56 protein-coding genes and 1 pseudogene (1 of these 57 only partly in view) are annotated in these 53,913 nt (G+C 74.0%); 32 read left to right on the top strand and 25 right to left on the bottom strand.

The window, feature by feature from the left end:
- On the bottom strand, nucleotides 1-882 hold the 5' portion of the coding sequence (locus tag ACIRRS_RS05925; RefSeq protein WP_402965662.1) for a hypothetical protein. 24 nt of this gene lie to the left of the window's left edge; only the first 882 of its 906 coding nucleotides appear in the window; the start codon lies at nucleotides 880-882; its stop codon lies off the left edge, out of view.
- Nucleotides 883-1,392: 510 nt separating this feature from the next.
- Here ACIRRS_RS05925 and ACIRRS_RS05920 point away from each other — a divergent pair.
- Nucleotides 1,393-2,013 carry a 1,4-alpha-glucan branching protein gene (locus ACIRRS_RS05920; protein WP_402965659.1) on the top strand — a complete coding sequence of 207 codons (621 nt, stop codon included), beginning with the start codon at nucleotides 1,393-1,395 and terminating at the stop codon, nucleotides 2,011-2,013.
- Here the strand turns inward: ACIRRS_RS05920 and ACIRRS_RS05915 are convergent.
- Nucleotides 2,010-2,606: a DinB family protein gene (locus tag ACIRRS_RS05915; protein ID WP_402965656.1), complete on the bottom strand. Its 597-nt coding sequence runs from the start codon at nucleotides 2,604-2,606 to the stop codon at nucleotides 2,010-2,012. The genes ACIRRS_RS05920 and ACIRRS_RS05915 overlap by 4 nt on opposite strands.
- On the opposite strand from ACIRRS_RS05915, the gene ACIRRS_RS05910 reads away from it, so the two are divergent.
- The 6 genes from ACIRRS_RS05910 (at nucleotide 2,605) to ACIRRS_RS05885 (ending at nucleotide 9,932) form a co-directional block, all read left to right on the top strand.
- A complete protein-coding gene (locus tag ACIRRS_RS05910; RefSeq protein WP_402965653.1) occupies nucleotides 2,605-2,739 on the top strand; it encodes a hypothetical protein in 135 nt (44 codons plus the stop codon). The genes ACIRRS_RS05915 and ACIRRS_RS05910 overlap by 2 nt on opposite strands.
- Before the next feature lie 174 nt (nucleotides 2,740-2,913).
- The gene (locus tag ACIRRS_RS05905) at nucleotides 2,914-3,603 is read left to right on the top strand and encodes a hypothetical protein (RefSeq protein ID WP_402965650.1); all 690 of its coding nucleotides are present in this window, start codon (nucleotides 2,914-2,916) and stop codon (nucleotides 3,601-3,603) included.
- A 16-nt stretch (nucleotides 3,604-3,619) separates the two neighbouring features.
- Nucleotides 3,620-5,251, top strand: a complete 1,632-nt coding sequence (locus ACIRRS_RS05900) for a DNA polymerase Y family protein (RefSeq protein ID WP_402965647.1) — start codon at nucleotides 3,620-3,622, stop codon at nucleotides 5,249-5,251.
- A gap of 72 nt (nucleotides 5,252-5,323) precedes the next feature.
- Nucleotides 5,324-8,584 (top strand): error-prone DNA polymerase, encoded by a 3,261-nt coding sequence (locus tag ACIRRS_RS05895; protein ID WP_402965644.1) that lies wholly within the window; start codon nucleotides 5,324-5,326, stop codon nucleotides 8,582-8,584.
- Nucleotides 8,585-8,692: 108 nt separating this feature from the next.
- Nucleotides 8,693-9,325: an ATP-dependent Clp protease proteolytic subunit gene (locus ACIRRS_RS05890; RefSeq protein ID WP_402965641.1), complete on the top strand. Its 633-nt coding sequence runs from the start codon at nucleotides 8,693-8,695 to the stop codon at nucleotides 9,323-9,325.
- A gap of 1 nt (nucleotide 9,326) precedes the next feature.
- A complete protein-coding gene (locus ACIRRS_RS05885; RefSeq protein WP_402965638.1) occupies nucleotides 9,327-9,932 on the top strand; it encodes a ClpP family protease in 606 nt (201 codons plus the stop codon).
- A 15-nt stretch (nucleotides 9,933-9,947) separates the two neighbouring features.
- Here ACIRRS_RS05885 and ACIRRS_RS05880 read toward each other — a convergent pair whose 3' ends face one another.
- Together ACIRRS_RS05880 and ACIRRS_RS05875 are read right to left on the bottom strand one after the other, a co-directional pair.
- On the bottom strand, nucleotides 9,948-10,319 hold the full coding sequence (locus ACIRRS_RS05880; protein WP_402965635.1) for a helix-turn-helix domain-containing protein: 372 nt from the start codon (nucleotides 10,317-10,319) through the stop codon (nucleotides 9,948-9,950).
- A 69-nt stretch (nucleotides 10,320-10,388) separates the two neighbouring features.
- Entirely contained in the window at nucleotides 10,389-11,225 is an 837-nt protein-coding gene (locus ACIRRS_RS05875) for a TIGR03084 family metal-binding protein (protein ID WP_402965632.1), read from the bottom strand.
- A gap of 159 nt (nucleotides 11,226-11,384) precedes the next feature.
- Here ACIRRS_RS05875 and ACIRRS_RS05870 point away from each other — a divergent pair, with 159 nt between their 5' ends.
- The gene (locus ACIRRS_RS05870; protein ID WP_402965629.1) at nucleotides 11,385-12,161 is read left to right on the top strand and encodes a LuxR C-terminal-related transcriptional regulator; all 777 of its coding nucleotides are present in this window, start codon (nucleotides 11,385-11,387) and stop codon (nucleotides 12,159-12,161) included.
- On the opposite strand, the gene ACIRRS_RS05865 is transcribed toward ACIRRS_RS05870, so the two are convergent.
- The 3 genes from ACIRRS_RS05865 to ACIRRS_RS05855 are packed head-to-tail and all read right to left on the bottom strand — an operon-like array spanning nucleotide 12,154 to nucleotide 14,905.
- Nucleotides 12,154-13,689 (bottom strand): AMP-binding protein, encoded by a 1,536-nt coding sequence (locus ACIRRS_RS05865; protein WP_402965626.1) that lies wholly within the window; start codon nucleotides 13,687-13,689, stop codon nucleotides 12,154-12,156. The two genes, ACIRRS_RS05870 and ACIRRS_RS05865, sit on opposite strands and share 8 nt — an antisense overlap.
- On the bottom strand, nucleotides 13,668-14,096 hold the full coding sequence (locus ACIRRS_RS05860) for a MerR family transcriptional regulator (protein WP_402965623.1): 429 nt from the start codon (nucleotides 14,094-14,096) through the stop codon (nucleotides 13,668-13,670). The genes ACIRRS_RS05865 and ACIRRS_RS05860 overlap by 22 nt, the downstream gene beginning before the upstream one ends.
- A 23-nt stretch (nucleotides 14,097-14,119) precedes the next feature.
- Complete coding sequence (locus ACIRRS_RS05855) at nucleotides 14,120-14,905, bottom strand: SDR family NAD(P)-dependent oxidoreductase (protein ID WP_402965620.1); 786 nt, start codon at nucleotides 14,903-14,905, stop codon at nucleotides 14,120-14,122.
- 95 nt (nucleotides 14,906-15,000) lie between these two features.
- Here ACIRRS_RS05855 and ACIRRS_RS05850 point away from each other — a divergent pair, with 95 nt between their 5' ends.
- Complete coding sequence (locus ACIRRS_RS05850; protein WP_402965617.1) at nucleotides 15,001-15,591, top strand: GNAT family N-acetyltransferase; 591 nt, start codon at nucleotides 15,001-15,003, stop codon at nucleotides 15,589-15,591.
- Nucleotides 15,592-15,595: 4 nt separating this feature from the next.
- A pseudogene (locus ACIRRS_RS05845) lies at nucleotides 15,596-15,979 on the top strand (VOC family protein); the annotation flags it as partial.
- A 6-nt stretch (nucleotides 15,980-15,985) separates the two neighbouring features.
- Here ACIRRS_RS05845 and ACIRRS_RS05840 read toward each other — a convergent pair.
- Complete coding sequence (locus ACIRRS_RS05840; protein ID WP_402965614.1) at nucleotides 15,986-16,573, bottom strand: maleylpyruvate isomerase N-terminal domain-containing protein; 588 nt, start codon at nucleotides 16,571-16,573, stop codon at nucleotides 15,986-15,988.
- Between the two features lie 148 nt (nucleotides 16,574-16,721).
- Between ACIRRS_RS05840 and ACIRRS_RS05835 the strand changes: the two genes are divergently transcribed.
- A complete protein-coding gene (locus ACIRRS_RS05835; RefSeq protein ID WP_402965609.1) occupies nucleotides 16,722-17,369 on the top strand; it encodes an NAD(P)-dependent oxidoreductase in 648 nt (215 codons plus the stop codon).
- A 4-nt stretch (nucleotides 17,370-17,373) separates the two neighbouring features.
- On the opposite strand, the gene ACIRRS_RS05830 is transcribed toward ACIRRS_RS05835, so the two are convergent.
- A complete protein-coding gene (locus ACIRRS_RS05830; protein WP_402965606.1) occupies nucleotides 17,374-18,156 on the bottom strand; it encodes a dioxygenase in 783 nt (260 codons plus the stop codon).
- A 128-nt stretch (nucleotides 18,157-18,284) separates the two neighbouring features.
- On the opposite strand from ACIRRS_RS05830, the gene ACIRRS_RS05825 reads away from it, so the two are divergent.
- Nucleotides 18,285-18,761, top strand: a complete 477-nt coding sequence (locus tag ACIRRS_RS05825; RefSeq protein ID WP_402965603.1) for a MarR family winged helix-turn-helix transcriptional regulator — start codon at nucleotides 18,285-18,287, stop codon at nucleotides 18,759-18,761.
- Nucleotides 18,762-18,816: 55 nt separating this feature from the next.
- Here the strand turns inward: ACIRRS_RS05825 and ACIRRS_RS05820 are convergent, their stop codons facing one another.
- Entirely contained in the window at nucleotides 18,817-19,947 is a 1,131-nt protein-coding gene (locus tag ACIRRS_RS05820; protein ID WP_402965600.1) for a hypothetical protein, read from the bottom strand.
- Nucleotides 19,948-20,055: 108 nt separating this feature from the next.
- Between ACIRRS_RS05820 and ACIRRS_RS05815 the strand changes: the two genes are divergently transcribed.
- Nucleotides 20,056-20,574, top strand: a complete 519-nt coding sequence (locus tag ACIRRS_RS05815) for a GNAT family N-acetyltransferase (protein ID WP_402965597.1) — start codon at nucleotides 20,056-20,058, stop codon at nucleotides 20,572-20,574.
- Nucleotides 20,575-20,816: 242 nt separating this feature from the next.
- Nucleotides 20,817-21,857 (top strand): sphingomyelin phosphodiesterase, encoded by a 1,041-nt coding sequence (locus tag ACIRRS_RS05810; protein WP_402965594.1) that lies wholly within the window; start codon nucleotides 20,817-20,819, stop codon nucleotides 21,855-21,857.
- 10 nt (nucleotides 21,858-21,867) lie between these two features.
- On the opposite strand, the gene ACIRRS_RS05805 is transcribed toward ACIRRS_RS05810, so the two are convergent.
- Nucleotides 21,868-22,905, bottom strand: coding sequence for a LacI family DNA-binding transcriptional regulator (locus ACIRRS_RS05805; RefSeq protein WP_402965591.1), 1,038 nt, complete (start codon nucleotides 22,903-22,905; stop codon nucleotides 21,868-21,870).
- A 144-nt stretch (nucleotides 22,906-23,049) separates the two neighbouring features.
- On the opposite strand from ACIRRS_RS05805, the gene ACIRRS_RS05800 reads away from it, so the two are divergent.
- Entirely contained in the window at nucleotides 23,050-23,985 is a 936-nt protein-coding gene (locus ACIRRS_RS05800) for a DUF4436 family protein (RefSeq protein ID WP_402965588.1), read from the top strand.
- A 733-nt stretch (nucleotides 23,986-24,718) separates the two neighbouring features.
- Here the strand turns inward: ACIRRS_RS05800 and ACIRRS_RS05795 are convergent.
- Nucleotides 24,719-25,585, bottom strand: a complete 867-nt coding sequence (locus ACIRRS_RS05795) for a MurR/RpiR family transcriptional regulator (RefSeq protein ID WP_402965585.1) — start codon at nucleotides 25,583-25,585, stop codon at nucleotides 24,719-24,721.
- 74 nt (nucleotides 25,586-25,659) lie between these two features.
- Here ACIRRS_RS05795 and ACIRRS_RS05790 point away from each other — a divergent pair, with 74 nt between their 5' ends.
- On the top strand, nucleotides 25,660-26,517 hold the full coding sequence (locus ACIRRS_RS05790) for an EamA family transporter (RefSeq protein ID WP_402965582.1): 858 nt from the start codon (nucleotides 25,660-25,662) through the stop codon (nucleotides 26,515-26,517).
- Here ACIRRS_RS05790 and ACIRRS_RS05785 read toward each other — a convergent pair.
- The 5 genes from ACIRRS_RS05785 to ACIRRS_RS05765 all read right to left on the bottom strand — a co-directional run bounded on the left by ACIRRS_RS05785 (nucleotide 26,514) and on the right by ACIRRS_RS05765 (nucleotide 31,506).
- Nucleotides 26,514-27,296 carry a GNAT family N-acetyltransferase gene (locus tag ACIRRS_RS05785; protein ID WP_402965579.1) on the bottom strand — a complete coding sequence of 261 codons (783 nt, stop codon included), beginning with the start codon at nucleotides 27,294-27,296 and terminating at the stop codon, nucleotides 26,514-26,516. The genes ACIRRS_RS05790 and ACIRRS_RS05785 overlap by 4 nt on opposite strands.
- Nucleotides 27,297-27,372: 76 nt before the next feature.
- The gene (locus ACIRRS_RS05780; protein ID WP_402965576.1) at nucleotides 27,373-28,467 is read right to left on the bottom strand and encodes a WD40/YVTN/BNR-like repeat-containing protein; all 1,095 of its coding nucleotides are present in this window, start codon (nucleotides 28,465-28,467) and stop codon (nucleotides 27,373-27,375) included.
- 159 nt (nucleotides 28,468-28,626) lie between these two features.
- A complete protein-coding gene (locus ACIRRS_RS05775) occupies nucleotides 28,627-30,069 on the bottom strand; it encodes a dihydrolipoyl dehydrogenase family protein (RefSeq protein ID WP_402965573.1) in 1,443 nt (480 codons plus the stop codon).
- Between the two features lie 179 nt (nucleotides 30,070-30,248).
- Complete coding sequence (locus ACIRRS_RS05770) at nucleotides 30,249-30,992, bottom strand: alpha/beta fold hydrolase (protein ID WP_402965570.1); 744 nt, start codon at nucleotides 30,990-30,992, stop codon at nucleotides 30,249-30,251.
- Nucleotides 30,993-31,113: 121 nt separating this feature from the next.
- On the bottom strand, nucleotides 31,114-31,506 hold the full coding sequence (locus tag ACIRRS_RS05765; RefSeq protein ID WP_402965567.1) for a thioredoxin family protein: 393 nt from the start codon (nucleotides 31,504-31,506) through the stop codon (nucleotides 31,114-31,116).
- Between the two features lie 184 nt (nucleotides 31,507-31,690).
- Here ACIRRS_RS05765 and ACIRRS_RS05760 point away from each other — a divergent pair, with 184 nt between their 5' ends.
- From ACIRRS_RS05760 to ACIRRS_RS05745, 4 genes are all read left to right on the top strand, one after another.
- Nucleotides 31,691-32,326 carry a hypothetical protein gene (locus tag ACIRRS_RS05760; RefSeq protein WP_402965564.1) on the top strand — a complete coding sequence of 212 codons (636 nt, stop codon included), beginning with the start codon at nucleotides 31,691-31,693 and terminating at the stop codon, nucleotides 32,324-32,326.
- Between the two features lie 120 nt (nucleotides 32,327-32,446).
- Entirely contained in the window at nucleotides 32,447-32,935 is a 489-nt protein-coding gene (locus ACIRRS_RS05755) for a sigma-70 family RNA polymerase sigma factor (RefSeq protein WP_402966368.1), read from the top strand.
- Entirely contained in the window at nucleotides 32,932-33,678 is a 747-nt protein-coding gene (locus tag ACIRRS_RS05750) for a zf-HC2 domain-containing protein (protein ID WP_402965561.1), read from the top strand. The genes ACIRRS_RS05755 and ACIRRS_RS05750 overlap by 4 nt, the downstream gene beginning before the upstream one ends.
- Nucleotides 33,679-34,031: 353 nt before the next feature.
- Nucleotides 34,032-34,301, top strand: coding sequence for a DUF1876 domain-containing protein (locus ACIRRS_RS05745; RefSeq protein WP_402965558.1), 270 nt, complete (start codon nucleotides 34,032-34,034; stop codon nucleotides 34,299-34,301).
- A 229-nt stretch (nucleotides 34,302-34,530) separates the two neighbouring features.
- Here ACIRRS_RS05745 and ACIRRS_RS05740 read toward each other — a convergent pair whose 3' ends face one another.
- The 3 genes from ACIRRS_RS05740 to ACIRRS_RS05730 form a co-directional block, all read right to left on the bottom strand.
- Entirely contained in the window at nucleotides 34,531-35,007 is a 477-nt protein-coding gene (locus ACIRRS_RS05740; protein ID WP_402965555.1) for a PPOX class F420-dependent oxidoreductase, read from the bottom strand.
- A gap of 172 nt (nucleotides 35,008-35,179) precedes the next feature.
- Nucleotides 35,180-36,694, bottom strand: coding sequence for an MFS transporter (locus ACIRRS_RS05735; protein ID WP_402965553.1), 1,515 nt, complete (start codon nucleotides 36,692-36,694; stop codon nucleotides 35,180-35,182).
- A 151-nt stretch (nucleotides 36,695-36,845) separates the two neighbouring features.
- Nucleotides 36,846-37,526 carry a TetR/AcrR family transcriptional regulator gene (locus ACIRRS_RS05730; RefSeq protein WP_402965550.1) on the bottom strand — a complete coding sequence of 227 codons (681 nt, stop codon included), beginning with the start codon at nucleotides 37,524-37,526 and terminating at the stop codon, nucleotides 36,846-36,848.
- A gap of 155 nt (nucleotides 37,527-37,681) precedes the next feature.
- On the opposite strand from ACIRRS_RS05730, the gene ACIRRS_RS05725 reads away from it, so the two are divergent.
- A complete protein-coding gene (locus tag ACIRRS_RS05725; protein WP_402965547.1) occupies nucleotides 37,682-37,987 on the top strand; it encodes a hypothetical protein in 306 nt (101 codons plus the stop codon).
- Nucleotides 37,988-38,109: 122 nt separating this feature from the next.
- On the top strand, nucleotides 38,110-38,898 hold the full coding sequence (locus tag ACIRRS_RS05720; RefSeq protein WP_402965544.1) for a VOC family protein: 789 nt from the start codon (nucleotides 38,110-38,112) through the stop codon (nucleotides 38,896-38,898).
- Nucleotides 38,899-38,925: 27 nt separating this feature from the next.
- On the opposite strand, the gene ACIRRS_RS05715 is transcribed toward ACIRRS_RS05720, so the two are convergent.
- Nucleotides 38,926-39,375, bottom strand: coding sequence for a hemerythrin domain-containing protein (locus ACIRRS_RS05715; RefSeq protein ID WP_402965541.1), 450 nt, complete (start codon nucleotides 39,373-39,375; stop codon nucleotides 38,926-38,928).
- Between the two features lie 113 nt (nucleotides 39,376-39,488).
- Nucleotides 39,489-40,082, bottom strand: coding sequence for a TIGR03086 family metal-binding protein (locus ACIRRS_RS05710; protein WP_402965538.1), 594 nt, complete (start codon nucleotides 40,080-40,082; stop codon nucleotides 39,489-39,491).
- A gap of 204 nt (nucleotides 40,083-40,286) precedes the next feature.
- On the opposite strand from ACIRRS_RS05710, the gene ACIRRS_RS05705 reads away from it, so the two are divergent.
- Nucleotides 40,287-40,868, top strand: a complete 582-nt coding sequence (locus ACIRRS_RS05705) for a DoxX family protein (protein ID WP_402965535.1) — start codon at nucleotides 40,287-40,289, stop codon at nucleotides 40,866-40,868.
- A 63-nt stretch (nucleotides 40,869-40,931) separates the two neighbouring features.
- Here the strand turns inward: ACIRRS_RS05705 and ACIRRS_RS05700 are convergent, their stop codons facing one another.
- A complete protein-coding gene (locus ACIRRS_RS05700; protein WP_402965532.1) occupies nucleotides 40,932-41,720 on the bottom strand; it encodes a PP2C family protein-serine/threonine phosphatase in 789 nt (262 codons plus the stop codon).
- Nucleotides 41,721-41,852: 132 nt separating this feature from the next.
- Here ACIRRS_RS05700 and ACIRRS_RS05695 point away from each other — a divergent pair, with 132 nt between their 5' ends.
- Nucleotides 41,853-42,962 carry an LLM class flavin-dependent oxidoreductase gene (locus ACIRRS_RS05695; RefSeq protein WP_402965529.1) on the top strand — a complete coding sequence of 370 codons (1,110 nt, stop codon included), beginning with the start codon at nucleotides 41,853-41,855 and terminating at the stop codon, nucleotides 42,960-42,962.
- On the top strand, nucleotides 42,959-43,591 hold the full coding sequence (locus ACIRRS_RS05690) for an FMN reductase (protein WP_402965526.1): 633 nt from the start codon (nucleotides 42,959-42,961) through the stop codon (nucleotides 43,589-43,591). Before ACIRRS_RS05695 ends, ACIRRS_RS05690 begins: the two co-directional genes overlap by 4 nt.
- Before the next feature lie 3 nt (nucleotides 43,592-43,594).
- On the opposite strand, the gene ACIRRS_RS05685 is transcribed toward ACIRRS_RS05690, so the two are convergent.
- On the bottom strand, nucleotides 43,595-44,035 hold the full coding sequence (locus tag ACIRRS_RS05685) for a winged helix-turn-helix transcriptional regulator (RefSeq protein ID WP_402965523.1): 441 nt from the start codon (nucleotides 44,033-44,035) through the stop codon (nucleotides 43,595-43,597).
- A gap of 114 nt (nucleotides 44,036-44,149) precedes the next feature.
- Between ACIRRS_RS05685 and ACIRRS_RS05680 the strand changes: the two genes are divergently transcribed.
- The 7 genes from ACIRRS_RS05680 (at nucleotide 44,150) to ACIRRS_RS05650 (ending at nucleotide 53,128) form a co-directional block, all read left to right on the top strand.
- Nucleotides 44,150-45,574, top strand: coding sequence for an MFS transporter (locus ACIRRS_RS05680; protein WP_402966366.1), 1,425 nt, complete (start codon nucleotides 44,150-44,152; stop codon nucleotides 45,572-45,574).
- A 222-nt stretch (nucleotides 45,575-45,796) separates the two neighbouring features.
- Entirely contained in the window at nucleotides 45,797-47,470 is a 1,674-nt protein-coding gene (gene aspT / locus ACIRRS_RS05675; protein ID WP_402965520.1) for an aspartate-alanine antiporter, read from the top strand.
- Nucleotides 47,471-47,514: 44 nt separating this feature from the next.
- A complete protein-coding gene (locus ACIRRS_RS05670) occupies nucleotides 47,515-49,170 on the top strand; it encodes a bifunctional aspartate transaminase/aspartate 4-decarboxylase (RefSeq protein WP_402965517.1) in 1,656 nt (551 codons plus the stop codon).
- A gap of 93 nt (nucleotides 49,171-49,263) precedes the next feature.
- Nucleotides 49,264-50,277, top strand: coding sequence for a Dyp-type peroxidase (locus ACIRRS_RS05665; RefSeq protein ID WP_402965514.1), 1,014 nt, complete (start codon nucleotides 49,264-49,266; stop codon nucleotides 50,275-50,277).
- 27 nt (nucleotides 50,278-50,304) lie between these two features.
- Entirely contained in the window at nucleotides 50,305-51,102 is a 798-nt protein-coding gene (locus tag ACIRRS_RS05660) for a family 1 encapsulin nanocompartment shell protein (protein ID WP_402965511.1), read from the top strand.
- Nucleotides 51,103-51,328: 226 nt separating this feature from the next.
- Complete coding sequence (locus tag ACIRRS_RS05655; protein WP_402965508.1) at nucleotides 51,329-52,114, top strand: electron transfer flavoprotein subunit beta/FixA family protein; 786 nt, start codon at nucleotides 51,329-51,331, stop codon at nucleotides 52,112-52,114.
- 51 nt (nucleotides 52,115-52,165) lie between these two features.
- Nucleotides 52,166-53,128 carry an electron transfer flavoprotein subunit alpha/FixB family protein gene (locus tag ACIRRS_RS05650; protein ID WP_402965505.1) on the top strand — a complete coding sequence of 321 codons (963 nt, stop codon included), beginning with the start codon at nucleotides 52,166-52,168 and terminating at the stop codon, nucleotides 53,126-53,128.
- Nucleotides 53,129-53,213: 85 nt separating this feature from the next.
- Here ACIRRS_RS05650 and ACIRRS_RS05645 read toward each other — a convergent pair whose 3' ends face one another.
- The gene (locus tag ACIRRS_RS05645; protein ID WP_402965502.1) at nucleotides 53,214-53,648 is read right to left on the bottom strand and encodes a hypothetical protein; all 435 of its coding nucleotides are present in this window, start codon (nucleotides 53,646-53,648) and stop codon (nucleotides 53,214-53,216) included.
- Between the last annotated feature and the right edge of the window lie 265 nt (nucleotides 53,649-53,913).

Raw genomic sequence — 53,913 nt, 5'->3', positions numbered from 1 at the left:
CGCCCCCCGGGGCCCGGGGAGGTCCACGTTCCACTCGGCGGGCAGGTCGGCGTCGCAGAACACGCACACGTGGTGCCCGTCGCGGACGATCCCGCACCGCCCGCACTCCGGGCAGCGGCGGAACACCAGCCCGTCGGTGAAGCCGCCCGGGCGCGGCAGGCCGATCCGGTCGAGGGCGGCGGCGACGGCGGGCCAGGAGGCGAGGTCCGGGCAGTAGCCGGTGGACTGGTTGCTGACGGTCGCGACCTCCCAGCCGCCCGCCGCCTCCTGGAAGCCGATCTCCCCGGCGCCCATCACCGGCTCCCCGCCCGCGCAGGCCACGTGCTCGCTGCGGCGCGGGGCGAGCCGCAGCGCACCGGCGAGGTCGACGACGAAGGTGAACGGCTCCTCCCCGATGCCGGTCCCGGCGCCGGTCCCCGCCGCCCAGGCCGCGAACCCGCCCGCCGTCCGCACCGGGACGCCGGGCGGGCCGCCGGCCTCCCGCACCTCCGGCGGCCCGACGTACCGGTAGGCCCGCCCGAACCCCTCCTCGACCTCCGCCGCGATGCCCCGCTCGGCCAGCCGCACCCGCCAGAACGCCATCTCCACCGCGGTTCCGGCCAGGCCGAACTCCCCAAGTTCGTCGAGGAGTTCGCGCGCTTGCCGGAGCGAAACCCCGGCGCCCGCGCGCAACACCCGCAGCACCGGCACCGGATCGGCGAGCGGGGCCGCGAGCCGCAGCCGCGCCGGGCCGTGGGCGGCCAGCAGCGCCTCCCGCACCTCCCGCGGCGCCGCCTCGGGCCCGGAGTGCTCGCACATCCGGGTGTCGCAGGCCGGGCAGGCGAACTCGGCATCCCACGCCAACTCCCGCCCACCGTCCAGGAACTGCCCGACACTGCGCACGGCCTCACCCCCGCACCCGCCGCACCGGACACCCACCCGCACCCCTTGCTCCACACCCACCCCCACCTCTGCCTCAACCCCCGCACCCGCCACGCCGGACGCCCTGATCCGCCGGGGCGCGGCCCCGCCCCGCCGCAGGCACGCCGAACGGGCCCGGCCGAACGAGCCCCCACCTTGCCTCACCCGCCCACCTCGGGGCGCGCGGTTTTGCTCCGCACGCCCTCAACACGGCACGCTGCCCCGAGTCGGCCGACAAGCGGCCGCTCGCCCTTCCCGCCTCGGGGAGCGGGGAGCCGCCGCTGGGCCCGTCCGCCTCGCTCGCCTCCCGCCGTGATGAACGTCCTCCGGTGCCGCTCGCGCCGCCCGTCCCGCTTCATGCGGCGCCGCCCCCCGCCTCCCGAGGAAGTGCCGCCGTAGATCGTCCTTGTGACCACCCTCGGGTGGGGGAGGCGCGGCGGGTGGGAGGGTGGTGGCTTCGTTCAGGGGACATCGAGGAAAGAGGGCTCCCACATGGCCGTCATTCACCGGACCACGCTCAGGCCCACGAAGCTGGAGCTGCTCACCGCCTGGTTGCCGTCGCGGCCGTGGTACGTCGGTGAGGGCGGGGCGGAGTTGGTGAAGACCGGGGGGTTCCGGTTGGACGATCCGGCGGGGGAGGTGGGGATCGAGTTCATGGTGGTGACGGACGTCTCCGGGGGCGGGGCGGTGGACTACCTGGTGCCGTTGACGTACCGGGGGGCTCCGCTGGAGGGGGCGGAGGGCGCGCTGGTGGGGACGACGGAGCACGGGACGCTGGGGCGGCGCTGGGCGTACGACGGGTGCTACGACCCGGTGCTGGTGGGCGAGTTGGCCGCGCTGCTGGAGGGCCGGACGCAGGCGCAGGACCAGAACACCAGTGACGCGGTGGACGAGGAGGTCGCCCGGGTCTACGACGGCCCCGCCCTGACCGGGGCCGTCGTGGTCGCGGAAGACGAGGCGGGCACCGAGCTGCGCGCCGAGGACGGCACGGTCCTGCGCCTGCACCGGGCCCTGGCGGCCGGGGCCGTCGAGGCGGGGGCCGGTCACCTCGCCGGTGCCTGGCAGCGGCAGGACGGCACCCGCGCCAGGGGCCCGTTCGTCACGCTGGCCTAGGCCACCCCGGGTCCGCCGGCCTCCCGGGCGGCGGACTCGACGCGGGCGTGGTGCGCCCGCCACCAGTCGGCGTCGCCCGGGGCGGTGTTGATGCCGTCCGGGCGCTGTCCGACGGCGCCGTCGACGAGTTCGCGCACGAGGTCGGCGTGCCCGGCGTGCCGGTGGGTCTCGGCGATCATGTGGACGAGGACCCGGTGGAGGGTCTGCTCGGGCCGGTCGCCGAAGGGGAGCTTCCCGACCGCGTCGAGCGGCAGTTCCTCGATGACGGCGTCGGAGTGCGCCCAGACCCGCCGGTAGCGCCCGACGATCTCCTCGGTGCTCTCGTCCGCGCGGGCCCACAGGTCGGCGTTGGGCTCGACCTCGCCGGTGAACCAGACGGGGGCGGGTTCGCCGAGGGGGCGCCCGAACGTGTCGGCGAAGTACAGGACTTCGGCTCCGGTGACGTGCTTGACGAGGCCCAGCAGGTTGGTGCCGGTGGGGGTCAGGGGGCGGCGGAGGTCGTACTCGGAGAGACCGTCGAGCTTCCACAGCAGGACGTCGCGGGCGTCCTGGAGGTAGATGCGCAGGTCCGTCTTCTCATCGGTGATGGCCATGCGGATCAGTCTGCTGATCGCACTGGTCACGTCCACCGGTTTTGCCCCGGCCCCGGCCCCGGCCGGCCTCGCGGTAGATGCCGGTGCGGCGGCTGAGGTCGGCCTGGCCGGCGGAGCCGACCTCGACGGGTAGAGGGGCCCGGATTCCCCCTCCGCACGGTGTTCGCCGAGGTCACGGGCACCGAGAGTGACGAACGGGGTCGACGAGTCGGACTTGAATCTTTGCGAACTAATGTTCGATCCTGGGGCTGTGCCCGTTTTCGAATCTGTTTTCGAATCCACCGTCGAGCGTCCGCCGCTCCGACCGGTGGCACCCCCGGCTGCCCGGGTGCCGGGGGAGGGGCCCGACCGTGCCAGGGGCCTCGTCCCGGTGCCCTCCGCGCTGCGCGACCTCTTCCCGGACGGCGGGCTGCGGCGCGGCACGGCCGTGTCCGTGGCGGGCGGGGACACCGGGCTGCTGCTGGCCCTGGCCGCCGGGGTGCGGGAGACCGAGGGCGGCTGGGCGGCGGCCGTCGGCCTGCCCGACCTCGGCCTGGCCGCCGCCGGCGGGTACGGGCTGGACCTGCGCCGCCTGCTGCTCGCCGACGACCCGGGGCCGCACTGGCCCGAGGTGGTGTCGGTGCTGGCCGGAGCGGTCGACCTGATCATGCTGCGCCCGGGAGGCCCCGTCCCGCCCAAGCTGGCTGCCCGGCTGGCGGCGGTGCTGCGCCGCAGCGGCTGCGTGCTGCTGGTGGCCGGGCCGTGGCCGGGCGCGGTGCTGCGGCTGGGGGTGCGCTCCGGGCGCTGGTTCGGGCTGGGGGACGGCCACGGGCAGCTCGTCGGGCGCCGGGTGGAGGTCGTGGCCGAGGGCCGGGGCTCGGCGGTGCGCGGCCGGGAGGCCCGGCTCTGGCTACCGGACGAGCACGGCGCGGCCCGCCCGTACGAGGAGCGGTCCGCAGACCGGCACCAGCCGGAACAGCGGCGCCCGGACCAGCAGCCCGTCGCGGCGGTGGTCTGAGATGCCCGACGACCGAATGCCCGATGACCGAACCCCCAGGGTGCTGGCGGTCTGGTGCCCGGACTGGCCGGTGGCGGCCGTCACCGGCGCGGCGGCCTCCGACGCCCCGATCGCGGTGACCGAGGGCGGCCGCGTCCTCGCCTGCTCGGCGGGCGCCCGGGCGGCCGGGGTCCGGCAGGGGCAGCGGCTCAAGCTGGCCCAGCGGCTCTGCCCCGAGCTGGAGCTGCGCGACCGTGACCCGGAGGCGGAAGCCCGCCGCTTCGAGCCGGTGGTCGCGGCGGTGGAGGCGTTCACCCCTCGGGTGGAGGTGGTCCGCCCGGGCCTGTGCGCCATCCCGGTGAAGGGCCCCGGCCGCTACTTCGGCGGCGAGGAGGCGCTGGCGGCCCTGGTCGGCGCGGCGGTGGCGGACGCCCTCGGGCGCCCGCCCGTCCCGGACGCCGTCCCCGGCGCGGTGCTGACCGTCCCCGGCGCGGTGCTGCCCGACACGGAGGAGACCCCCGCCACCCCCCATGCCCGGATCGGCGTCGCCGACGGCCTCTTCGCCGCCGTGCTCGCCGCCCGCGCCGCCGTCCTGGTGCCGCCCGGCCGCACGGCGGAGTTCCTCGCCCCCTACCCGGTGAGCGCCCTGGGCGAGGAGGCCCCGGCCGAGTTGCTGGAGCGGCTCGGCCTGTCCACCGTCGGCGCCTTCGCCGCCCTGCCGCCCGAGTCGGTCGCGGACCGCTTCGGTCCGTCCGGCACGGCCGCCCACCGGCTGGCCCGCGGCCTGCAGCCCCGCCCGCTCGTCCCGCGCGAGGAGGAGCCCGACCTCGCCGTCGAGCAGCGCTTCGACCCGCCCGAGGCCCTGGCCGAGCCGCTGGTCTTCGTCGCCCGCACCCTCGCCGAGCGCCTCCACCAGCGCCTCGCCGGCGCGGGGCTCACCTGCCGCCGGGTGGCCGTCGAGGTCGCCTGCGCGGACGGGCGGACGGCCTCCCGGCTCTGGCGGCACGAGGGGCGGTTGTCGGCGACGGCGCTCGCCGAACGGGTCCGCTGGCAGCTCCAGGCCTGGCAGGGCGCGGGCACCTTCACCGACACCCCCGCGACGGACGCGGGCTTCACCCTCCTGCGCCTCGCCCCCGACGGCCTCTCCCCGGACCAGGGCCGCCAACTGGCCCTGTGGGGCCAGGCCGTGGCCGACGACCGGGTGGAGCGCGCCGTCGCCCGGGTGCAGGCGGTGCTCGGGCACGCCGGGTTGCGCCGGATCGAGCCGGCCGGCGGCCGGGGCCCCGAGGAGCAGGCCGTCCGGGTGCCCTGGGGCGAGCCGTACGAGCGCGCCGCCGAGGCCGACGCGCCCTGGCCCGGGCGGCTGCCGGACCTCTGGCCGGCCGTGGTGCTGCGCGAGCCCGCGCCCGTACGGGTGCTGGACGAGGCGGGGCAGGCGGTCACCGTGGACGGCCGGGCGGGGGTGTCCGGCCGCCCGGCCCGGGTCCTGGTCGGGGGCCGGGAGGAGCGGGTGACGGGCTGGACCGGCCCCTGGCCGGCCGTCGAACGCTGGTGGGACCAGTCGCTCGCCCGCCGCCGGGCCCGCTTCCAGGTCGTCCTGGACGGCGGCCGGGCGCTGCTGCTCACCGTGGAGGGGGGTGCGTGGCACCTGGAGGCGGACTACGACTGACCGGCCGGCAAGGGGGGAGCACGACCAGCACAACCAGCACCACCAGCACGAGCACGCACGAAGGCACCCCCGATGGGCTTCACCAGCCACCCCACCCTCCCCTGGAGCGAACTGCACCGCCGCCTGACCGGCACCGGCGGCGGCAGCACCACACCCGAGCGCCCGGTCGTCGTCCCCCTGCACCGCCCCGCCGAGAAGCCCGTCGAGAAGCCCGCCGAGAAGCACTCCGAGAAGCCCCCCACCCCCGACAGCGAACCCTGGGCCGAACTGCACGTCCACTCCGCCTTCAGCTTCCTCGACGGCGCCAGCGATCCGGAGGCCCTGGCCGCCGAGGCCGCCCGCCTCGGCGTGGAGACCCTCGCGATCACCGACCACGACGGCCTCTACGGCGCCGTCCGCCTCGCCGAGGCCGCCCGGGGCACGGGCGTGGCCACCGCCTTCGGCGCCGAACTGACGATCCGTCATGGCGACGCCACCGAACACCTGCTGGTCCTCGCCCGCGACCCCTCCGGCTACCGCCGCCTCTCCGCCGCGATCGCCTCCGCCCACCTGTCCGGCGGAGCCAAGGGCCGCCCCGCGTACGACGTCGCCGCCCTCGCCGACGCCCACGGCGGCCACTGGGCGGTGCTCACCGGCTGCCGCCTCGGCCGCGTCCCGGCCGCACTGCCCGACGAGCGCGGGGCCGAGCGCCAACTCCACACCCTCACCGAGGCCTTCGGCCGTGAGAACGTCCACGTCGAACTGATCGACCAGTGGCTCCCCGGCGACGACCGCCGCAACGACGCCCTCGCCGCCCTCGCCGCTCGTCAGAAGTTGACCACCGTCGCCTCCACCAACGCCCACCACGCCGCCCCCGCCCAGGGCCGCCTCGCCCAGAGCCTCGCCGCCCTGCACGACCGCCGCACCCTCCAGGACGCGGCGGGCTGGACCAGCGCCGCCGGCACCGCCCACCTGCGCTCCGGCCGCGAGATGGCCGCCCGCCTGGCCCGCTTCCCCGGCGTCCAGCGGGCCACCGCCGAACTCGGCCGCGCCTGCGCCTTCGACTTCGCCCGCCTCGACCCCGAACTGCCCGGCTACCCCGTCCCCGAGGGCGAGACCGAGATCAGCCACCTGCGCGCCCTGGTCGCGGCCGGAGGCCCGCCGCGCTTCGGCCCCGGCAACGCCGCCGCCCGCCGCCAGCTCGCCAAGGAGCTCGACGTCATCGAGGACCTCGACCTGGCCGGCTACTTCCTGATCGTCCACGACATCGTCGACTTCTGCCGCCGCGAGGACATCTGGTGCCAGGGCCGGGGCTCCGCCGCCAACTCGGCGGTCTGCTACGCCCTCGGGATCACCGCCGTCGACCCGATCCACTACAGGCTGCTCTTCGAGCGCTTCCTCTCCACCGCCCGCGACGGGCCGCCCGACATCGACCTGGACATCGAGAACCGCCGCCGCGAGGAGGTCATCCAGTACGTCTACCGCCGCTACGGCCGCGACCACGCCGCCCAGGTCGCCAACGTGATCACCTACCGCCCCCGGCTGGCCATCCGCGACGCCGCCCGGGTGCTCGGCTACCCCCAGGGCCAGGTCGACGCCTTCAGCCGGCAGACCGACTTCCGCTCCGCCCCCGGCGCGGACGCCGTCATCCCCGCCGACGTCCTCTCCCTCGCCACCCAACTCCACGGCCTGCCACGCCACCTGGGCATCCACTCGGGCGGCATGGTGCTCACCCGCGAGCCGATCGGCGAGATCTGCCCCACCGAGTGGGCCCGGATGCCGGGGCGCTCCGTCCTCCAGTGGGACAAGGAGTCCACCGCCGGCGCCGGGCTGGTGAAGATCGACCTGCTCGGCCTCGGCATGCTCGCCGCCCTCCACGACGCCTGCGACCTGATCGCCGAACACCACGGCCCGCGCTACGACTTGGCCACCATCCCGGCCGACGACGCCGGCGTGTACACGATGCTGCGCCGCGCCGACACCGTCGGCGTCTTCCAGGTCGAGTCCCGCGCCCAGATGGCCACCCTGCCCCGCCTCAAGCCCGACCACTTCTACGACCTGGTCGTCGAGGTCGCCCTCATCCGCCCCGGCCCCATCCAGGGCGGCTCCGTCCACCCCTACCTGCGCCGCCGCGCCGGAGTCGAACCGGCGGGCTGCCCGCACCCGCTGATGGAGAACGCCCTCGGCAAGACCCTCGGAGTGCCGCTGTTCCAGGAGCAGATGATGCAACTCGCCATCGACTGCGCCGGGTTCACCCCCGCCGAGGCCGACCGGCTGCGCCAGGCCATGGGCGCCAAGCGCTCCCACGAACGCGTCGCCCGGCTGCGCGAGCGGCTGCTGGGCGGCATGGCCGAGCGCGGCATCCCCGCCGAGGTCGCCGAGGACGTCTACGGCAAGATCGAGGCCTTCTCCAACTACGGCTTCCCGGAGAGCCACGCGATCAGCTTCGCCCACCTGGTGTACATCAGCGCCTGGCTCAAGTACCACTACCCGGCGGCCTTCACCTGCGCCCTGCTCGCCAACCAGCCGATGGGCTTCTACTCCCCGCTCAGCCTCGTCTCGGACGTACGGCGCCACGGCGTCCGGGTGCGCGGGGTGGACGTCAACGCCAGCGACCCGCGCCCCACCCTGGAGCCGTACCGGGGCCCCGTCCCCACCCCGCCGCTCACCGCGGGGAAGCCCCAGCCCGCCATCCGGCTCGGCCTGTTGACCGTCCGCGGCATCGGGGCCCCGCAGGCCGAGGCGATCGCCGCCGGCCGGCCCTACGCCGACCTGGAGGACTTCGCCCGCCGCACCGGCCTGCCCGCCCCCGCCCTGGAGGCGCTCGCCACCGCCGGCGCCTTCGACTGCTTCGGACTGGCGCGACGTCAGGCCCTGTGGTCAGCAGGCGCTTTCGCCGGTACGTCGTCGGCCGACCTGCTGCCCGGCACCACCCCCGGCGCCGAGGCCCCCGACCTGCCCGGCATGAGCCCGATCGAGGAGACCATCGCCGACCTCTGGGCCACCGGCACCTCCGCCACCAGCCACCCCCTCCAGCACCTGCGCGCCCACCTCGACCGCGGCGGCGCCGTCTCCGCCGCCCAACTCCCCGACGTGCCACCGGGAACGGCCGTGGTCGTCGGCGGCCTCGTCACCCACCGGCAGCGCCCGCCCACCGCCGGGGGAGTGCTCTTCCTCAGCCTGGAGGACGAGACCGGCCTGATCAACGTGATCTGCAACCGCCCGGTCTGGGAGTCCCAGCGCCGTACGGCCCTCGACCGCGCCGGCCTCCTCGTCCACGGCCACGTCGAGCGCGACCGGGGCGCCACCAACCTGATCGCCACCCGGCTCACCCCGCTGCGCCTCGGGCCCTGAACGGGCTCTGCCCCCAGCGAATCTGCGGCGGGCAGAGAAGCCTCCCGGTCCGACCGCACGGCGCCGACAGTGGAGGGGAAGGCCCAACTCATCGATCGGGAGGCCCCCATGCCCACCACCCTCGCGCCCCGGGCGGAGGAGGGCGACACCCCGCCCAGCCGCTTCGACGACCACCTCGCGGCGAACCTGCTCGCCCAGCGGATCGTCCTGCTCGGCACCCAGGTCGACGACGTGTCGGCCAACCGGGTCTGCGCCCAGCTGCTGCTGCTCTCCGCGGAGGACCCGCGCACCGACATCAGCCTGTACATCAACAGCCCCGGCGGGTCCGTCACTTCGGGCCTGGCCATCTACGACACCATGCGGCTGATCCCCAACGACGTCTCCACCCTCGCGATGGGGTTCGCCGCCAGCATGGGCCAGTTCCTGCTCAGCGTGGGCGCCGCGGGCAAGCGGTTCGCCCTGCCCAACGCGCGGATCATGATGCACCAGCCCTCGGCGGGCATCGGCGGCAGTGCCGCGGACATCGAGATCCAGGCGGAGAACCTGGAGTTCACCAAGCGGTCCATCGAGCGGATCACCGCCGAGCACACCGGCCAGAGCGAGGAGACGATCCGCCGCGACGGCGACCGGGACCGCTGGTTCACGGCCGAACAGGCCCGGGAGTACGGGATCGTGGACAAGGTGGTCGAGTCGCTCACCGACATCCGCCCGGCCTCCTCGCGCCCGCGAATGGGGCTGTGACATGGGCTCCTACACCGTCCCGTACGTCATCGAGCGCACGGCGCAGGGCGAGCGCTCCTACGACGTGTTCAGCCGGCTGCTCAACGAGCGGATCATCTTCCTCGGCACCGAGATCGACGACGGCGTCGCCAACGTCGTCATCGCCCAGCTCCTCCACCTGGAGGCCGCGAACCCCGAGCGGGAGATCTCGATCTACCTCAACTCGCCCGGCGGGTCGTTCACTTCGCTGATGGCGATCTACGACACGCTCGCCTTCGTGCAGTGCCCGATCTCCACCTTCTGCGTCGGCCAGGCGGCCTCCACGGCGGCCGTGCTCCTCGCGGGCGGAGACCCCGGGCGGCGGTTCGTGCTCCAGCACGCCCGGGTGCTCCTCGGCCAGCCCGCCAGCGGCGGCCGGCGCGGGACGGTCTCCGACCTCAGCCTCGCCGCCAAGGAGATGGTGCGCATCCGCTCCCAGGTGGAGGAGGTCCTCTCCCGGCACACGCACCACGACGCGGCGACGCTGCGCGCGGACATGGACCGGGACAAGATCCTCACCGCCGAGGAGGCCGTCGCCTACGGCCTCGCCGACGAGGTGCTGACCCGCCGCCTGGCGTTCGCCGGTTGAACGTGGAGGGCTGAGCTACGCGGCCAGGCAGAGTCCGTCGCCGCGGCCCACCCGGCTCGAGGAGGCCTGGGTACGGGAGTGACGGGTCAACTCCCGCGAGGCGAGCGAGAGGAGGTCGCCCAAGCCCAGCCCGAGGGCCTGGGCCGCGGCCGCGAGGACTTCGGAGGAGGCCTCCTTGCGGCCGCGCTCCAGCTCCGACAGGTACGGCATCGAGATCCGGGCCTCCTCCGCGACGTCCTTCAACGTCCGCTCCTGGGCCAGCCGTTCGCGTCGCAGCACGTCCCCGACGAGGTCGCGCCAGAGCGGCTCGCGACGGGCGGGCGGCCGCGGGGCCTCCTTCGGCCGCAGCGGGATGACACGGGCTTCCTTGGGCGCATCGGTGCTCACCCCTCCAGCCTAGGCACCCGGGCCGCCAGGGGAAGGGCCCGACGTTCTGCCCTCGGAGAAGTCTCTCCCTCAGGAGGAGGGGCCCGAAGCCTCCCGCCCCTTCCCCGGAGGCCCGGCGAACACCTGGGCGAGGGGCAGCCAGGCGGTGGCGACGGGCCCGGTGGCCGTCAGGGCGAGGTCGTCGCGGTGGCGGCGCTGGGTGACCAGCAGGCACAGGTCCAGGGCGGGCCCGGCCACCACGTCCGTCGCCCCGGCGGGGCCGAACGTCCACAACCCGCCGTCCGGGGCGGTGAGTTCGAGCCGCACGGGTTGCTCCGGCACGGGCAGGCCGTGCAGGGCGAAGGCGAAGCCGAGGGTGCGCAGCGCGAGGTGGGCGATGTGCCGCAGGCGGTCGGTGGGCTCCCGGGCGAGGCCGAGCGCGTCCGCGACGTCCTGCCCGTGCGCCCAGGTCTCCATCAGCCGGGCCGTCGCCATCGAGGCGGGCTTCATCGGCGGGCCGAACCAGGGCAGCCGCTCGTCCGCCGGGGCCGCCGTCAGGGCCGCCGCGACGGCCTCCCGCCCGGCCCGCCACCGCTCCAGCAGCACCGCCGGCGCCGCGGCCGCGCCCTCCCTCGCGCCCGCCTCCACCGGGTCCTCCACCGGGTCCTCCACGGGGTCCTCCGCCGGGTTCTCCGTGGAGGTCCACGACCCGATCGCCGCCCGGAACCCCTCCGGATCGCGGGCCGCGAGCAGCGTCCAGTCGTCCGTCCAGGCCAGGTGGGCGATCTGGTGCGCCACCGTCCACCCCTCGGCGGGCGTGGCCAGCGCCCAGCCCTCCTCCGTGAGCCCCGCGACCAGGGCGTCCACCACGGCGCTCTCCGCCGCCAGGTCCGCCACCAGCCCGGCCACCACGTCTTCTGCCGCCATCACCGCTCCTCGTCCTCAGCCGTCACCGCGCCGATACTCCTACCCACCGGTAGCCCACTGCCAGTCCCTCCCGCCAGGTCGTGCACGACGGACGGGACCGGCGGAAACGCCCGCGCCGGGGTCCTCGCCACCGCCCGTACCGCGTGTGACAATTCCGCGATGACAAGGGCCCGCCACCGGACCTCCGCCACCCCCACCGCGAAAGCCGTCAACGCCGCGAAAGCCGTCAACGCCGCGAACGCCGACGACGCGGTGGACGCGGCCGCCGCCGAGCTGGTGCGCGCCGCCGTGCTGGGGGACCTCGCGCGCCGGGTGGTGGCCCAGTGCGGGGTGGACGTCGGCCTGGTCGGGGTCCCCGAGGCCGTCCCCGACGGCGGCATGGTGCTGCGCCACTGGGCCGGCACCCGCGCCGACCTGCTGCACGACCGCCCCGTCCCGATCGGTACGGGCCTCGGCGGCCGGGCCCTGGCCGAACGCGCGCCCACCTGGGTGCCGGACTACCGCGCCGCCACGACCATCTCCCACGACCACGACGCCGCCGTCACCGCCGAGGGCCTGTTCGCGATGCTCACCGTCCCCCTGCTGGACGCCACCGGTACGGTGCACGGCGTGGTGTACGCCTCCCTGCGCGACGTGGTGCCCTTCGGGGACGTGCGGATCTCCGCGGTCGGCACCCTCGTCCGGACGGCGACCAGGGCGCTGGAGGGCGCCGCCCGCTGGAGCAGGCCCCGCAAGGCGGCGCCCGCCCTCACCCCGCGCGAGCACGAGGTGCTGCGCTGGGCGGCGACCGGCCGGACGAACCCGGAGATCGCCGCCCACCTGGGCCTGACCTGCAACACCGTGACGGGCTACCTCAAGTCCGCGATGCACAAGCTCGGTGTGCGCAACCGCACCGAACTCGCCCTCGCCGCGCGGGAGTCGGGCCTGCTCAGTTGACCTGCCGGTCCCGCCCGGCCCAATAGGCCTCGCGCAGCACGAACTTCTGCAGCTTCCCGGTCGCCGTGCGCGGCAGCGCGTCCCGGAACTCCACCGAGGTCGGCGACTTGTAGCCGGCCAGCCGCTCCTTGCAGTGCGCGATCAACTCGGCCTCGGTGACGCCCTCGCGGCCCTCCCGGAGCACGACAAGCGCCTTGACCGTCTCGCCCCACTTCTCGTGCGGCACCCCGATCACCGCGGCCTCGGCCACGGCGGGGTGGGCGTAGAGGCAGTCCTCGACCTCGATCGAGGAGACGTTCTCCCCGCCGCTGATGATGACGTCCTTCTTCCGGTCGGAGATGGTCAGCCGCCCCTCCTCCAGGACGCCGCCGTCCCCGGTGTGGAACCACCCGTCCCGCAGCGCCTCGGCGCTGGCCTCGGGCTGCTGCCAGTAGCCGTCCAGCACGGTGTTGGAGCGCACCAGCACCTCGCCGGAGGCGTCGACCTTCAGCCGGGTGCCGAGCGCGGGGGAGCCGGCCTGGACGAGCTTCTCGGCCCGCTCGCCGGCCGGAAGGTCGTCCCACTCGGCGCGCGAGCGGTTGACGGTGACGATCGGGGAGGTCTCCGTCAGTCCGTACAACTGCATGAACTCCCAGCCGAGTTGCTCCTCGACCTGCTGCACCACGGAGGTGGGCGGCGGGGCGCCGGCCACGATCATCCGCACCTTGTCCCGGCCGGGCACGGGCCCGTCCCAGTCGGCGGCGGCGTCGAGGACCATCTGCACCACGGCGGGCGCCCCGGACAGGAAGGTCACCCCGTGCCGCTCGACGCGGCGCAGGATCTCCGCGCCGTCGACCTTGCGCAGCACGATGTGCCGAGCGCCGAGCCCGGTGAGGGAGAACGGCAGGCCCCAGCCGTTGGCGTGGAACATCGGCAGGGTGTGCAGGTACACGTCCCGGTCGCTCGCGCCGTAGTGCAGGGCCATCGTCGTGGCGTTCAACCACAGGTTGCGGTGGGTGAGTTGGACGCCCTTGGGGCGGGCGGTGGTGCCGCTGGTGTAGTTGATGGTGGCGGTGTCGTTCTCACCGACGGCGTACCGGCGGGGCGTGCCCTCGAAGTCGTACAGCACCGCGTCGCTGTCCGCGCCGAGCACGAACTTGTGCTTGGCCACCACCCCGCCCAGCGCGTCGGCGAGTTCGGGGTCGACGAGCAGGACGGAAGCGCCGCTCTGCTCGACGATGTACGACACCTCCTCGGCCCTGAGCCGGAAGTTGACGGGCACCAGCACCCGCCCGTACCCGCTCACCCCGAAGAAGGCGGTGAGCAGCCGCGCCGAGTTGTGCGACACGATCGCGACCCGCTCGCCGGGCCCGACGCCCAGCCGGTCCAGCCCGGCGGCCTGCGCCCGCGCCAGTTCGGCCACCCGGCCGTACGAGAGCTCGCCCCAGGATTCGGCCGGCTGCACCGGTTCGTCGACGATGCCGACCCGGTCGCCGTAGACCAGCTCGGCCCGGTCGAGGAAGTCCATCACGGAGAGTGGAATCTGCATGCGCCCACTGTTCCCCGTGCGAGCCCCCGCGCACACCCCCGATCGGGGGTGTCGTCCTCGGTGTCCACCGCCGCGAGAGCCGCGGCCAAGCGGTCCCGGGCCTCGGTCTGGGCCGCGACGCGCTCCTCCAGCACGGCGAGCCTCCTGCGGGCGATCCGCAGCGCCTCCTCGGAGGGCGGCCGGGCGAGCACGTCCCCGTCCAGGCAGCCGAGGAACGGCCGGACGTCCTCCAGGGTGAGCCCGGCGGCCAGCAGCGCCCGGATGTTGCGCACCCGCAGGACGGCCGACTCCTCGTACTCGCGGTAGCCGTTGGCCGCCCGCGCGGAGCCGATCAGCCCGGCCTGCTCGTAGTGCCGCAGCGCCCGGGCCGTACTGCCCGACCGCCGTGCCAGTTCCCCGATCCGCACCCGGCCCCGCCCCCGCCCCCGCGTCAGGACACCAGCGCGCCCCCGTCGACGGACAACACTACGCCGGTCACGAAGGAGGCCTGCGGCGAGGCGAGTCGGGCGATCGCCCAGGCGACCTCCCCGGGCCTCCCGACCCGCCCGAGCGGGGTGTGGTCGAGCTGCCACGCGCGCACGGCCGCGCGCTGCTCGGGGGTGTAGCCGGAGTGGTCGGCGATGGGCGTGTCGATCGCGCCGGGCGCCACCGCCACCACCCGGATCCCGCGCGGCGCCAGCTCCACCGCCCAGCTGCGGGTGACCGTCTCCAGCGCGGCCTTGCTCGCCGCGTACACCGAGTTGGACGGCCAGCCGCGCTGCCCGACCGCCGTGCTGACGTTGACGACCACGCCCCGGCTCGCCTCCAGGGCCGGCAGCGCGGCCTGCCCGAGCAGCACCGGCGCGACCAGGTTGGTGGCGAGGAGCGCCTCCACCCCGGCCCGGTCGTAGTCGCCGACCCGCTGTCCGCTCCTCACGATCCCGGCGTTGTTGACCAGGACGTCCAGCCGCCCGAACCGCTCCAGCGCCGCCCCGACGACGGTCTCCGGCGCGTCCGGCCCGGTCACGTCCGCGACCAGCGGCTCGATCAGCCCCGGGTGCGCGGCCGCCGTCCGCGCCAGCGGCTCCGGCCGCCGCCCGACCGCCAGCACCCGCGCCCCCTCGGCCGCGAACGCCCACGCCGTCTCCTGGCCGATCCCCGTGCCGGCCCCGGTGACCACCACGACCCGGCCCTGCTCCGTACTCTCGTCGTTCTCGCTCATGCTGTTCTCGCTCATGCCGCCACTGTCCGACCCTGCCGCCAACGGCAGGGTCAAGCGGATTGAGTAGGGTCACGTCCGTCAGCTCGCCGATTCCGTGGGGGAGAACCGTCATGAGCGACCACCAGGGCGTGCCGGTACGGGCGTTGCCCGTCGCCGAGGGCCTGCTGCTGCGGCCCTTCGAGGAGGCCGACCTGCCCGCGCTGATCGAGGCCCACCGGGACGAGACGCTGCGCCACTTCACCCGCCGGCCCGTCGACGACGCCGAGTCGGCGTCGCGCTGGCTGGCCCGGCAGCGCGAGGGCTGGGCGGCGGGCAGCCGGTACTCCTATGCCGTCCTTGACGCAGCCGTTCCCGACACCGCCGGGGCGGAACTGCTCGGCAACGTGGCGCTCAAGTGCGGCCCCCTCCCGTCGGTGGCCGAGGTCGGCTACTGGACGGCCGCCCCGGCGCGCGGCCGGGGCGTCGCGCCCCGCGCGGTGGAGGTGCTCACGGCCTGGGCGTTCGAGACCTTCGCCGCCTCCGGCCTGGAGCGGATCGACCTGCTGCACCAGGTGGACAACGAGGCCTCCTGCCGGGTGGCGGAGAAGTGCGGCTACCGCTTCGAGGAGGTGCTGTCGGCCCTGCCGCCGGACTACCCGCTGGACGGCCACCGGCATGCCAGGAAAAGGCTGGACGCACCGCAACACCGCAGGCCAGAGTAGCCGCATGGCTTCTCTGGTACGACACGTGACGATCGACTGCGCCGACCCCTTCGCCCTCGCGACCTTCTGGGCGAAGGCCCTGGACGGCTCCCTCGCGGAGGACGACGAGGAGGGTGACCCGATGGCCGTGGTGGAGTCGGCCGGCGCCTCGCTGCTCTTCATCCGGGTGCCCGACACCAAGTCGGTGAAGAACCGGGTGCACCTCGACCTCCAGCCGCAGGGCCGCACCCGCGACGAGGAGGTCGAGCACCTGCTGGCCCTGGGCGCCACCGTGGTGGGGGACCACCGCCGCCCGGACGGCACGGGCTGGGTCACCCTCGCCGACCCGGAGGGCAACGAGTTCTGCGTCGAGCGCAGCGGGCCCGAGCGCGTCGCCACCGGCGGCGCGTAGGCGCTACTCCTGGGGCCACTCGCCCCTGGCCGCCCGCCAGTTCCACGAGGTCCTGCGCGGGCGGCCCTCGAGTTCCCCGCGTCCGGTGCACCAGAGCAGGACCTCTGCGGCCTCGCCGCCCGGTGCGTCGGGGAAGAGCCGGTCGAGCACGAAGGCGCACAGGTCGGCGGGCGGCTGCCAGGCCAGGTCCAGCCCCCGGGTGATGTCGTGGGTGTGCAGCAGCGTCTCGGCGACGCCCATCGCGGCGAAGCCGGGCGGGTCGCAGGGCCCGTGGTGGTACGCGCGCAGCTCCGGCGGGGCCGCGTCGAGGACGGTGGCGAGCAGCTGCCCGGCCGCGCGGACCACGGTGAGCACCTGGGCCGGGTCGGCCTCGGGCTCCACGGTGAGGTCGAACCGCAGGTAGCGGTCCCGGGGGCGGGCGGCGACCTGGCCGGCGTAGGCGAGCAGGTCGTGGGCGATGTGGGCGGCGGTCTCGTGGCAGCTCCACTCCAGCGGTCCGGCGGGGCGGTCCCAGTCGTGGTCCCCGGCGTGCGGGGTGAGCACCTCCAGGGAGGCGTCGAGGGCGGTTCGTACGGCGTCGCCGTTGCGCACGGTCACTCCAGTTCGAGATCGATGGACCGTCACACGATAGGACGAACGCCCCGGCCGTCACGGGCGGATCGTCCGATAATCGATCTGAACCCCCCCGCTGAACCTCCACCGCAACCCTCACCGCACCCGACGAGCAGGCAGGTACCCCATGGCCGCAATCGCCGTGATCGGCGCCAACGGAACCATCGGCGGCGCCGTCGTCGAGGAGGCCGTGGCCCGCGGCCACGAGGTGACCGCCGTTGTCCGTGACCCGGACCGCTTCCGGGGGGACGCCGCCTTCGTCGAACGCGGCGATGTCCTCTCCCCGGCCGACGTGGCGCGGGCGGCCGCCCGCCAGGACGTCCTGGTGAGCGCCGTCGGCGGCGGTGACGGCCCGGGCCACGTCGCCCTGATCGAGCCCGCGGCCCGCTCCCTCGTCGAGGGCCTGCGCACGCTCGGCGGCGCCGCACCCCGGCTGATCGCGGTCGGCGGGGCGGGCAGCCTGGAGACGGCCCCGGGCGTCCTGGTCTGGGACGAGCCGGCCCTGCCGGAGCCCGTCCTCCAGATCATGCACGCCCACGGCGCCGCCCTGGACTACTACCGGACGGTCACCGACCTGCGCTGGACGGTGCTCAGCCCGGCCGCCGACATCCACCCCGGCGCGCGCTCCGGCCGCTACCACACCGGCCTGGACCTGCTGCTCACCGACCTCCACGGCCGCAGCCGGATCACGGTGCCGGACTACGCGGCCGCCCTGGTGGACGAGATCGAGCAGCCCGAGCACATCGGCGAGCGCTTCACCTGCTGCGCCCTCTAGAACCTCATCCGAACTGGACGGACCGCTTGGCGAGCCCCATCCAGAACCCGTCGATGACGCTGCGCTGGCTGTCCAGGTCGGCCTCCCCGGCACCCAGGGTGACGAACAGCGGCGCGAAGTGCTCGGTGCGCGGGTGGGCCAGTCGCCCGGCCGGGGCCTTGTGCTCGAAGTCGAGCAGCGCGTCCAGGTCGTGGGCGGCCAGGGCGCGCCGGCCCCAGTCGTCGAACTCGGTCATCACCGAGCTGACCCGGCCGTCGCTGCTGAGCGCCCGCAGGTTGTGGGTGAAGAACCCGCTGCCGACGATCAGCACGCCCTCGTCGCGCAGCGGGGCGAGCCTGCGCCCGATCTCCATGAGCCGCTGCGGGTCCAGGGTGGGCATGGAGACCTGGAGGACGGGGACGTCGGCCTCCGGGTACATCTCCACGAGCGGGACGTACGCGCCGTGGTCCAGCCCCCGGTCGGGGATGTCCTGGACGGGCGTGCCGGGGGCGCGCAGCAGCTTGCGCACGCGCTCGGCCAGCTCCGGCGCGCCGGGGGCGGCGTACCGGACCCGGTAGTAGTGCTCGGGGAAGCCCCAGAAGTCGTACACCAGCGGCACGGTGGTGACGGCGCCGAGGGCCAGCGGCGCCTCCTCCCAGTGGGCGGAGACCATCAGCACGGCCTTCGGGCGCGGCAGGTCCGCCGACCAGGCGGCGAGCTGACCGGGCCAGACCGGGTCGTCGGCGAGCGGCGGCGCGCCGTGCGACAGGTACAGGGTGGGCATGCGCTCGGGGGCCGCGGTGCTCATGGCGTCCTCCTCGGGACAACTCGAGAGGCAACTCGAAGGATGGGTCCAGCAGTAGTTCAAATTTGAACCTCTACTGACCGACCGTACACCTTCGTTCGAATTTGAACAACAGGAGTAGACTCGGCCCCATGTCCTCACCGAACGAACCCCGCTGGCTCGACCAGGACGAGATGGCCGCCTGGCGGGGCTTCGTCACCGCGAGCAACCTCCTCAACCGCCGCCTGGAGCGCCAGCTCAAGGAGGACTCCGGTCTCTCCCACCAGCAGTACGAGATCCTGGTGCACCTCTCCGCGGCGCCCGGCGACTCCCTGCGGATGACCGAACTCGCCGACAGGCTGGTCACCTCCAAGAGTGGCCTCACCTACCAGGTCACTCAACTGGAGCGCCAGGGCCTGGTCGCCCGCCGCTCCTGCCCCAGCGACGTGCGCGGCGTCATCGCCGAACTCACCGACCAGGGGCGGGAGATGATGCGCCAGGCCGCGCCCGGCCACGTCGCCCTGGTGCGCGAGCTGCTGATCGACGTGCTCACCCGCGAGCAGCTCGCCGTCCTCGCCGAGGGCCTGGGCGAGGTCAGCGCCCGCCTGCGCAGGGACGAGGCCCCCTGACCGTCGGGGGGCGCCCGTGCGGCACTCGCCCCTCGACGGTCGGGGGGCCTCGGGATCAGCCCAGCCCGGCCTTGGGCCGCAGCTCCGGCGGCAGCGGCGCGGCGCCGGAGCGGCGCACGGCCTCGGCGCGGGCGATCTCGAAGATCACCACCGGGTCGTCCCCCTCCTTGCCCCAGGTGTGGGCGCCGCACCACGGGCCGATCGCCCGGAACTGGTCCAGCGCGATCTGGTGGAGGCCCGCCTGCCCGGCGTAGTACGCGAGCAGGTGCCGCAGCCCGGGCAGCCGGTGGTCGTCCGGGCGGACCGTCGCCAGCGAGTCCGCGACCTGGAGCAGGCGCCTGCGCCGGTCGTCCGTGGACATCGAGCCCAGCGATTCGCGCTCCCGCAGCTCGGAGAGCCCGTAGAGGTAGATGCCCGCCAGCGGGCTGCCGGCCGGGGTGGAGTCCAGCGCCCGCTCGGCGAAGGCCGTCATCTTCCGGTCCGAGCCGAACCACTTGGCGCACCAGTACTGGAGCCCCTGGGCGTGGCCCGCGAAGTGGTGCGGCGCCCGCTCGACCAGGCCGTTCCACAGCTCCTCGAACTGCTCCGGCTCGTACTGCGCCCCGCGCGCGGCGGTGAGCATCACCACCCAGGGCGCCGGGTTGGCCGGGTCGAGCAGGGAGGCCCGCTTCGCCGCCTCGATGGCGGCGGGCAGCATCGCCCGGAAGGCGTTCATGTCCTCCTCGGGCACCTCGTTCGCGTACTTGTTGCCCCGGATCTCCCAGGCCTTGGACACCATCCGGCTGGCCTCCAGCGCGGCGGCGTCGCAGTCGCCCGGGTCGCCCGCGCGCCAGGCCTTCACCCAGGCCTCGTCCTCGTCCGCGATGGAGTCCAGCAGCTCCAGCCGGAACCAGCGCTCGTCCCAGTCCGTCCCGGCGGCCCGGACGTACGCGGCGGCGGCCCGCCAGTCGCCGGCCCAGGCGGCGTCGGCCACCGCCTGCTGCTCCTTGCGCACGTGCGGCGCGGCCGGCGGCCCGGAGCGGCGCGCGTCCAGCCGCTCGCGCGGGACGAGCCCGTAGGCGGCGGCGTCGAAGTCGACGTCGACCCGTGCCAGGTTCCCGTGGGTGACGGTGGTCTTGGCACTGCGCGATCTATTGATCAGCGCGATGATCGTAATGATCGCGATGACGGTAATCAGATGAGTCACGAGGGAGCATCATCCAGGTCGGCCAGGTGTGCGGGCAACGCGGTATCCCTCGCCCCCGTCCCGCAAAACCGCTGGCCGGAGGCGGGTTTCCGTGCCAACATGCCCCATATGGGGACGATTCTGCACGGCACCCTCGTCACGCTCCGCCCGGCCACCCAGGAGGACATCCCGGCCCTGGCGGCCATCCGCGCCACGCCCGAGGTGTTCGCCCGCTGGCGCGGCGGCGACGACCTGGCCGGCGAGGTCGCCACGGAGCTGGAGGACCCGGAGACGGAGACGTACGCCGTGGACGTCGGCGGCAAGGTGATCGGCGCCGTCCAGTGGTACGCCAACAACGACGACGAGTACCGGCACGCCGGCATGGACCTCTACCTCGACCCCACCGTCCACGGCGTGGGCCTGGGCACCGACGCGGTGCGCACCATGGCCCGCCACCTGGTGCGCGACCACCACTACCACCGGCTGATCATCGACCCGGCCGCCGACAACGCCGCCGCGATCCGCTGCTACGCCAAGGTCGGCTTCCGCCCCGTCGGCACCATGCGCCAGTACGAGCGCGGCTCCGACGGCACGTGGCACGACAACCTGCTGATGGATCTGCTCGCGGACGAACTGCTCGACGGCTGACGGCGTGTGGGCCGCCCCCGATCGCCGTCGGCAGATGTGACGATGCTGTACAGACACCTTGTCAGCCACCCGACCTGAGCTGTACAGACACCTCGACGCCACGGATGCGATCTGAACTGCTCGCCTGGCGTTCTTCCCGATGTACCGAGCAGTAGCTAGCGTTCCTCCGCCGATCCCCGGCGCCCGGCCGACGGGCGCCGGACCCCACCGGATCGACGGAATCCCTCACCAGGAGAACGCCCATGCTCTCGCGTCGCACGGCCACCGCCCTCACCACAGCTGCCGCCGCCGCACTGCTGCTCGGCGGCACCGCCCCGACCGCCTCGGCCGGCACCGCCTCCGCGAGCCCCACCACGCTGTCCGTGTTCGCCTTCAACGTCGACCTCGGCACCGCCGTCGTCGACAGCACCCAGAACGAGCAGGCCGCCCGCCGCACCCCGGTGGTCGAGCAGATCGTCCGTCAGCACAACGCCGACGTCGTCATCCTGGACGAGCAGTTCAACAACAGCTCGACCGCCGACATCAACGCCAAGCTCGCCGACCTCTACCCGTACCGCACCCCGGTCGTCGGCCAGACCTGCTCCGGCGGCGGCTGGACGGGCGTCAGCGGCAACTGCTCCAACTCGTGGTTCGTCATCAACGGCGGCACGATGATCCTCTCCAAGTACCCGATCGCCGCCCAGTACGCGCACGTCTACTCCAACTCCACCTACGGCACCTGGGACTACCACGCCAACAAGGGCGCCGCCCTGGTCAAGGTGAACAAGAACGGCAGCACCGCCTGGGTCGTCGGCACCCACCTCCAGGCCGACGAGGACGGCACCTCCACCGATACCACCCAGTCCACCCGGCTCGGCCAGCTCGCCGAGATCCGCGCCTGGGTGGACGGGATCGTCGGCAGCAGCGCCCCCGTGCTGATCGGCGGCGACCTCAACGTCGAGTACTTCCACGGCCAGAGCCGCGGCGACTACGCCAACGCCCAGAACGCCGTCAACGGCGTGCTCGGCACCCCGGCCACCGACCCCGCGCAGAACCGCACCACCATGGACTGCCCGGTCTCCTCCTGGTGCCAGTACATGGCGGGCGTCGAGACCTTCCCGAAGGACTACCGGGACGACCTCGACTACATCGGCTACCTCAACGCCCCCGGCCGCCCGATGCCCGCCTCGATGTCCACCGTGGCCATCGACTTCGACCCGCAGGCCGGCTGGACGCCCGGCCAGTTGGACACCCGGGCGCCCAGCGACCACTACCCGGTCGAGGCCACCTTCCAGATCAACTGACGCTCCTCGTTCAAGCGTTGACGGCTGCCCGGCCAGGTGCCGGGCAGCCGCAGGAGCGCCGCAGCACCACCTTGGCCGGGAACGTCCGCACGCCAGCCGCGCGTTGCTGCGCCCCGCCCAGCACCAGCTCCAGCGCGGCCCGGGCCATCTCGTCCTGCGCCGTGGTGACGGTGGTCAGCGCCGGGCCGGCGATCACCGCCTCGGCGATGTCGTCGAACCCCGCCACCGCGAGGTCCTCCGGCACCCGGATGCCCAGGTCGTCGGCCGCCCGCAGCAGCCCGATCGCCTGGTCGTCCGTCGCGCAGAACACGGCGGACGGCCGGTCGGGGCGGGCCAGCAGCGCCAGCGCCTCGGTGTGCGCCCGGACGCGGTCGAACGGCGCCCCGGTCAGCAGGCCGTCCGTCCCCAGCCCGGCCTCGGCCATCGCGGCGGCCCAGCCGGCCGTGCGGCAGGTCACCGGGTCGAGCGGGCTGAGCGAGAAGGTGCCGCCGAAGCAGTGCACCTCGGTGTGCCCGTGGCCGAGCAGGTGCCGTACGACGTCCCGGGCGCCACCCTCGTCGTCCGCCACCACGGCGACGCCGTTCGGGGTCTCCGTCCGGTGGTGCAGCAGGACGACCGGGGTGCCGTCCACCGCGTCGAAGCCGCTCAGGCCGGGGGTCGACGGGTCCTGGGTGACCAGGATCAGGCCGTCCACCTGCATGCCCAGGAAGGCGCGGATGTAGTGGGCCTCGCGCTCGTCCGCGTAGTCGGAGTTGCCGATCAGCAGCAGCCGGCCGTGCTCGGCGGCGGCCTGCTCCACGGCGTGGGCGAGCCCGGCGAAGAAGGGCTGGCGGGCGTCCGGAACGATCATCCCGAGCAGGTCGGTGCGGCGGCGGGCCATCGCCTGGGCGACGCGGTTGGGCCGGTAGCCGAGCTCCGCGACGGCCGCGAGCACCCGCTCACGGGTCGCCGCCGCCACCGGGCGCGGCCCGTCGTTGATCACATAGCTCACGACCGCGGTCGACGTCCCCGCCAGCCGTGCCACATCGTCCCGCGTCACCCTTGCCATGACCGGGAGCCTACACAGCGGCTCCGACCAGTGGCTTTCCGCTCGATCGGGCCCCTGCGGTTGCGGGCGGGGGAGGGCCGAACCGAGGGTGGTCGGCAGGACAGACCCTCGGCAGGACAGACCCGGAGACGGGGGAGCCGATCCATGAGCGCGCTGCCGCACCGCCCTCGGATCCGCGTACGCGTTCGCGCGGGGGCGCGAGCGGCCGCCGCGCCGCCCCCGCGCACCCGGGTCAGGCCCTGGCGGGCCTACGCGTTGGCGGCGGCGATCGTGGTGCTCGTCGCCGCCGGACTGCTGCTCTACCTCGACGAACGCTCCAGCCGGGGCCACGCCCAGACCGTGGGCACCGCCCCCGGCCCGGACCACCTCACCGTGCACGTGGTGCTCCAGAAGGTGGACGCGGCCGCGCAGACACTCGTCACCAAGGTGCTCGTCCAGCCCCAGGGCGCCCTGGCCGGGCCCGAGACCCTGCTGGTGCCGGCCCAGGACGTGGTGCTGGAGACCACCTCCCTGGAGCAGACCACCCTCAAGTACCCGGCCGGGCAGCAGATCGCGGCGGGCGCCGTCTCCTTCGACCTCTTCGACGGGCGGCTCACCGACTACCCGTTCGACCGCTACCACGCGGCCATCGGCTTCCAGGCCACGGCGGGCGGGCGGCCCGTCCCGGTGGTGATCGAGATCGAGGAGGCCGACCCCTTCTTCGCCTTCAACCGCAGCGACCAGGCAGCGGACGAGGGCGGCGCCGTCGCCGTCACCGAGCGGATCAGCCGCTCCCGCAGCACCTTCATCCTCGCCTGGTTCATGATCGCGGCGATGTGGGCGCTGGCCCTGTCCGTCCTGGTCGCCGCCCGACTGATCGTCCACCAGCGCCGCGGCCTCGTCTGGCCCGCCCTCAGCTGGATGGCCGCCACCCTCTTCGCCCTCGTCGGCATGCGCAACGCGGCCCCCGGCAACCCGCCCATCGGCTCCCTCTTCGACTACGCGGCCTTCTTCTGGGCGGAACTCCTCGTCGCCGTAGGCCTCACCCTCGTCGTCACCCGCGGCACCCGCACCGAATCCGGCCACCCCACCCCACCCTGACCCGCCACTCTCCCCACGCGCTGCCGCCCACCGCACTCCCCGACGCCCGGGCCGCGCAGGAAGTCGACCTCGCCGACTTCCTGCGCGCCCACCCAGCATCTCCGCCTCTGGCCTGCCGCCCGCCCCCTGCGACCACACGCGATGCCTCCGCCCACGCGCGGCCACCCGGCACCTCTGCCTCGGTGCCGCTACCCGCCGCCACCGTGGCTGCGCAGGAAGTCGCCCCAGCCGACTTCCTGTGCAGCCGGGCCTGCCACCCGCCCCCGACACCTCCGCCCGGGCTGCGGGCCGGGTGATCGAGTCGCGCAGGAAGTCGAGCCCGCCGACGTCCTGCGCGCCGCAGCCTGCCGCGCGCCTGTTCCCACAGCCACCCCCCGGAGCTCCACCCGCACGCTTCCACCCGGCCGGGCCACTGGCCCCGGCGCCGCCCGCCGGTCGTCGACGCCCGGGCCGCCCACCCGGGCGTCGTCCGCTGCGCTCGCTGCCGGTAGGGGTGCGCAGGAAGTCGAGCGGGCCGACTTCCTGCGCACGATCGCCTCTCGCTCCCCGGCGGCCACTGCCCTGGCCGCCCGCTCGGCGCCGCCTGCGAAGTCGGCCCAGCCGACTTCCTACGCGCGGCCGCCCGTCGCCCGCCCCGTCCTACGGCCGCCAGCAGCGCCTTCGCTCTCGCGCGGCATCGCCGCCGGCCGCCGGCCGCTGGCCGGTGGTGGAGTCGCGCCCGGGCCGCCCGGCCTCAGTACGCGTGGTCGGCGCAGATCTCCTCCGAGAGGTGCAGGGCCCGTTCGGCCTTGGGGCCGCGGAGGGTGAGGAGGGTCTGGGCGAGGGCGTCGACGGTGGCGAGGTGGGCGAGGCGGCTGGCGGTGGTTTCGAGGCCGAAGACCAGGTCCTGGCCGCCGGCGACGAGGGTGCGGGTGGCGGTTTCGGTGAGGGGGGAGCGGGCGTAGCTGGTGAGGGCGAGGACGGCGGCGCCGGCGGCGTGGGCGCGGCGGGCGGTGTCGACGACCGAGCGGGTGGCGCCGGTGTGGCTGACGGCGAGGCAGACGCCGGTGGGCGGCAGGACGGAGGCGGCGAGTTGGGCGGTGAACGGGTCGGCGGGGGCGTCCACGGGGATGCCGAGGGCGCGCAGCCGGTAGGAGAGGTCGAGCACCACCGCGCCGGAGAGCCCCATGCCGACCAGCACCACCTGGCTCGCGCCGTCCAGCAGCTCCGCGGCTGCTCGCAGGTCCTCGGGCGTGAGGGTGGCGGTCAGGCCGTCCAGCGCCGCGCGCGAGGTGCGCAGCGTCTCGGCGAGCGCCCGGGCGGCCGGGTCCCCGGAGTCGTCGAGGGCGGGGGTCGCGGCCGGGGCCTGCCGGGCGGCGGCGATCTTCAGCTCCTGGTAGCCCCGGAACCCGAGCCGTTGGCAGGCCCGGACGACGGAGGAGGGGGCCGTCCCGGCCAGCTCCGCGACGTCGCTGACGCTCAGGTGCACCAGCTCGGAGCCCCGGTCGAGCACCACCTGCGCGACGCGGGCCTCGCTGCCGCGCAGTTCGCCGAGCCGGGCCCGGATCCGCGCGGCGAGCCCGGATTCCAGCGGCGTGAGAAATTCGGAACGCTCTTCCATGGATCTAGGGTAGCGTGGAATCCGGTTCCAGGCCCGCCGGATTTCCGGCGGGCCCGTTCGAGGGGAGTCCTGTCATGCCCGGAGTCGCTGCGGCCGTGCCGCTGGCCGTCCTCACGGCGGCCGTGCTGCACGCGGTCTGGAACGGCCTGGCGCACCGCATTCCGGACAAGCTGGTCGGCTTCGCGCTGATCAACCTGACGTACACCGCCGTCGCGCTCGTCCTGGTGGTGCTCAACCCGCTGCCGGCGGCCGCCTCCTGGCCGTACCTGCTGGCTTCGGTGGCCGTCCAGGTGGCCTCGACGGTGCTGCTGCTGCGGGCCTACGAGCTGGGCGACTTCGGGCAGATGTACCCGATAGCGCGCGGTTCGGCGCCGCTGCTGGTGGCGGTGCTGTCGGTGGCCGTGCTGGGCCAGCACCTGGGCGTCGGCGAGCTGGCGGGCGTGCTGGTGATCTGCTGCGGCCTGATCGGGCTGGCCTTCGCCCGGGGGATACCCGGCCGGGCGCAGCTGCCCGCGCTGGGGGCGGCCCTCGGCACGGGCGTGATGATCGCGGGGTACACGGTGCTGGACGGCAGCGGAGTCCGGCACGCGGGGACGGTCGGCGGTTACGTGGCCTGGCTGTTCCTGCTCCAGGGCCCGGTCCTCGCCCTGATCGCCCGGCTGCGCCGTGGCCCGGGGCTGCTGGCCGGGGTCGGCCCGCTGGTACCGGTGGGCGTCCTGGGCGGGGTGCTCTCGCTGACGGCGTACGGGCTGGTGGTGTGGGCGCAGTCCCGGGGGAACCTCGCCTCGATCGCGGCCCTGCGCGAGACGAGCATCGTGATCGCGGCGGTGATCGCCACCGTGGTGTTCCGCGAGCGGCTGGGGCGGCTGCGGATGACCGCAGCCGCCACCGTGCTCACCGGGATCGCGGTGCTCGAACTGGCGAGACCCTAGCTCGCAAGGCCCTGGGCAGGCTCGGGGACGATCACCGTCAGCGAGGTCTCCACCAGGCCGAAGCCCAGCTTCTCGTAGAGCCGGCGGGCCGGATTGCCCTCCGACACCACGAGCGTCAGGTGCTCGCCGCCGCGTGCGGCGAGGTCGGCGATGGCGAGGCGGAGCAGGTCGCCGCCGAGGCCGGGGTAGCCGCGCGCCGGGTCGCGGAACACCTCGGCGACCCAGGGGAGGCCGTCGCGGTCGGTGAGGGTGAGGCCCGCGATCACGCGGTTCTCGGCGTCCACCGCGAGCAGGCTGGAGGGCAGCACGGGGCCGATCGCCTCCCCGGCGAGCAGCGGGCCGAGCCGCTCGGCCAGGGCCCGGGCGTCGTCGCCGGGGAAGTGGTCCACGTGGCCGGGGGCGAAGGCGGCGCGCCAGGCCTCCAGCAGTTCCTCGGGCGCGCGGTCGCTGGGCACGGCCCGGGCGCCCTCGCGCAGCGGTGCCCCGGCCCAGTCGGCGGGCGGGGGGTCGGCGAGCAGGTCGCGCCGCATGGTGTGGGCGTGCCGCAGGATGCTCGCGCCCTGTGCGACCAGCTCCCGCCCCAGTTCGGGGGTGCCGGAGACCACCCAGCCGGGCAGTTCGGCCCGGATGAGCGCCGCCGCGTCCGCCGTATCGTCCGGGGCGCCGTCCAGCACCTCCAGCAGGTCGGCCCACGGCCGGCCCTCCCGCTCGCCCGGGAGGTAGCTCAGCACGGGCACGCCCGCGCCGTTGTGCCTGATCACCCTGTCCGGTTCCGCCATGGCCCACCCCTGTCCTGTGAGATCGTTCGTCGGCGGTTCATGCTCACCACGAACGGGGGCGGGGCGCAACGGATTTTCAGCTGACCACCGCCGCGCGGACGCAGAGCACGTCCGGCAGGTGGGACTTGAGCAGCTGCCAGCTCTCGCCCTCGTCGCGGCTGCCGTACACGTCGCCCGTCCGGTTGCCGAAGTAGATCCCGGCGGGGTCGGCGTCGTCGGTGCGCAGCGCGTCGCGCAGCACGATGCCGTAGTGGTCCTCGCCGGGCAGCCCCTGGGCGAGCGGCTGCCAGCTGCTGCCGCCGTCGGTGGTGCGGAAGACCCGGCAGCGGCGGCCGGGCGGGATGCGGTCGTCCGAGCCGCCGAGCGGGAAGAGGTACGCGGTGTCGCCCCGGCGCGGGTGCGCGGCGACGGCGAAGCCGAACTCGGCGGGCAGCCCGTCCGCGACGGAGCGCCAGCTCGCGCCCCAGTCGTCGCTGCGGTAGACGCCGCCGTGGTTCTGCAGGTAGAGCCGGTCCGGGTGGACCGGGTCCTGGGCGATCTTGTGCACGCACTGCCCGAACTCGGGGTACTGCCGCTCCTCGGGGAAGAACTCGGCGCGCAGCCCGGTGTTGGACGGCTCCCAGGTGTCGCCGCCGTCCTTGCTGCGGTAGACGCCGCCGCTGGAGACGGCGACCAGCAGCCGCTGCGGGTCGCGCGGGTCGGTGAGGATCGTGTGCAGGCCCTGGCCGCCGTAGCCGGCGCCCCAGTCGGCGCGCTGCGGGTGGTTCCACAGCGAGTCGACGAGGGCGAAGCTCTCCCCGCCGTCCGTGGAGCGGAACAGCGCGGCGGGCTCGGTGCCGGCGTAGACGACGCCGGGTGCCTCGGCCCCGGCGGGCTGGAGCTGCCAGACCCGGGTGAGCGAGGCGCCCGTCGCCTCGGGGAAGCGGACGGCGGGGCTGGCGGGCTCCTGCCAGCTGGCCCCGAGGTCGTCGGAGCGCCAGACGGACGGGCCCCAGTGGCTGCTGTCGGCGCCGACCAGCAGTCGGGTGCGGTCCTCGCGGCGGTCGATGCCGACGGAGTAGATCGCGTTCATCGGGAAGTGCGGACCGGTGAACTCCCAGTTCATCCGGTCACCGCTGCGGCCGAGAAAGAGCCCCTTCTCGGTTCCGACTGCCAACAGCACCTCGGTCATGCCTGACACCACCTGGTCGCGACGCGGACGCCCCCACCCGGCCAGTGTCCCGCTGTCGACCGCCGGTCACATCTCGCCGCGCCGATCACCCGGACGGGCCGTTTCGGACCGCGGCGACAGTTCGGGGCAGCCCGGGGCACTCCGATGCAGCCCAGGGCGCTACCCCCGGCAGCCCTCCAGCAGCCGCAGCCACACCTCGCTGATCGTCGGGTAGGCGGGCACCGCGTGCCAGAGCCGGTCGATCGGCACCTCGCCGACCACGGCCACGGTCGCCGAGTGCAGCAGCTCCGCCACCCCGGGGCCGACCAGGCAGGCGCCGAGGATCACCTCGCGGTCGAGGTCGAAGACCACCCGCGCCCGCCCCCGGTACCCGTCCGCGTACAACGAGGCCCCGGCGACGGCGCCGATCTCGTGGTCCACGGCCCGCACCCGCAGCCCGGCCCGCTGGGCGGAGTCCAGGGTCAGCCCGACGGCGGCGACCTCGGGCCGGGTGAACACCACCTGCGGCGCGCCCGCGATGTCGGCGGACGCGGAGTGCGCGCCCCAGCGCGAGGTGTCCAGCGCACGCCCCTTCGCACGCGCGGCGATGGTCGCCCCGGTGATCCGGGCCTGGTACTTGCCCTGGTGGGTGAGCAGCGCCCGGTGGTTGACGTCCCCGGCGGCGTACAGCCACTCGCCGTCCACCCCGACCACCGTGCAGCTGTCGTCCACCGCCAGCCAGTCGCCCGGCCGCAGGCCGACCTGCTCCAGCCCGACGTCGGCGGTGCGCGGCGCCCGGCCGGTCGCGTACAGCACCTCGTCGGCGGTCAGCCGCTCCCCGTCGCCGAGGACGAGGGTCACCGGCCCGGAGCCGTCCGCCCGCTCCAGCGCCGACACCTCGACGCCGAAGCGCAGGTCCACCCCGGCCTCCCGCAGGCCGTCCGCGACCAGCTCGCCCGCGAAGGGCTCCATCCGCGGCAGCAGGCCCCCACCGCGCACCAGCAGCGTGACCTCCGAGCCCAGCGCCCGCCAGGCCGCCGCCATCTCCACGCCGACCACCCCGCCGCCGACCACCGCCAGCCGCCCGGGCACCACGGGGGAGCCGGTGGCCTCCCGGTTGGTCCACGGGTGCGCCTCGGCCAGGCCCGGCACTCCGGAGGGCAGCACCGGACGGCTGCCGGTGCACACGGCGACGGCGTGCCGGGCGGTCAGCACCCGCTCGGAGCCGTCCTCCCCCTCCACCGCGACGGTACGGACCCCGGCCAGCCGCCCGTGGCCGCGCACCAGCTCGATGCCGGTGTCGCGCAGCCACCCCACCTGGCCGTCGTCCTTCCAGTTCGAGGCGAAGGAGTCCCGCCGGGCGAGCACCGCGGCCGCGTCCAGCCCCCGGTCGCCCACCGCCTCCCGGACCCCGGCCACCGCGCGCGCCTCCTCCAGTGCCGCGACCGGGCGCAGCAGCGCCTTGCTGGGCATGCAGGCCCAGTACGAGCACTCGCCGCCGACGAGTTCGGCCTCCACGATCACCGTGCGCAGCCCGGCGGCGACCGTCCGGTCGGCCACGTTCTCGCCGGTCGGCCCGGCCCCCAGGACGATGACGTCGTACTCCTCGGCGCTGCTGGTCATGCCCGGTCCTCCGTGCTGTCGTCGGCCCCGCCGCCCGAGCCTGCCCCCGAGCGCCGGGCGCGGCCACTCGTTCGAGGGGCCGGCGTGGCGACCATCCTGGCCCGCCCCGGCCCGTACGCGCAGCCGAACACGCGCAACGGGCGTGCTTCAGGAGACCAGGAGATCAGGAGGCCAGGAGATCAGGAGACGGGCAGCGCGGCCAACTCGGCCAGCACCGCCGCCGTGTCGGCCGGCCGGGAGAACATCGGCCAGTGCCCGGTGGGCAGTTCGCGCAGCTCCCAGTTCGGCCCGTCCATCCCGGCGAACCACGGGTGGCCGGAGGCGATCATCGCGCGCACCTGCTCCAGCGGGAACGAGCAGCAGACCAGGGCCTTGGCCGTGGCGTCCCCGGCGCCGGTCAGCCGCAGCCGGTCCATGAACGCCCCCACCGGCTCCGGGGTGGCGCGCTCGAACACGGCGGCGAGCACGGCTTCGTCCAGGCCCTCGGTGCTGGCCCCCTCCGCGGACTGGACGTCCCAGGGCGGCATCGGCAGCCGGCCGTCCACCACCGTGGCCTCGGCGAACTCGCGGTAGGACGGCGGCCACATGTCGTACAGCGAACCGCCGTCCGCCACCGGCCCGCTGTCCAGGTACACCACCCGCCGGACGCGCTCCGGCATCCGGTCGGCCACCCCGCCCACCGGGGCGCAGGCACCGCTGTGCCCGACCAGGACCACGTCCCACAGGTCCTCCCGGACCAGCAGGTCCGCCAGGTCGGCGATCCGCGCCTCAAGGCCCAACTCGCCCGTCTCACCGGCCCGTTCGGCGATCCCGGGCGGGGTCACCGGGTACACCACGTGCCCGGCCGCGCGCAGCGGCCCGGCCACCCCCTCCCAGGCCCAGGCGCCGAGCCAGAAACCGGGGACCAGTACGAACGTGCTCATCGCGGATCACTCCCGTCGCACCGAGCGGCCATCGCCCTCCCCGCCGACTCTAGGACGCCCGCGGACACACAGCGAGGGGCCCGGGGGGCACCACGCTCCCCGGGCCCCTCGACCGCACGGCTCAGGCCTGCCGGTCCCCGGCCGCCTGCTCCTGGGCGACCTTGCGCTTGACCTCGGCCATGTCCAGCCCGCGCGCCTGACCGATCAGGTCCTCGAACACCGACTCCGGCAGCGCGCCGGCCTGGGAGAACACGAGGACGCCCTCACGGATGATCGCCAGCGTCGGGATCGACTGGATGCCGAACGCGGCCGCCAGCTCCTGCTGCGCCTCCGTGTCCACCTTGGTGAACACCAGGTCCGGGTGGCGCTCGGCGGCCTTCTCGTACACCGGGGCGAACTGGCGGCACGGGCCGCACCAGCCCGCCCAGAAGTCGATGAAGACGAAGTCCTTGCCCTCCGGGCCCGGGACGATCTCGTCGAAGTTCTCCTTGGTCAGCTCGACCGTGTTGCTCATCTCGTGATTCCTTCCCTTCCGGAGGAGCGGCGGCTCAGGGGCCGTGTGCCCCCGACAACCGCCCTCGGCGGCGCGGTATTCCGCAGGCCGGACGGGGGCGGATCCGGGCCCGGTTGAGCACTCGGGCGCCGCCGTCCGTACGGAAGGGCGTCCACCTCCGTCCACCCACCGCGGGAGGCGCCCCATGCGCACCACACCCCGCAGCCGCCGGGTCGCCCTGCTGGCCGCCTCCGGCGCGGCGGCCGCCGCACTGATCGCGGGCTGCGGCTCGTCCGGCTCGTCCGGTTCATCAGGTTCGTCCAGCCCGTCCAACTCGGCCAACTCGGCCAAACCGGCGACGCCCAGCGCCCCGGCCACGCCGAGCACCCCCGCGAGCGCGACCCTGCAGACCGCCAACGACCCCAAGCTCGGCACGATCGTCACCGACAGTGCCGGCTTCACGCTCTACCGCTTCGACCAGGACGAGAGCAACCCGTCCGAGTCCTACTGCAACGGCAGCTGCGCCGTGATCTGGCCCGCCGAGCACGACACCGGCAACGTCACCGTCAAGGGCATCGACTCCAAGCTCGTCGGCAGCGTCACCCGCGCGGACGGCACCAAGCAGGTCACCCTCAACGGCTGGCCGGTCTACCGGTACGCGCCGGACGCCAAGCCCGGCGACACCAAGGGCCAGGGAGTCGCCGGCACCTGGTTCGCGCTGACCCCCACCGGCGGCAAGGCGGGCACCGCCATGAACACCACGCCGATGCCGGCCACCCCGACCCCGATGCCCACCCCCAAGCCCACCACCCCGCCGCCGAGCAGCGGCTACGGCTACTGACCGGCACCACGGCCCGCCCTCGCCCGGGAGTCGCAGGTGCGCAACCATGAAACGGTGACCGAGGAGCACCCCGCCGGCGGCACCGCCGCGCACGGCGCGGGGCCGCCGGACGAGGAGCTGATGCGCGCCCTGTACCGCGAGCACGCCGGCCCGCTGTTCGGCTTCGTGCTCCACCTGGTCGCCGGGGACCGCCAGCGCGCGGAGGACGTCGTCCAGGAGACGCTGGTACGCGCCTGGCGCAACCTCCACCGCCTCGACCCGCAGGCCGGCTCGCTGCGCCCCTGGCTGGTCACCGTCGCCCGCCGGATCGTCATCGACGACCACCGCAGCGCCCTGGCCCGCCCGCGCGAGGTGGGCGACGTCCCGCTGGAACTGCTGCCCGCCGAGGACGAACTCGACCGCGCCCTAAGGATGATGACCGTCTCGGACGCGCTCGGCGACCTCTCGCCCGCGCACCGCGAGGTCCTCGTCGAGACGTACTTCAAGGGCCGCACCGCCGCCGAGGCGGCCACCGAACTCGGCATCCCGGCCGGGACGGTACGGTCCCGGGTGTTCTACGCGCTGCGCGCGCTGCGGCTCGCGCTGGAGGAACGGGGAGTGACCTCGTGACCGACCGCCCCGACCCGCCCACCGGGCCCGCCCCCGACGCCCCCGGCACCCCCGCCGAACCGGCCGAACCGGCTCACGTCGACGTCGGCGCGTACGTCCTCGGCCTGCTGGAGCCCGCCGAGCGCGCCGCCTTCGAGCGCCACCTCGCCGGCTGCCCGCGCTGCACCGCCCAGGTGCGCGAACTCTCCACCGTCGAGCCCCTGTTGGCCGAGTACGCGGCCTCCGCGCGCGCCGCCGGCCTGGACCCGGCCGAGCCCGCCCCGCGCCCGAGCGGCCGCCTGCTGGAGGCGCTGGTCGCCGAGACGGCCACGAGCCGCAGGCGCGGCCGGGTGCGCCGCCTGGTGCTGGCCCTCGCCGCCACCGCGATGCTGGTGGCCGGCCCGGCCGTCACCGCGGCCGTGATCACCGCCGAGTCCGGCCCCGCCGTGGTCGCCCTCGCCGACACCCACAGCGCCACCGACCCGACCACCGGAGCCCACGCCGTCGTCGGGGTCGGCGGCGCGAGCTGGGGCAGCCGGATCACCCTGCAACTCGCCGGCGTCCAGGGCCCGTTGACCTGCAGCCTGGTCGCCGTCCCGATCACGGGACAGGCCCAGACGGTGACCAGCTGGACCGTCCCGGCGGGCGGCTACCAGACCCTGAGCACCGAGGGCGGCACCGGCCTCCAGCCCGGCCAGATCGACCACTTCGAGGTCCGCGTCCAAGGCGGCGGCGCCCTCCTCGTCACGGTCCCCGCGCACTGACGGCTCCTACGCCCCGTACACGCCCAGCCGCCCGACCCGGACGGCCCCGGCCTCCACGGGCCACCGCGGAGCCGGCCCGCCGTCCTCCGCCCGGTGCTGCCGCCGCCACAGCGCCTCCCAGCCGCCGTCCCCGACCCGGCCCGTCGACCGGAACGGATGCGCCCGACCGCACGGGCACCCCTCCAGCACCCGCGCGCACCCCGGACAGAGCCCGACACCCCCGTGCGCGTTCGGCAGCACCACCACCGACCCGCGCGGCCCGCCACCCGATTCAACGGCCCGGTACGGCCCTGCCTGGTGTTCACCCAGCGTGCGGCGCACTCTGGAGGAGTAACCCGTGGAGGTGATCCGCCATGCAGACTCTGGTCGGTTGGCACATCGAGATGGAGTTCCGCGAGGACGGCGCGCGCACGACCGCCGCCGCCCTGCTCAGGCTGGGCGACGGGTCCGAGGTCCGCGGGCACGGCTACAGCAGCCGCCACCCCTCCGACCCGGAGCAACTGCGGGTGGGTGAGGAGATCGCCGGCGCCCGCGCGCTCAACGACCTCGCCTCGCAGCTGCTCACCAAGGCCCACGGCGAGATCCAGGAGGTCAGCCCCGTCCCGACCCACCCGCTGTCGTGACCTCCGCGCACCCGGGCGGCCGTCGCGCCGGGCCACAGACGCAGCGTCCGCGCGTCCCGCTGATCTGCCCGCGCTGCGGGCACGAGCAGCGGGTCGTGCCGGGCGGGCCGCAGCGGCCCGTCAAGGTCGTGCACGCGGGGACGGGACGGGAGGCCTGCGAGCCCGGGGACCTGGCCCGGGCACCGGAGGACACTGCCTGAACGGTGCCTGAACAGGCTTCCTGAAATGCTCAGTTGAGGCAGTACGTGGCCGGCGGCAGCCACTCCGGCCCGACCAGCCGCTGCTCCAGCTCGTTGAGCGTGATCCGGATGCCGACCGTCCCCGCCAGTCCGAGCCTCAGCCGGCTGCGGGCCAGGGCGAGCAGCGCCGTCAGGCCGTACTTGTTGATCAGCGAGATGCGGTAGCGCGCGGTCGCGTCCTCGTCGCAGAGCCGGGCGCGGGCCGGGAGCCGGCGGCCGGTGGGGCGGCCGTGCGCGTCGCAGGGGCCGATCAGCACGCGGGGGCGGCGGCGGATGCGCTCGGCCTCGCCGGAGTGCGCGGGCGCCCAGACGCCCAGCCCGGTGCCGTCGGCCACCACCCACAGCCGGATGTCGAGCCGGCTGCCGTCCTCGGCGAAGGTGGTCAGCAGGAGGTACCTGCTGTCGGCGAGTTGCTCGGTTCGATGCTCGGTTCGATGCCTGGCTCGATGCCCGGTTCGACGGTGCACGGCGACCTCCTCCTGGGCGCTGCGGCCGGTGCCTCCCATTCTCGTCCGGAACGGCCGCCGCTTCGAGGGCGGAAGCCGCCAATGCGAGCGGCCCGCCCGGTGTCCACGTGTGTGGACACCGGACGGGCCGCCTACGCACCCGGGTGAGCCCCGGTGGGGCCGTCCGAGGGCGTCAGTGGGCCATCACCGGCACCTCGTCGCGCGCCGCGGCGCCCGAGCCCGCGCCCGTGGTCGCGCCGGGGCGGCCGGCGTTGATCAGGGTGAAGGCGATCGCGGCGGCGGTCACCAGGATGCCGAAGGACACCCAGATCGCGGTGGTGAAGCCGTGCACCATGCCCTGGAGCTGCAGGGCCTGGGCCGCGGCCCCGGACTTCGCGTGCGAGGTCATCCAGGTGGTGGTGGCGCTGGCCGCGATGGTGTTCAGCAGCGCGGTGCCGATGGCGCCGCCGACCTGCTGCGAGGTGTTGACCATCGCCGAGGCGACGCCCGCGTCGCGCGGCTCGACGCCGTGCGTGGCCAGGCTCATCGCCGGCATGAAGGCGGTGCCCATGCCCAGGCCCATCAGGACGAGGCCGGGCAGGATCAGTGCCGGGTAGGAGGTGTCCAGGCCGATGTGCGTCAGCAGGAACATGCCGATCGAGGCGGTCAGGAAGCCGGGCGCCATCAGGTAGCGCGCCGGGACGCGGGTCATCAGCCGGGCGCCGATCTGCGTGGAGCCGGTGATCATGCCCGCCACCATCGGCAGGAAGGCCACACCGGTCAGGACCGGGCTGTAACCGCGCACGACCTGCAGGTAGTAGGTCAGGAAGAGGAACAGTCCGAACATGCCGATCACGGCCAGGCCCAGCGACAGGTACACCCCGCCGCGGTTGCGGTTCAGCACCACGCGCAGCGGCAGCAGCGGGGCCTTGACCCGGGTCTCCACCAGCACGAAGGCGGCGAGCAGCACGACGGCCGCGGCGAACAGCGCCAGGGTGCTGCCGGCCAGCCAGCCGCTGGACTCGGCGCGGGTGAAGCCGTACACCAGGGAGACCAGGCCGGTGGTCACCAGCAGCACGCCGGGGACGTCCAGCCTGTTGCGGTTGCGGCCCTCGGCGGGCTCGCGGATCACCAGCAGGGCGCCGGCTATCGCCGCGACGGCGAACGGGATGTTGACGAAGAACGTCCAGCGCCAGTTCAGGTACTCGGTCAGCGCGCCGCCGAGGATCAGGCCGATGGCGCCGCCACCGCCGGCGATCGCGCCGTAGATGCCGAAGGCCTTGGCGCGCTCCTTCGCCTCGGTGAAGGTCACGGCGAGCAGCGACAGCGCGGCCGGCGCGAGCAGCGCGCCGAAGACGCCCTGGAGGGCGCGGGAGCCGAGCAGCATCGCGGTGTTGGCCGCGGCGCCGCCGAGTGCGGAGGCGAGGGCGAAACCGGTCAGGCCGACCACGAAGGTCCGCTTGCGGCCCCAGAGGTCGGCGATGCGGCCGCCGAACAGCAGCAGGCCGCCGAAGGCCAGCGCGTAGGCGGTGATCACCCACTGGCGGTTGCCGTCCGAGATGCCCAGGTCGCGCTGGGCGGAGGGCAGGGCGATGTTCACGATGGTCGCGTCGAGCACGACCATCAGCTGGGCGAGGCCGATGAAGATCAGCGCCTTCCAGCGCCTCGGATCGGCTGACGTCGCCGGAAGGGCGTCGGTCTTGGGCATGGGGGTACTCACTTCACGGTGCGTGGTGTGTGCGAGAACGCTCGACCGCCGTACGGAGGCCGCACGGTCGTCGGGCACGGCGCGTCGGTGCGCCGGCTACGCGGTCAGGTCAGATTCGGATCAGGTCAGATTCGGATCAGGGCGGATCAGGTCAGTGCTGGGCCTGGAAGTCCTCGAAGGTCGCGGCCCGGCCGGGCAGCGTCGAGCGGGCGGGCGCCCGCAGGCCGTCCAGGAACAGCTGCAGGTGCCGGTGGACGAAGTCGTCGAGAAGCAGGCAGCTGGTGCCCGGCAGCGGCCGGGTCAGCTGGCTGATCGCGATGAACAGGTCTCCGTGGTCGACGTCCGGCCGCAGTTCCCCGGCCGTCCGGGCGTGCTCCATCAGCCCGCTCACGGCGGCCCGCAGGCGCTCCCGGATCTCGACCAGCTCGGGGTCGTTCTTGTCGACGTGGCCGGTGAAGATCGCGCAGAGCCCGCCGACCTTCTCCGCGACGGTCGCGTGCGCGAACCGCTGCAGAGCGTCGAACGGACCGTCGCCGTCGGGGTCCGCGGCCTCCGCCGTCGCCGTCTCGGCGAGGGCCAGGACACGGTTCTTGACGAGCACCGCCACCTCGCGGATCAGCGACGCCCTGTCCGGGAAGTTCCGGTACAGCGTGGCGTTGCCGACCCCCGCCCGCTTCGCGATCTCGTCCAGCGGCGCGTCCGCACCGTCCTCGACGAACACGTCCCGGGCCGCCACCACGATCCGCTCCCGGTTCCGGCTCGCATCCGCACGCAGCTTCGGCGCACGCACACTCCCCGCAACACGGTCCGGTCCAGCGGCGACGGTGGTCACGACGACTCCTCCAACATACCGGGGAACTTCTCCCCGCTTCTTCCAACGTACTCGCAAACGGGGAATCCGTCCCCGGAATTTCCCCCACCTCTGTGACGCGCATCACATTGACGGGAGTGGGTGCCGTGTCGGACCTGAGACCTGGGGTCACCGGCATGAGCCCCCCGATCGATGGCCTCGATCCCCCGCAGATGTCGGTCGACGAGTTCGAACGGCTCGCGAGCCTCGCGTTCCGCGAGATCGAAGGGCTCCGGTTGGAGTTCCTCGACGGGCGGCTGGGGGCCGAGCCCCGACCCGAGGGTCGCCACGGGCGCGTGATCCAGTGGCTCGTACGGAGCTGCGATCCCGGCGGGGCCCGTTACGGGACCGTCCGTACGCTCCCCTTCGGCAAGACCGTTCCCCTCCCCGCCCCGGTCGGCATCGTCCTGGACATCGAGCCGCTGAAGAACTGGGTCCGCTGAGCCCGGCCATGTCTTCACCGGGGCCGTGCGGGCGGCCCCCTAGGGTGGGGGCGTTCCCGGGCGGCCGGTGGGCCGTGGGAGTCGGGAGGGGCCCGGCGGCCGGGTGGGCGAGGAGGTTCGCGATGGGCGGCGGTGAGGCGAGTGCCCGGGTGCGGTGCGTGGCGGCGGTGCCGTGCTGGGTGAGCCTGATGGCCCAGGACCTGGAGGGGGCGCAGGAGTTCTACGGGCCGCTGCTGGGCTGGGAGTTCGACCCGGCCCCGGAGCGCCTCGGGCCGTACGTGCACGCCGTGGCCGGCGGGGAGGCCGTGGCCGGGTTGGGGACGGTGGAGAGCGGGGCGATCCCGTTCGCGTGGACGGCCTACTTCGGGACGGAGAGCGCCGACGCCGCCGCCGACGCGGTGCGCGAGCGCGGCGCCACCCTCGCCGTGGGGCCGCTGGCCTTCGACGCCGGCCGTGTCGCCTTCGCCGCGGACCCGGCGGGCGCGGTGTTCGGCATCTGGGAGGGCCCGCTCGGCCGCGCGCGGCGGCTGGAGGTGCCCGGCGCCCCGGTCTGGATCGAGCTGCGCACCCCGGACCCGTTCGCCGCGGCCCTGTTCTACGGCGAGGTGTTCCGCTGGGACGGCCGCGACCCGGAGCGCTTCGACGTCCGCTGGGAGCACGACCGCGTGGTGCTGCGCGCCGAGGGCCACAGCGTCGCGGCGCTGGCCAAGGAGGAGTCGGGCGCCCCGACCGGCCTGCCGCCGCACTGGGAGGTCTCCTTCGCCGTCCCCGACGCCGACCTCGCGCTGACGCGGGCCGTGGGGCTGGGCGGCGCGGCCCTGGGCGCCGCCTTCGACTCCCCGTACGGCCGGGTCGCGCGGCTGCGCGACCGCGAGGGCGCCCGCTTCGCCGTGATCAGCGCCAAGGAGTAGCGCCGAGGAGTAGCGCCCGCGAGGGCCTCACCCCAGCTCCGCCCGTGCCTCCCGCAGCCGGTCGCCCAGCTCCGCCCGGGCCGCCGCCGGCAGGGCCTTGCGGGCCGCGGGGAAGAGCACCTCGTCCTCCCCGGCCAGGTGCCGCCGCAGGGTGTCGGCCAGCCCGCGCAGCAGCGTGCCGAAGGCCGGGTCCCCGGGCCCGACGCCCTGGAGGTCGGAGAGGTACTGCCCGATCGCCAGGTGGTCGTGGATGCTGCCGAACACCAGGGCCCCGCCGCCGGGGACGTCGTGCTGCACGACGGGGAACAGCAGCTCCTCCTCGGCCGCGCAGTGGCTGAAGAGCAGGTCGGTGAGCCGGGCCAACAGCTCTCCGCGCTCGGCGGAGCCCTCCGGCGCGGCCTCGATCCGCTCCAGCAGCCCGGTGAGCTCCCGGTGTTCGGCGGTGAACTCGCCGAGGATGTCCGGCCTGCGGCTCATGGTGCTCCCGCCTCTCGCACGGTCCCCACTGGGTGACCGGGGCCGCCGACGACCGGTGGCCCCCGTACTGTCCAGTATCCGGCGCCGCGCGGCCGTACACCCGGGTCCGGCGATCAGCCCCGGTCCCGCCGCCCCGCGACGGCGAGCAGCCGGGTCTGAGGGTCGGCGTCCTCCGGTACGGCGACCGGCGCGTCGAACAGCCCGCTGCCGGAGAGGTCCCCGTAACCGGACATCCGCTCCAGCGCGAAGCCGACCAGTCCGGCCGGCAGCCGGGTCAGCCGCCCGACGCCCTCCGCGAGGTCCCAGCTGTGGATGACGAGGTCGGTGGTCAGCTGGTCCCGGTAGTACTGCCCGGAGACGTCCCCGAAGGAGAGGTGGACGGTCAGCTCGGCGGCGCCGGGTACGGAGAAGGCGTGTTCGGCGGCCGTGGCCGCGGCCGTCCAGGTGCCGAGCGGGTCCTCGCCGAGGACGTCGCCGTCGAAGCGGGCGCCGACCTCGGCGATGGTGGCGCCCATCAGCAGCTCGGGCACCCAGAGCTGTTCGCCGGTGAGGTGGTTGACGAGGTCGCGCACGGACCAGTCGGCGCAGGGGGTGGGGGAGTCCCACTGCTCGGGGGCGATCAGCCGGACGCGTTCGCCGAAGGCGGCCAGCGCCTCGGCGTACGGGGTGTTCGCGCCCTGGTTCTGGTCCTGCCGGTGTCGGGTCATGCCTCCACCCTGCCCCGCCCCGGCCCGGGGTCGCCACTTGCTCATGCACCGTCAGTTGTTCCAATTCGAACTTCAAGGTACGGTCGAAGAGCGGCCGGTTCAAATTTGAACAACAGCGCCGGCGGGACACCGCCCCGGCCCCGGCCGCGCACCGCACCCCCCCCCGAAACAGACGACCGACGACCCCGATCGATGGAGACGCGCATGCCGAGCAGCAGCCCGAGCACGACCGCCCCCACCGCGGCCGCCGCCGCCAGCACCACCCGCACCGACCGCCTCGCCGACGGCGCGACCACCTCCCCGCACGCCTACGACGCCGGACTCCTCCTCCTGCGCCTCGTCCTCGGCCTGACCATGGCTGCCCACGGCAGCCAGAAGCTCTTCGGCTGGTTCGACGGCGGAGGCATCGACGGCACCGGCCAGTTCTTCACCGCCAGCGGCTACCCGGCCGGCAACGCGATGGCCGTCGTCGCCGGCCTCACCGAGACCTTCGGCGGCCTCGCCCTGGCCGTCGGCCTGCTGACCCCGCTGGCCGGCGCCGCGATCGTCGGCACCATGGTCAACGCGATCGCCGTCACCTGGGGCGGCGGCTTCTTCGCCCCCAAGGGCGGCGAGTACGAGTACCTCCTGACGGCCGGCGCCGCCGCCCTCGCCCTGACCGGCCCGGGCCGCTACGCGGTGGACCGCTACCTGCCCGTGCTGCGCGCGCACCGCCTGGCGTACGGCGTGGCCGCCGTGCTGGTCGGTCTGGTGACGGCGGGCGTGATCCTGCTGCTCCGCAAGTAGCCGCGAACTCCCGCGACGGGGGCCGGAACTGACGAGGAGTCAATTCCGGCCCCCGCAGCCGTTTCAGGCCCCGATCCGTACCAGCGCCAGCGTGATGTTGTCCGGCCCGCCCGCCTCGATCGCCGCCCGCCACAGCTCGAACGCGGCCTTGCCGTCGGCCCGTTCGCCGTCGGCCTGATCGCCGTCCGCCCGTCCGCCCTCCGCCGACCGGGCGAGGGCGGCGTACAGCTCCTCCTCCGGCACCGGGTCCGTCAGTCCGTCGCTGCACACCAGGTAGCGGTCCCCGGCCGCCAGCGGCTCGGTGCGCACGTGCGGCTCGACGAAGGTGAGCCCGAGCGAGCCGCCGAGGGTCTGGGTGACCACCGAGGTGGTGCGCCGCCCGGGCGGCAGCGGCGGGCTGTCGTCCACGCTGACCCGGCGCAGCCCGTCCGCCGTGACGCGGTAGACCCGGCTGTCGCCGACGTTGAAGGCCAGCGCCTCGTCGGGCAGCAGCACCAGCCCCGCGACGGTGGTGCCCATCGCCGCCAGCTCCGGCTCCCCGGCGGCCGCCGCGTAGACGGCCCGGTTGCACTCCTGGAGCTCGGCCCGCACGGCCTCCTCGTCGCAGAGCGCGCCCCCGGTCGCCGCGAGCCGCCGGGCGACGAGGGCGCTGGCGACCTCCCCGCCGGGGTGGCCGCCGAGGCCGTCCGCCACCGCGACCACGCAGGGCGGACCGAGGGGGAAGAGCAGGGTCTGCGGGTTGGTGGTCACGGTGGCGCAGAGCGTCCACGGGCCGACCGTCAGGCTGTCCTCGTTGTGCTCGCGCACCAGCCCCTCGTGGCTCAGCGCGCTCACCGCGATGTACGCCGCCATCGCTCCGCCGTCCTTCCCGGGTCCTCCCTCCATTGTCGGGGGGAATACAAGTCGCCGCCCGGGTGCTAGTGTGGTTGAAAGTTGAACGACCTAGGCGAGGGCCACGGCCCGACCAGGAGTGTGGTGAGCAGCATGCAGTTCGGAATCTTCACCGTCGGTGACGTCACCCAGGACCCGACCACCGGCCGCACCCCGAGCGAGCACGAGCGGATCAAGGCGATGGTGGCCATCGCGCGCAAGGCCGAGGAGGTCGGCCTGGACGTCTTCGCGACCGGCGAGCACCACAACCCGCCCTTCGTGCCGTCCTCGCCGACGACCATGCTCGGCTACATCGCCGCGCAGACCGAGCGGATCATCCTCTCCACCTCGACCACGCTGATCACCACCAATGACCCGGTGAAGATCGCCGAGGACTTCGCGATGCTCCAGCACCTCGCCGAGGGCCGGGTGGACGTGATGATGGGCCGCGGCAACACCGGCCCGGTCTACCCGTGGTTCGGCAAGGACATCCGCCAGGGCATCCCGCTCGCGATCGAGAACTACGCGCTGCTGCACCAGCTGTGGCGCGAGGACGTGGTCGACTGGCAGGGCCGCTTCCGCACCCCGCTGCAGTCCTTCACCTCCACCCCGCGCCCGTTGGACGGCGTCCCGCCGTTCGTCTGGCACGGCTCGATCCGCAGCCCCGAGATCGCCGAACAGGCCGCGTACTACGGCGACGGCTTCTTCGCGAACAACATCTTCTGGCCCAAGGAGCACTTCCAGAAGCTGATCGAGCTCTACCGCGAGCGCTTCGCCCACTACGGCCACGGCACCCCCGAACAGGCGGTCGTCGGCCTCGGCGGGCAGGTGTTCATGCGCCGCAACTCCCAGGACGCGGTGCGCGAGTTCCGTCCGTACTTCGACAACGCGCCGGTGTACGGGCACGGGCCCTCGCTGGAGGAGTTCACCGAGCAGACCCCGCTGACCGTCGGCAGCCCGCAGGAGGTCATCGAGAAGACGCTGGCCTTCCGCGAGACCTTCGGCGACTACCAGCGCCAGCTGTTCCTGATGGACCACGCCGGCCTGCCGCTGAAGACGGTGCTGGAGCAGCTGGACCTGCTCGGCGAGGAGGTCGTGCCGGTGCTGCGCGAGGAGTTCGCCAAGGGCCGCCCGGCGCAGGTGCCGGACGGGCCGACGCACGCGGCGCTGGTCGCGGCCCGCGAGGAGGAGACGGACACGGAGAAGGCGGAGGTGGCCAAGTGACCCCGTACAAGCTGGTGGTGGTGAGCGCGGGCCTGAGCAAGCCGTCCTCGACGCGGCTGCTCGCCGACCGGCTCGCCGAGTCGACGGTCCGTCAACTCTCTCTGCGCGGGCGGGAGGTGGAGGTCGAGGTGGTCGAACTGCGGGACCTCGCCGTGGAGATCGCCAACAACCTCGTCACCGGCTTCCCCGGGGCGGCGCTGCGCCGGGCCGTCGAGGCCGTCACGGAGGCGGACGCGCTGATCGCGGTGACGCCGATCTTCACCGCCTCGTACAGCGGCCTGTTCAAGTCGTTCTTCGACGTGATCGACCACGACGCGCTGGCGGGCAAGCCGGTGCTGATCGCGGCCACCGGCGGCACGCCCCGGCACTCGCTGGCGCTGGAGCACGCCGTCCGCCCGCTGTTCGCCTACCTGCGCGCGGTGGTGGTGCCCACCGCCGTCTACGCGGCCACCGACGACTGGGGCGCGACGGGTGACGGCCTCGGCGAGAGCCTGCCGGGCCGGATCGACCGGGCGGCCGCCGACCTGACGGCGCTGCTCGCCGGCCGCGCCCCGGCGGCGCCGGAGCCGGCCGGCCTGCCGGAGCACGTGGTGCCGTTCGCCGAGCAGTTGGCGGCGCTCAAGGCCTGACCGTCAGGTGTTCGCCCGGGCGTCGTAGGACGCCCGGGCGGCCGCGATCTCCTGCTGGTGCGTCTCCGTCCACGTCACCAGCGACTGGATGGTGGCGTGCAGCGTGCGCCCGAGCGGCGTCAGCGCGTAGTCCACCCGGGGCGGCACCACCGCGTGGACGGTCCGCTCCACCATGCCGTCCCGCTCCAGCTGACGCAGGGTGACGGTGAGCATCCGCTGGCTGACCCCGTCGATCGCCCGGCGCAGCTCGGTGAAGCGCAGCGACTGCCGGTCCAGCAGGGCGATCACCAGCAGCGACCACTTGTCGGCGATCCGGTCGAGGATCTGCCGCACGTCGCAGTCCTCGCGCACGTGCCACTGGTAGACGTCGCAGTCGCCGCAGCCCTCGCACCCGCCCTTGGTACCCGCGCAGTGCGTCGGTTCCTTCGAAGTGCCTTCTTCCACGCTCCCTGATGCTGCCGCAGGATGGCGGTGGTTACAAGAGGGAACTGACCGGACGGAAGAGAACCGCCGGGGCCCCTCGCCACCCCCTGTCGCCCGAGGAGCCGTCCGGTGTCCGTGTCATCAGCCCTGCCCGAGAGCACCTCGGAGTCCGTACCGGACCCGGGTCACCGACTCGGTGGCCGCGCCACAGCCGTGCTGGCCGTGCTCTCGGGCGCGATCTTCCTGGAGGGCGTCGACGTCGCGATGCTCAACGTCGCGCTGCCCTCGATCCGCGCCGACCTGGGCATGTCCACCGGTGCCCTGTCCTGGGTGATCAGCGCCTACGCGCTCGGCTACGGCGGCTTCATGCTGCTCGGCGGTCGAACGGCCGACCTGTTGGGCCGGCGCCGGATGTTCCTGTTCTGGCTGACGGTCTTCGTGCTCTTCTCCGGCCTCGGCGGGCTGGCCAGCGACGGCTGGGTGCTGATCCTGGCCCGGTTCGTCACGGGCCTGTCGGCGGCCTTCATGACCCCGGCAGGGCTGTCGATCATCACCACGGCCTTCGCCGAGGGGCCGGCGCGCAACCGGGCGCTGCTGGTCTACGTCAGTACGTCCGCCGCAGGATTCTCGCTGGGGCTGGTGGTCGGAGGCCTGCTCACGGCGGTCAGCTGGCGGTGGGTGTTCTTCGCCCCGGTGCTGCTCGCGGCCGCCCTGCTGGCGGCGGCCGTCCCGCTGATCCCGCGCGAGGCGGCCCCCTCGCGGGCGCGCGGCGGGCGCTTCGACCTGGCCGGGGCCGTCACCGTGACCGGGTCCATGCTGCTGCTGGTGTACGGCGTGGTCCGCGCCGGCGAGCCGGGCGCGGAGCCCGGCCCGACCGCCGCCGTCCTGGCCGGCGGGCTGGCGCTGCTGGCGGCCTTCGTGGCGATCGAACGGCGCTCGGCCTCGCCGCTGGTGCGCCTGGGCATCCTGCGATCCGGGCCGCTGGTGCGGGCCAACCTGGGGGCGATGCTGTTCGTCGGCGCGTACTTCGGCTTCCAGTTCGTCGCGACCCTCTACCTCCAGGACCTGCGCGGCTGGACTCCGCTCCAGACGGGACTGGCCCTGCTCGTCGTCGGCGGGGACGTGGTGCTGGCGCCGACCCTCACCCCGAGGCTGGTCGAGCGCTTCGGCACCGTCCGGGTGATCCTCGGCGGCTTCCTGGTGGCGGCCGTCTCGTACGCCCTCTTCCTCCCGGTGGGCGCCGACTGGACGTACCCGATGATGTTCCCGACCATGCTGCTGACCGGGCTCGCCTTCGCACTCGCGTACGGGCCGCTGACCATCGCGGCGACGGAGGGCATCGCGGAGGAGGAGCAGGGGCTGGCCGGCGGGCTGCTCAACACCGCCTTCCAGTTCGGCGCGGCGCTGGGCCTGTCGGTGGTGACGACGGTGACGGTCTCCGCGCTCGGCTCGGGGGAGAGCACCCTGGAGGGCTTCCGGTCGGCGCTGGTGGTGCCGGTCGCGGCGGCGGTGCTGGGGGCGGCCGTGACCGCCACCGGCGCGGGCCGTCGGCGGGCCTGACATTCACTCGGACGGTCCTGCCGGGAGGGCTCCGGCGGGGCCGTCCGGATGCGTGTCGGCCGTGCCGATGTGTCCGCTATGCGATGTAATCATTCCCATGATCAGATTAGTGCCGATCCGTCCGATCATCCGTCCGGTCATCCAACCGCTCGTCCGTCCGGTCGCCCGTCCGGTCATCCGCCCGCTCGCCCGTGCCCTCGGCCGACGCCAGGAGCGGCGGCCGTGAACCTGCTGCGCGAGAACCCCGTCCTCGCCCTCTTCGTCTGCCTCGGGCTCGGCTACCTGCTCGGCAAACTGCGGGTCGGCCCGATCCAACTGGGCGGGATCTGCGGCACGTTGATCGTCGCCATGCTGATCGGCAGCCGGCACGTCAGCGTCCACGCGGACGTCAAGAACGTCGCCTTCGCCCTGTTCATCTTCTCGCTGGGCTACATCGCCGGCCCCCAGTTCTTCTCCAACCTCAACGCCAAGGGTCTGCGCTTCGCCGTGCTCTGCGTCCTGGAGGCCGTCCTGGTCGTCGGGATGGCGTACGGCATCGGCAAGGCCTTCGACCTCGACGTCGGCACCGCCTCCGGCATCCTGGCCGGGGCCGCCACCGAGTCCGCCGTGGTCGGCACCGCGCAGGAGGCCATCTCCAACCTCGCCGGGATCAGCCCCGAGCAGTCCACCCAGCTGCAGAACCACGTGGCCGCCGCCTACTCGGTCTGCTACCTCTTCGGCCTGGTCTCGATCGTGCTGCTGACCAGCCAGATCTTCCCGCTGGTCATGCGGATCAAGCTGCCGGACGCCTCCCGCGAGCTCTGGCAGAAGATGCGCGGCGGAAAGTCCACCCTCGCCGCCGACGAGCAGCCCGCCCTGCCCCCGCTGGTCGGGCGCACCTACCTGGTCTCCCAGGGCGAGGGCTCGACCGTCGGCCAGGTCGAGGAGGTGCAGCCGAGCCTGGTCACCGTCGAGGGCGTGCGCCGCGCCGGGCGCACCCTCCGCGTCGAGCAGGACCTGCGGCTGCGCCGGGGGGACCTGGTCCTGCTGGTCGGCCGCCGCGAGGCCGTCATCGACACCGGCCACGAACTGGGCCCGGAGACCTCCGGCGTGCCCGGCCTGGACAGCCCGATGGTGGTGCGCGACGTCGTCCTCACCAACCGGGACTTCGTCGGCCGGACGGCGGCGGACCTCGCCGCCGAACAGCCCTCCGCCACCGCCGGCGTCTACCTGACCGACGTCCAGCGCGTCGACCAGCACCTGCCGGCCGTCGCCGAGACCGAACTGCACCGGGGCGACACGGTCACCGTCGCCGGCGCCCGCTCGGCCGTCGAGCGCTTCGCCGCCAGGGCCGGGATCGGCATCCGCAAGGACGCCATCGACTACATCTACATCAGCCTCGGCATCTGCGTCGGCGTGCTGATCGGGATGATCACCGTCCACGCGGGCAGCGCCGCCCTCTCGCTCGGCACCGGCGGCGGCTGCCTCGTCTCCGGCCTGGTCTTCGGCTGGTTCCGCGCCCAGCGCCCCACCTTCGGCGCCTACCCGCCGGTGGCCGCCCAGACCGCCAAGGACCTCGGGCTCTCCGTCTTCATCGCCGTCACCGGGCTGGCCGCCGGGCCGGACGCCGCCACCCTGCTCAAGGACCACCCGGTGCTGCTGCCCGCCTCGGGCGTCCTGATGGTCGCCGTCCCGGCCGTGCTCTCCCTGGTCGTCGGCCGCAAACTGCTGAAGATCGAGCCGCCGATCCTCGTCGGCGCCATCGCCGGCCAGCAGTGCAGCACCCCGGCGATCACCACCGTCACCAACGTCGCCCAGAGCAGCATCCCGATGCTGGGGTACACCATCACCTACACCATCTCCAACTTCCTGCTCCCGCTCACCGGCCCGATCCTCGTCGGCCTGCTGGGCGCCTGACGAACCTCGCGAACCGCCGTACGGCGAAGGAGAGTTGACCTGCCATGACGAAGCCCGCAGCCAGCCGCGAGGAGATCCGCCGGCTCGCCCGGCTGAGCCCCTTCGAGCTCAAGGCCGAGTTCATCCGGCTCGCCGAGCTGTACCAGAGCGGCAAGCCCGGACAGAAGGGCCGATCCACCTCCCACATGCTCAACGCCGGTCGAGGGAACCCGAACTGGATCTGCACCGGCCCCCGCGAGGCGTACCTCGCCCTCGGCCACTTCGCCCTCGCCGAGAGCCGCCGCGTCTGGACGGCCGACGACCTCGGCGGCATGCCCGAACAGCGCGGCATCGCCGCCCGCTTCGACGCCTTCGTCCGCAGCCACCCCGCCCTGCCCGGCGTCGAGTTGCTCCGGCGCAGCGCCGAACTCGCCGTCGACCGCTTCGGGTTCGAGCGCGACGCCTTCCTCCACGAACTGGCCGACGCGGCCGTCGGCGACAACTACCCCGTCCCCGACCGGATGCTGGTGCACGCGGAGCAGATCGTCCGCGGCTACCTCCAGGAGGAGCTGATGGACGGCCGCCCGCCCGCCGAGCAGCAGCCCGAACTGTTCGCCACCGAGGGCGGCACCGCCGCGATGTGCTACGTCTTCGACTCCCTGGTGAAGAACGGCGTCCTGCGCAAGGGCGACCGGATCGCCCTGATGGTGCCGGTGTTCACCCCGTACATCGAGATCCCCGAACTCGAGGACTACGACTTCGAGGTCGTCGAGATCCAGGCGAACAAGCTGGTCGAGACCGGCGTACGGGGCTGGCGCTACCCGCCGGAGGAGGTCGCCAAGCTCGCCGACCCGTCCATCCGGCTGCTCTGCCTGGTCAACCCCAGCAACCCGCCCTCCCTGGCGCTCTCCCGGGAGGTCACCGAGCAGATCGAGCGGATCGTCGCCACCGACAACCCGAACCTGGTCATCGTCACCGACGACGTCTACGGCACCTTCGTCGACGGCTTCCGCAGCCTCGCCGCCGACCTGCCCCGCAACACCCTGCTCGTCTACTCCTACTCCAAGCACTACGGCGCCACCGGCCACCGCCTCGGCGTGATCGGCCTCGACCGGGACAACGTCGTCGACGAGCTGATCGCCGCGCTCCCGGCCGAGGAGAAGGCGCGCCTGGCGAAGCGCTACGGCCCGCTCAGCCTGGAGCCCGAGAGGATCCGCTTCATCGACCGCCTCGTCGCCGACTCCCGGCAGGTCGCCCTCAACCACACCGCCGGGCTCAGCCTGCCCCAGCAGGCCCAGATGGCGCTCTTCTCCTTGTTCGCCCTGCTGCCCGAGGGCAAGGCGTACAAGGCGAGGGTGCAGGAGATCGTCCACCGGCGCCTGGACCTGCTGATGGAGGGCTCCGGGATGAAGATCGCGGACGACCCCGGGCGGGCCGGCTACTACATCGAACTCGACCTGCTCGCCGAGGCCGAGCGCGTCGGCGGCAAGGACTTCGCCGCGTTCCTGGAGAAGAACTACGAGCCCACCGAGCCGCTGTTCCGCCTCGCCGAACAGACCGGCGTCGTGCTGCTCAACGGCGGGGGCTTCGACGGGCCGGAGTGGTCCGTGCGCGTCTCCCTCGCCAACCTCGACGACCTCGACTACCTCAAGATCGGCCACCACCTGCGCCGGATCTTCGACGACTACCGCGCCGAGTGGGAAGCGTCCCAAGCCTCCTGAGACCCCCAAGCCTCCTGAGACCCCCGAGACCTCCCGAGACCTCCGAGAGCTTCTGAGACCTCCGAGAGCTTCTGAGAAAGGCGATCCGCCACCGTGCAACCCCAACCGCAGGACGTCCTGAGCCCGCTCACCGACGCGGCCGTCTTCCTCGTCCTCACCGTCGAGCCCGGCGGCGAGCAGGCCGTCCGCGACCTCCTGCCCGACCTCGCCGGGCTGCGCCGCGGGATCGGCTTCCGCGCCCCCGAGGGTGGTCTCACCTGCGTCACCGGCCTCGGCTCGGACGCCTGGGACCGCCTCTTCGCCGGCCCCAGGCCCGCCGCCCTGCACCCCTTCCGGGAGGTGGCCGGCCCCCGCCACCGCGCCCCCGCCACCCCGGGGGACCTCCTGCTGCACCTGCGGGCCGAGCGGATGGACCTCTGCTTCGAGCTCGCCACCCGCATCACCGACCGCCTCGCCGGCGCCGCCACCGTCGTCGACTCCGTCCAGGGCTTCAAGTACTTCGACGACCGGGACCTCCTCGGCTTCGTCGACGGCACCGAGAACCCCGAGGGCGCCGCCGCCGTCCGCGCCGCCGTGGTGGGGGAGGAGGACGCCGGGTTCGCGGGCGGCAGCTACGTCGTCGTGCAGAAGTACCTGCACGACCTCGCCAAGTGGAACGGCATCGGCGTCGACGCGCAGGAGCGGGCGGTCGGGCGCACCAAGCTCGACGACATCGAGTTCGACGACGACGCCAAGCCCGCCGACTCCCACGTGGCGCTCACCTCGCTGGGCGCGGGACCGGACGGGCGGGCCCGGGAGATCGTCCGCTTCAACATGCCCTTCGGCTCCTTCGAGCGCGGCGGCGAGTACGGCACCTACTTCATCGGCTACGCCGCCGACCCCTCGGTGACGGAGGAGATGCTGACCAACATGTTCGTCGGCAGCCCGCCCGGCACCACCGACCGGCTGCTCGACTTCTCCACCGCCGCCACCGGCTCGCTGTTCTTCGTCCCGACCGCCGACTTCCTCGACGCCCCACCGCCCGCCCCGGCCCCCTCGGGAGCCGCGGAGGGGGCCGGCGCCGGGGACGGCTCGCTCGGCATCGGCAGCCTCAAGCGGAACCCCTGAAAGACCCCTTCGAACAGGACCGCGCCCATGAACAACCTGCACCGCGAACTCGCCCCCGTCTCCGCCGCCGCCTGGGAGGAGATCGAGGAGGAGGCCCGCCAGACCTTCCGGTTGCACATCGCCGGCCGCCGGGTCGTCGACCTGCACGGCCCCGAGGGCGCCACCCTCGCCGCCGTCGGCACCGGCCACCTCGGCGGCATCGAACCGCCGGTCGAGGGCGTCCGGGCCAGGGCCCGTGAATCCCGGCCGGTGGTCGAGCTGCGGGTGCCGTTCACCGTCACCCGCGCGGCCGTCGACGACGTCGAGCGCGGTTCCCGCGACTCCGACTGGCAGCCCGTCAAGGACGCCGCCCGCACCCTCGCCTCGGCCGAGGACCGCGCCGTCTTCGAGGGCTACGGCGCCGCCTCCATCGAGGGTATCCGGGCCGCCGCCGCCAACCCGCCGGTGCAGCTGCCCGGCGATGTCCGCGAGTACCCCGAGGCCGTCAGCCGCGCCCTGACGGCCCTGCGCCTGGCCGGCGTCGGCGGCCCGTACTCGCTGCTGCTCGGCGCGGAGGCCTTCACCGCCGTCAACGAGACCAGCGACCACGGCTACCCGGTGCACAGCCACCTGGCCCGGCTGCTGGACGGCGAGATCATCTGGGCCCCCGCCGTCGAGGGCGCCTTCCTGCTGTCGGCCCGGGGCGGGGACTTCGAGCTCTTCCTCGGCCAGGACGTCTCGCTCGGCTACCTCTCCCACGACGCCGACTCGGTGCGGCTCTACCTCCAGGAGTCCCTCACCTTCCGCGTGTACACGGCGGAGGCGGCCGTCGCCCTGCACAACTAGGGGCGATTCGCCTCTTTCCCTTGGCATGACCGCTTCGTTCGAGTACGGCGTACCCCTGATCCCGGCAAGGGTACTGAGTTCCTTTACGGGGGGTACTGAGTGCCGTATCCTTTCGATGGGGCCTCTGACGCCAGTCGACGAGAGCCCGGGGCTGGCACTCAGTACCCTGGGCTTGACCTGAGGCCGAGGATCAGTGCACCCGCGCACCCGGGACAGGAGAGACCGCATGAGCTTGAGGATCGTTGTCTGCGTGAAGTACGTGCCGGACGCGACGGGTGACCGTCGTTTCTCGGACGACCACACCACCGACCGGGAGGGCGTGGACGGCCTGCTGTCGGAGCTGGACGAGTACGGCGTGGAGCAGGCGCTGCGGATCGCGGAGGCGAACGAGGGTGCCGAGGTGACGGTGCTGACGGTCGGTCCGGACGATGCGAAGGACGCGCTGCGCAAGGCGCTGTCGATGGGTGCGGACAAGGCGGTGCACGTCAATGACGAGGACGTCCACGGCTCGGATGTGATCGGGACGTCGGCGATCCTGGCGAAGGCGCTGGAGAGCACGGGGTTCGACCTGGTGATCGGTGGGATGGCGTCGACGGACGGCACGATGGGGGTGCTGCCGGCGCTGCTGGCGGAGCGTCTGGGTGTGCCGCAGCTGACGCTGCTGTCGGAGGTGTCGGTGGAGGGCGGCGTGGTGCGGGGCCGTCGTGACGGTGACGCGGCGACCGAGCAGGTCGAGGCGTCCCTGCCGGCGGTGGTGTCGGTGACGGACCAGTCGGGCGAGGCCCGCTACCCCTCCTTCAAGGGGATCATGGCGGCGAAGAAGAAGCCGGTGCGGTCGCTGGACCTGGACGACCTGGGCATCGAGGCCGGCGAGGTCGGCCTCGCGGGCTCCTGGACGGCGGTCGAGTCCGTGGCGGCCCGCCCGGCGCGCACCGCGGGCACGGTCGTCAAGGACGAGGGCGAGGGCGGGAAGCAGCTCGCGGCCTACCTCGCCGACCAGAAGTTCATCTAGTCCGACCTTCCCCTCGATCCTGCGACTCGCGAAACACGGAGACTTCGAACAATGGCTGAGATTCTCGTCCTGGTGGACCACGCCGACGGTGTGGTCCGCAAGCCGGCCCTGGAGCTGCTGACCCTGGCCCGCCGTCTCGGTGAGCCGTCCGCCGTGGTCCTCGGCGCGGGTGCCGCGGCCGCCGGCATCGCGGCGAAGGCCGGCGAGTACGGCGCGGCGAAGGTGTACGTGGCCGACGGCGCCGAGTTCACCGACCAGCTGGTCGTCCCGAAGGTGGACGCGCTGGCCCAGATCGCCGGGGCCGCCGCCCCGGGCGCCGTGCTGGTGACCTCCTCCGGCGAGGGCAAGGAGGTCGCCGCCCGCGTCGCCCTGCGCCTGGGCTCCGGCATCATCACCGACGCCATCGACGTCCGCGCGGGTGAGAGCGGCCCCGTCGCCACCCAGTCCGTCTTCGCCGCCTCCTACACCGTCGACTCGCGCGTCAGCAACGGCGTGCCGGTCATCACGGTCAAGCCGAACGCCGTCGCCCCGGAGGCCGCTCCGGCCGCCGGCGCCGTCGAGAACGTGTCGGTGGAGTTCACGGGCAACGCCGCCAAGGTCACCTCGCGCACCCCGCGCGTCTCCTCCGGCCGCCCCGAGCTGACCGAGGCCGCGATCGTGGTCTCCGGCGGCCGCGGCGTCGGCGAGGCCGCCGGCTTCGGCGTCGTCGAGGAGCTCGCGGACGCGCTCGGCGCGGCCGTCGGCGCCTCCCGCGCCGCCGTGGACGCGGGCTGGTACCCGCACAGCAGCCAGGTCGGCCAGACCGGCAAGCAGGTCTCCCCGCAGCTCTACGTGGCCAACGGCATCTCCGGTGCGATCCAGCACCGGGCCGGCATGCAGACCTCGAAGACCATCGTGGCCGTCAACAAGGACCCCGAGGCCCCGATCTTCGAGCTCGCCGACTACGGCGTGGTCGGCGACCTCTTCGAGGTCCTGCCGCAGCTGACCGCCGAGGTCAAGTCCCGCAAGGGCTGACCCGGCGGACCGACCGACGAGCGGAGGGCGTGGCACCCGGTACCCCCGGGGCCACGCCCTCCGCTCTGTCCGTACCCGGCCCCGCCTACTCCGCGAAGGCCGCGAGGTGCTGGGTGAACCCGCCCCGGGACGGCGGCAGCGGGCGCGGCTCGACGTCCACCGGGTGCGCCGCCTCCTCCATCGGCAGCAGCCGCAGCTCGGTCTGGTCGCCCTCGGGGGAGGGGAGCAGCCGCACCCGGGTGCCGACCGGGACGGTGCTGCGGAGCCCGTCCACGATGCACCAGACGTCGAAGCCCTCCTCCATCCGGATCAGCGACTTCTGACGGACCAGCGGCGTCCTGGCCTGTTCGACCTCGCAGCGGCGGACGACGCCCGTCCCCTCGCTCGGCTCCAGTTCCAGGTCGGTGGAGCCGCAGGTGGGGCACAGCAGCCGCTGGAAGGTCGGGTTGCAGCACCAGGCGCAGCGCTGGAAGTACAGCGTGGCGCCGGGGCTGTCGGCGTCGATGGCGGGGTGGATCACGCTCTCATCTCCCTGCGGCAGAAGTACGGCAGAAGTTCGGCAGGAAAAAGGATAGGGAACTCAGTGCCGTCATGTGAAGGCACTGAGTTCCCTTTTTGCTGTGCGCGTGCATAATGAAGGGTACTGAGTACCGTCGCACAACAGGAGAACCGACCATGGGCCAGGAGTTCGATCTCTTCCGTATCTCCGAGGAGCACGAGATGCTCCGTGAGGCGGTGCGTTCGTTGGCGGAGGCGAAGATCGCTCCGTTCGCGGCGGAGGTGGA

Origin of the sequence: Kitasatospora sp. NPDC101183 (assembly GCF_044767945.1) — a bacterium.
Lineage (GTDB): Bacteria > Actinomycetota > Actinomycetes > Streptomycetales > Streptomycetaceae > Kitasatospora.
The sequence above is the reverse complement of the archived record's forward strand: the minus strand, read 5'-3'. Positions and strand labels throughout refer to the sequence as shown.

Bases quoted from the DNA above. Each gene is read 5' to 3' on its own strand.
- ACIRRS_RS05920 (WP_402965659.1), top strand. From the start codon at position 1,393: ATGGCCGTCATTCACCGGACCACGCTCAGGCCCACGAAGCTGGAGCTG.
- ACIRRS_RS05910 (WP_402965653.1), top strand. From the start codon at position 2,605: ATGCGGATCAGTCTGCTGATCGCACTGGTCACGTCCACCGGTTTTGCC.
- ACIRRS_RS05915 (WP_402965656.1), bottom strand. From the start codon at position 2,606: ATGGCCATCACCGATGAGAAGACGGACCTGCGCATCTACCTCCAGGAC.
- ACIRRS_RS05900 (WP_402965647.1), top strand. From the start codon at position 3,620: ATGCCCGATGACCGAACCCCCAGGGTGCTGGCGGTCTGGTGCCCGGAC.
- ACIRRS_RS05895 (WP_402965644.1), top strand. From the start codon at position 5,324: ATGGGCTTCACCAGCCACCCCACCCTCCCCTGGAGCGAACTGCACCGC.
- ACIRRS_RS05890 (WP_402965641.1), top strand. From the start codon at position 8,693: ATGCCCACCACCCTCGCGCCCCGGGCGGAGGAGGGCGACACCCCGCCC.
- ACIRRS_RS05885 (WP_402965638.1), top strand. From the start codon at position 9,327: ATGGGCTCCTACACCGTCCCGTACGTCATCGAGCGCACGGCGCAGGGC.
- ACIRRS_RS05875 (WP_402965632.1), bottom strand. From the start codon at position 11,225: ATGGCGGCAGAAGACGTGGTGGCCGGGCTGGTGGCGGACCTGGCGGCG.
- ACIRRS_RS05870 (WP_402965629.1), top strand. From the start codon at position 11,385: ATGACAAGGGCCCGCCACCGGACCTCCGCCACCCCCACCGCGAAAGCC.
- ACIRRS_RS05865 (WP_402965626.1), bottom strand. From the start codon at position 13,689: ATGCAGATTCCACTCTCCGTGATGGACTTCCTCGACCGGGCCGAGCTG.
- ACIRRS_RS05855 (WP_402965620.1), bottom strand. From the start codon at position 14,905: ATGAGCGAGAACAGCATGAGCGAGAACGACGAGAGTACGGAGCAGGGC.
- ACIRRS_RS05850 (WP_402965617.1), top strand. From the start codon at position 15,001: ATGAGCGACCACCAGGGCGTGCCGGTACGGGCGTTGCCCGTCGCCGAG.
- ACIRRS_RS05835 (WP_402965609.1), top strand. From the start codon at position 16,722: ATGGCCGCAATCGCCGTGATCGGCGCCAACGGAACCATCGGCGGCGCC.
- ACIRRS_RS05830 (WP_402965606.1), bottom strand. From the start codon at position 18,156: ATGAGCACCGCGGCCCCCGAGCGCATGCCCACCCTGTACCTGTCGCAC.
- ACIRRS_RS05825 (WP_402965603.1), top strand. From the start codon at position 18,285: ATGTCCTCACCGAACGAACCCCGCTGGCTCGACCAGGACGAGATGGCC.
- ACIRRS_RS05815 (WP_402965597.1), top strand. From the start codon at position 20,056: ATGGGGACGATTCTGCACGGCACCCTCGTCACGCTCCGCCCGGCCACC.
- ACIRRS_RS05810 (WP_402965594.1), top strand. From the start codon at position 20,817: ATGCTCTCGCGTCGCACGGCCACCGCCCTCACCACAGCTGCCGCCGCC.
- ACIRRS_RS05805 (WP_402965591.1), bottom strand. From the start codon at position 22,905: ATGGCAAGGGTGACGCGGGACGATGTGGCACGGCTGGCGGGGACGTCG.
- ACIRRS_RS05800 (WP_402965588.1), top strand. From the start codon at position 23,050: ATGAGCGCGCTGCCGCACCGCCCTCGGATCCGCGTACGCGTTCGCGCG.
- ACIRRS_RS05795 (WP_402965585.1), bottom strand. From the start codon at position 25,585: ATGGAAGAGCGTTCCGAATTTCTCACGCCGCTGGAATCCGGGCTCGCC.
- ACIRRS_RS05790 (WP_402965582.1), top strand. From the start codon at position 25,660: ATGCCCGGAGTCGCTGCGGCCGTGCCGCTGGCCGTCCTCACGGCGGCC.
- ACIRRS_RS05785 (WP_402965579.1), bottom strand. From the start codon at position 27,296: ATGGCGGAACCGGACAGGGTGATCAGGCACAACGGCGCGGGCGTGCCC.
- ACIRRS_RS05780 (WP_402965576.1), bottom strand. From the start codon at position 28,467: ATGACCGAGGTGCTGTTGGCAGTCGGAACCGAGAAGGGGCTCTTTCTC.
- ACIRRS_RS05775 (WP_402965573.1), bottom strand. From the start codon at position 30,069: ATGACCAGCAGCGCCGAGGAGTACGACGTCATCGTCCTGGGGGCCGGG.
- ACIRRS_RS05770 (WP_402965570.1), bottom strand. From the start codon at position 30,992: ATGAGCACGTTCGTACTGGTCCCCGGTTTCTGGCTCGGCGCCTGGGCC.
- ACIRRS_RS05765 (WP_402965567.1), bottom strand. From the start codon at position 31,506: ATGAGCAACACGGTCGAGCTGACCAAGGAGAACTTCGACGAGATCGTC.
- ACIRRS_RS05760 (WP_402965564.1), top strand. From the start codon at position 31,691: ATGCGCACCACACCCCGCAGCCGCCGGGTCGCCCTGCTGGCCGCCTCC.
- ACIRRS_RS05755 (WP_402966368.1), top strand. From the start codon at position 32,447: ATGCGCGCCCTGTACCGCGAGCACGCCGGCCCGCTGTTCGGCTTCGTG.
- ACIRRS_RS05745 (WP_402965558.1), top strand. From the start codon at position 34,032: ATGCAGACTCTGGTCGGTTGGCACATCGAGATGGAGTTCCGCGAGGAC.
- ACIRRS_RS05735 (WP_402965553.1), bottom strand. From the start codon at position 36,694: ATGCCCAAGACCGACGCCCTTCCGGCGACGTCAGCCGATCCGAGGCGC.
- ACIRRS_RS05725 (WP_402965547.1), top strand. From the start codon at position 37,682: ATGAGCCCCCCGATCGATGGCCTCGATCCCCCGCAGATGTCGGTCGAC.
- ACIRRS_RS05720 (WP_402965544.1), top strand. From the start codon at position 38,110: ATGGGCGGCGGTGAGGCGAGTGCCCGGGTGCGGTGCGTGGCGGCGGTG.
- ACIRRS_RS05715 (WP_402965541.1), bottom strand. From the start codon at position 39,375: ATGAGCCGCAGGCCGGACATCCTCGGCGAGTTCACCGCCGAACACCGG.
- ACIRRS_RS05710 (WP_402965538.1), bottom strand. From the start codon at position 40,082: ATGACCCGACACCGGCAGGACCAGAACCAGGGCGCGAACACCCCGTAC.
- ACIRRS_RS05705 (WP_402965535.1), top strand. From the start codon at position 40,287: ATGCCGAGCAGCAGCCCGAGCACGACCGCCCCCACCGCGGCCGCCGCC.
- ACIRRS_RS05700 (WP_402965532.1), bottom strand. From the start codon at position 41,720: ATGGCGGCGTACATCGCGGTGAGCGCGCTGAGCCACGAGGGGCTGGTG.
- ACIRRS_RS05695 (WP_402965529.1), top strand. From the start codon at position 41,853: ATGCAGTTCGGAATCTTCACCGTCGGTGACGTCACCCAGGACCCGACC.
- ACIRRS_RS05670 (WP_402965517.1), top strand. From the start codon at position 47,515: ATGACGAAGCCCGCAGCCAGCCGCGAGGAGATCCGCCGGCTCGCCCGG.
- ACIRRS_RS05660 (WP_402965511.1), top strand. From the start codon at position 50,305: ATGAACAACCTGCACCGCGAACTCGCCCCCGTCTCCGCCGCCGCCTGG.
- ACIRRS_RS05655 (WP_402965508.1), top strand. From the start codon at position 51,329: ATGAGCTTGAGGATCGTTGTCTGCGTGAAGTACGTGCCGGACGCGACG.
- ACIRRS_RS05650 (WP_402965505.1), top strand. From the start codon at position 52,166: ATGGCTGAGATTCTCGTCCTGGTGGACCACGCCGACGGTGTGGTCCGC.